The sequence below is a fragment of the Azospirillum aestuarii genome (assembly GCF_016632405.1).
Taxonomy (GTDB): Bacteria; Pseudomonadota; Alphaproteobacteria; order Azospirillales; family Azospirillaceae; genus Azospirillum; species Azospirillum aestuarii.
This window is the reverse complement of the sequence record NZ_JAEPIV010000031.1, coordinates 1-45,810: the sequence shown is the minus strand read 5'-3', so window position 1 is coordinate 45,810 and position 45,810 is coordinate 1. Positions and strand designations below refer to the sequence as shown.

The following is a 45,810-nucleotide window of genomic DNA, read 5'->3' as shown; positions in this document are numbered from 1 at the left end:
TGTTCTTCGACTATCACCGCCAGCACAGCCTGCCGATCAAGGTGATGCGCATCTTCAACACCTATGGTCCGCGCATGCACCCCAACGACGGCCGCGTCGTGTCGAACTTCATCATGCAGGCGCTCAAGGGCGAGCCGATCACGATCTACGGCGAAGGCTTGCAGACCCGCTCCTTCTGCTACGTCGACGACCTGATCGAGGGCATGATCCGGCTGATGGACTCCGCTCCGGAGGTCACCGGTCCGGTCAACATCGGCAACCCCGGCGAATTCACCATGCTGGAGCTGGCCGAGCTGGTCGTCGCTCTGACCGGCTCGCGCTCCGTCATCGAGCACCGCCCGCTGCCCCAGGACGACCCCAAGCAGCGCCGGCCCGACATCACCAAGGCCAAGGCCCTGCTCGACTGGGAGCCCACCATCCCCCTGCGCGACGGGCTGGAGCGCACCATCCACTATTTCAAAAGCCGCTTCTGCGCCTGAAGAAGGCGAGCCGGCTGGAGGATTCGCTGGAGTTCGCGGCGGGCCTGTTTACAACAGGTCCAGAGCGGCCAGCCGTTCGCGGTAGCGCCGTCCGACCACCTGCGCGTTGTGATGGCGACGCACGAAGTCGCGTCCCGCGGCGCCGAGTCTGGCCCGGAGAGCGCCGTCCCCGGCGAGCAGACGCATGCTCCAGGCGGCCTGGTCCAGGTCGGGCTCGGCCCAATGCATGCCCTCGCCCCACGGGTACTGGCCGGGTTCGACGGCGATCGGGGTTGCCGGGATCGGAATGGCCGTGTCGGTCCGGACCAGTTCGTCGCTGCCGGACCAAGCGGTCGCGATGATGGGGCGTTCCAGCAGCATCGCTTCTGCGATGGTCCTGCCGAAGCCTTCCGAACGGTGCAGGGACAGGTAGACGTCGCAGAGCCGCACGAGCGCCAGGGACTGCGGCTTGTCTAGCGTGCCCGAAACCACCCGTATCCGGGGATCGGGTGCGCTGTGCCGGAGGACCTCCTGCCACTGCGGATTGTCCGCGCCCGCGTTCATCACCTTCAGAACCAGCCCGGCGGGCTCGTCTCCCCGCGGGAAGGCGCGGCGGAAGGCCTGGACCGCCGCCATCGGGTTCTTGCGGTCGAGGTAGGAGTGGGCGTCGAAGACGTACAGGAAGAGGCAGGCGTTGTCCGGCAGGCCGAAATCCCGGCGGGTCAACGGTGCGGCCTGCGGAAGTTCCACGGCCATCGGCATGTGGACGACCGGTATGGGAGCGGCGAGGCAGAAGGCTTCCTGCGTGAAGCGTGAGGACACCCAGATCTCGTCGACTAGACCGAAGGCGGCGCGCCACGCTTCCGGCCAACGGGGCAGTTCCCAGGGCCAATAGCCGATGGCGTACCGGCCCTGCATCGCCTCGCTCCCCTTTTCCAGGAAGAAGCGGACCGAATCGAATCCGGTGAAGCAGAACACGGTCGCGCCGTGCCGCAGATCCCCAGTGACATGACCGGCGACGCTGTGGTCGTTCCTGCGGGACTGGAGCCCATCCGAGCAGTCCGTGATCGAGAAGGGGACCGCGTTCGCCAGAAGTGAGGCGGCCATCATCCGCACATCCTCGCCGACCCCGAGCTCACCATAGGCATAGCCGACGAGGTTGCAGCCCCGCGCCGTGGGGGAAGGAACCCGCCACGCGGCCGGGCGTCCGGGGGAGGCCGGGAGAACCCGCCCGGTGAAGAAGGAAGGACGCTCGGCGCCGTACCATGCGCACAGGGCGGCGGCGGCATCCGCGCTTGCGGGGGCTTCGGGCGGCACCCCCGGAACGCCGGCCAGCCAGCAGAGCTGGGCGTGCCAGGAAAGCGGCTGGCCCCCGCACAGGATCATCCGCCCTTCGATGGCCTCGGCCCTGCTCTTGGACAGGAGGGGCCACAACGTCTCCTCGCGAAGCCCGGCGGTGTAGATCCAGGCCGTGAAACGGCGGCATCCTGCGACGGTCGACAGTTCGTGGGCGGCGTGCAGATCGGTCCGGAAGGACCAGACCAGCATGGCCAGATTGGTCAGCGGCAGGTCGCTGCGGTCGTCCTGGGCGGCCGGGCTGTCCAGCCAGTCCCGCACGCCGTCGGTCAGGACGTCGTAGAGGCCGAATTCCTTCAGCCCGTGGAGGAGCAGCCAGGCCAGAGCCCTGTTCAGCCCCCCGTCCTCGGTCGCCCGCATCGCCTGGACGACGTCGCTGCGGACATCCAAGACATAGGCCAGAATGCGCGGAACCGTCCAGGAACCGGGAGCCTGCGGAAAGGGAACAGACTCCCAGAAGACCCGGCGCTGTTCCTCGGTCACCGTGCCGCACAGATACTGCTTCCGCCCGAAGCAGAAGAACCAGATGAGAAAACGCTTCCGGGCCTCTTCGTCGTCCAGGCCCGCGTCGCCGCGCACGTCGCTGCGCAGCAGGAAGGTGAACCAGATCGAAGCGTCGAAATAGGATGGCCAGACCTGCCGGACGTGGCGGCGCAGGGCGTTGGGCGTGTCGGTCATCGCATCCATTCACCACGCCGCCGGTCGAAGCCGGCGGCGCCGGCTCGTCCGGGACAGCGCCTCAGTTGAAGACGGTTGCGGCGATCAGCTTCTCAAGAGCGTCGAGGCGCTGAAGAGGATCGCTTGCATCGACGGCGATGATCGCCTGGATGCCGATGCCCAGATGACGGACCTCCGGCGGATTGGGTTGGAAATCGCGATCGAGCGTCAGGGTCAATTGGACGTAAGGCGGCTTGCCGGCGACACGCACAGGCGTGCAATCGAAGCTGAACAGATAGTTCGACTTATCGCTGAAGTTGTATTCTTCGGATTCTCCGTGATCATTGGAAATGCGCAGGGTGGTGTTCCTGATCCAGGGCGGCAAGGTGAGCTTGAGGTAGACGCGCACCCGCTCGGGTACAGGCGCTTTGCCAGGCTCAAGAACAAAAGCGATCTGGTTGGATTTGCCCTGGCCCCAAATGCCCCAGGATTCCGGTGGATACCATCCTTGCGTGCAAATCAGGCAGTTCTCCGGATTCTGCCGCACCACGTCCTCGGTGCTGCACAGATCGCCGACGCGCTTCATGATCACGATCTCGCCACAGCGCAGGCGACCGGGCGGCAGAAGCGCCGTCGCGGTGCCGGCAGCCTCGAGATAGCTTTGGATTTCTTGGACGAACGTCGCCGACACCTCGTTCCAGGAGCGCGGAACAAACTGCGAGCGGATCGTGGATTCCACCTCTTCACGAAGTTCCCGGTTGAAGATGATCCGCTCGATCGTCTGCAGGCCATCGCTGACGTTGTCAGGATCGATGTAGATCGAGAACTGGTTGCCGACTTCGGGGATGGAGGTGGCGCGCGACGCAACGCACAACTTGCCGTATACGAGGCTTTCGCCGACCGGCAGTCCCCAGCCTTCGTTGTAGCTTGGGAAGACGGTGAACATGCAGTGCTTGTAGAGCGCCTCAAGTTCTGAATTGTCGAGGCCGGACATAATCTTGATGTGGCCGTCTAGATAGCGGGTCGCCTCGAGCTGGGCGAACAGATCATCCACCCGCCAACCGCGGCGCCCGACCAGAACCAGCTTGGGAATGGCGCTCCTCCCATGCTTCTTCAACAGTTCGCGCCAGATGCGGAACAGATAGAGGTGGTTCTTCCGGACTTCGATCGTACAGACGCACAGAACGTAGGGGCCGTCGATCGATTCGATGACGCGCAACGTGTTGGCCGCGTTGGACGGGCCACTGTCTGCGGAACCGCTGTTGCGCAGTTCGTGGGCGAGAAGAACCGGGCGGATCGTCTTCGCGCCTTGCTTGGTCAGGTGGTAGTATTGTTCCACCTCGTTGGCAGTATGACGCGAGATGGTGAGGATGAGATCCGAAAGCTGAGCGACCAGAGAAAATGTCTGGATAAAATTCTTGATCAGATTGATGTCGCAGTATTCCGGATAATAAAGCGGGATCAGATCGTAGATATAGACCCCGATACGGACACCCTTGCTGCGCAGGGCGGTCAGAAGATAAGGAATCTCCGGGAAAACCCAGAAAGCGCCGAGGACGAACAGCATGCTCCCGCTTACGATCTCCGCGGGCGGCAAGCGTGCAACGTCGGCGATCATCGTGACGTAGGAAACCCACTCGGCTTCAGGAACCAAGGCGTTGACGTCAAGACGCGCAAGCAGGGTATCCAAAGCGTTGTTTGGAACCTGATAGTAACGAACGCACTCTGGGGTCGTGACACAGAACTTATAACGGTGCCACTTGTTGCTTAGAATGGAGCGGATAATTTCACATTGGACACGCTGAATGCCAGAAACAGTCTTGTGATGCCTTAGGTAGAAAAGAAAATCAGAAATATCAATCCAAACGGTTTGCTCATGAACGAATGGAGCATCCGACTTAGAGGTTTCCTGGACCAAGGAAGCAATCGGTAGACTCATGGTGCTGTCCAATGCTGCGCGCAAGGCAAAACTGAAAGGAATTTGGCCAACCCCGGTGACCTCAACCTTCAATCCTTCGAGCGGTGTGGATCGCGGAATGGAAATAGTGAAGGCATAACGGCCATTTCCTTTGCCAGCCCGCTCCAGATCCTCGCGATATTGGTCCGCCATTCCCGAAGCAATCAGGGTGTCGTTGCTGTAAACAGAGATCGGGAGCGGCTCATTCGAGTTGAGTGCGCGAGCCCAGCCAATCATGACGCCATCGGAAACTTTATCGACATACCCTTCGCACTGAAGGTCGGCCTTTTCCATAAAGCCGTCAACGTGGCTGGTCATCGCGGTGGAGTCCTTTTACCGATTCAGCATAAAATTAGGCAGGAAGGCACTGGCAATTTGTATTGTATTTCATATAACTTTTTATTGTCAATGGCGTTATCAATGTGAACTGTATGCCGACTAGCTGCGGAAAGAAATTGTCACTGCCCACGCGTGACCTTACTAAGTTGTATGTCTAAACATAGGTTCAGAAAGAACCCTCATTTTGGGACTTGAACATTCCATTAACTATCTTCCGGGTTTCGGTATCGATCGTCATCTGTGCCGCAAATTCCATACCGTTTTTTGCGATCCGCTCTGCTTTGCTGTCGTTCTCCTGACACCAGACGACTTTTTCGGCCAGATCGGTCATGTCGGCGGACACCGGGACATAGTGAATCCATGGCTGCATGTCCTGATAGTACCACTCTTCCCAATCGGACGAGACTTTAAGAACGCAGCTCCCCATGAGGAACTTATTGAAAAGCCCCCAGGAGTTGGCATTGCCATCGATATCCACAAGATACTTGTATTGTATCATCCCGGACTGCGGGACATATCCTTTGAACAGACCCTGCTCAATCAGAGATTCATGGATTTCCTTATGATCATTGTGCGTCAAGGCTTGGACGACATCGGTGATGCCGGCGTCCAGCAGATCCGGATGAGCGCAGGAGACGGCGCAGAGCTGGTAGCGGGGCAATCTTGGGAGGTCGGCCATCGTCAGATTCAAGAGGCCAGTGGAACTCCCCCGCCAGAACGCCTGCGGCTTGCGCTCTTTCCATGGAACATGAACGCTGCGCACTTCGTCCCGGAAGGCTGCGTAGGCGAGGCTTGTCATGAAGTATTCATCCGGGAAAAGGCAAATGTTCTGAAAACCTTTCCGGCGCTGGTAGGCGATGCTGTGCGGGATGTTGTCGGACATATCGCCGACCTGAAAGACCCACTCGAATGTGTTTCCCGGCGCGACGCCGAGGCGCTGTGTCAGATCAAATTGCGAAATGGTGTTCTTTGCGTAACGGCGTAGCGCAAAAAGCAGAAACGTCACCGCTTTCGAGAAGCGGGCGATGTGAACATTGGATTGTTCGGAAAAATCGGTTTCGTATGGAAAGATAAGTTGGGTCTGGGCATCCGCCGAGAATGACTGTTGGATAACGAACGACTCATAAATGTTGAGCCCTGGGAACCTGTCAAAGAAGTCCTTGTCGAATATGAAAGATACGTCTTCGCCGCTTACCGGCAGCAAGAACGCCGGATGGATGTCTGGCCTTGAATAAATATTGCTTAGAAGAAAGCCGTTCCTGCTCTGATCAGCGCCGGAAATCTGTTCGCTTCCAAGCATGGCTCAACTCCCATTCATAGGAAAAATAGCATACTACCAATGGCAATATAGTCTGGTGGATTCGGCAGGGCAAGCGTAACTCCCGCGTGCGGCGGCTTTTGCAGGCGGCATTTCCGGTGTGGCGGGCCGTTTCTGCTCTCTGGCGTTCATGGCGGTCCGCTCTGAGGGCAGGAAGCTTACCGTGTTATGCCGGTTGAACGGCGCTGACGCGGGCCAACTCGCTGGACACCAGGGCCGTGGCGATGTCTGGCATGGTCATGCTTGCCTTCCAGTTCAGAAGGGTGCGTGCCTTGTCCGGGTTTCCGACGCTCCGGTCGATTTCCGAAGGACGGAACAGACCAGAATCGACATCCACATGCTTGCTCCAATCGAGACCGACGGCGCGGAACACCTCCGCGACGAACTCTTTCAGAGACGCGGAATGGCCGGTCGCAATGACGAAGTCTTCCGGCGTCTCGTGTTGCAGCACGCGCCACATGGCGTCGACATATTCCGGTGCCCATCCCCAATCGCGGTGGATGGAGATGTTGCCGAGACGCAAGCGCTCCCGCTGCTGGCCGTTGGCGATGCGGACGGCGGTGGAAACGATTTTCCGGGTCACGAAACGCTGCGGGCGTAGCGGGGACTCATGATTGAACAGAATGCCCGAGCAGGCATGGAGGTTGTATGCTTCGCGGTAGTTGGCGACGGTCCAGAAGGACGCCGCCTTAGCCGCCGCATAAGGGCTGCGTGGGTGGAAGGGTGTCGACTCGTTGGCAGGCTCGGGCGTGTTGCCGAAGCATTCGCTAGACCCCGCGTTGAAAAGCTTCGCGGGATGCTCGAGCATCTTGAGGCATTCAAGGATGTTCAGCGTGCCGACGGCGATGCTCTCGAACGTCTCGACCGGCTGGTCGAAGGAGAGGCCGACCGACGACTGCCCGGCGAGATTGTAGATTTCGTCCGGCCGCACCTTCCTAAGAACCCGGAACACGCTGCGGAAATCGTTCAGGGAAAGGGAGTGGGTCCGGATCTGGTCACGGATGCCGAGGGACTGCAGGCTGTCGAACGCCCGAACCTGATCGTCCCGGGACGTGCCGTGGATCTCGTATCCCTTTGCAAGCAGAAGCTTGGTCAGATAGGCCCCGTCCTGGCCGCCCACTCCCAGGATCAATGCAACCTTGCTCATATCGAACCTCGCAGGGAAACGGGCTTGCACGATCAAACGCGCGCAGACGGAACGCAAAGAGGGACGCGCGCCTTCCGGTGGCCGTGGCCACCGGAAGAGGACGGTGATCCTGGCGGATACGGCCTTAGTCGGAGCGGCCGTACCGCTGCTGCTCGCCCTTCAGCAACTCGACGTCGGCGGTGACCATCTCGCGGACCAGATCCGGGAAGGAGGTCGTGGCCGTCCAGCCGAGCTTTTCCTTGGCCTTGGCCGGGTTGCCCAGCAGCAGGTCGACCTCGGTCGGGCGGAAGTAGCGGGGATCGATCTCGACCAGCACCCGGCCGTCGCGCGCGTCCACACCCTTCTCGTTCACGCCTTCGCCGGTCCACTCGATCTTGCGGCCGACATGGCCGAAGGCCAGCTCGACGAACTCGCGGACGGAGTGGGTCTCGCCGGTGGCGAGCACATAGTCGTCGGCCTGCGTCTGCTGCAGGATGCGCCACATGCCTTCGACATAGTCGCGGGCGTGACCCCAGTCGCGCTTGGCGTCGAGGTTGCCGAGGAACAGCTTGTCCTGCCGGCCGAGGTCGATGGCCGCCACGGCGCGGGTGATCTTGCGGGTGACGAAGGTCTCGCCGCGGATCGGGCTCTCGTGGTTGAACAGGATGCCGTTGGAGGCGTGCATGCCGTAGGCTTCACGGTAGTTCACCGTGATCCAGTAGGCGTACAGCTTGGCCGCCGCGTAAGGGCTGCGCGGGTAGAAGGGGGTCGTCTCCGACTGCGGCGTCTCCTGCACCTTGCCGTACAGCTCCGACGTCGAGGCCTGATAGAAGCGGACCTTCTCCTCCATCTTCAGGATGCGGATCGCTTCGAGCAGGCGCAGCGTGCCGATGCCGTCGGCGTTGGCCGTGTATTCGGGCGTCTCGAAGCTGACCTGTACGTGGCTCTGGGCCGCCAGATTGTAGATCTCGTCCGGCTGGATCTCCTGGACGAGACGGATCAGGTTGGTGGCGTCGGTCAGGTCGCTGTAATGCAGCCGGAACGACACGTTCGGCTCGTGCAGGTCCTTGTACAGGTGGTCGATGCGGCCGGTGTTGAACGAAGACGAGCGGCGCTTCGTGCCGTGGACCTCGTAACCTTTCGCAAGCAGAAGCTCGGCCAAATAGGCGCCGTCCTGGCCCGTGGCTCCCGTGATCAGGGCAACCTTGCTCAACTCAATTCTCCTACCGGTTCAAAGTTTCCTGGCAGTCTGGCTGCCTGCCCCAAGAGACGACGGACGTCGTCAAGCGCGTGCGTAGCTGTCGTCGAGCCGCACGATGTCGTCTTCGCCCAGATAACCGCCGGACTGCACCTCGATCAAGTGCAGAGGCACCTTTCCGGGATTTTCCAGCCGGTGCACCGTGCCCATCGGGATGTAGACGGACTGATTCTCGTAGACGAACACCTTCTCCTCGCCGCGGGTTACCAGCGCCGTGCCTTCGACGACGATCCAGTGCTCGGCGCGGTGGTAATGCATCTGCAAGGAGAGCTTCTCGCCCGGCTTGACGGTGATCCGCTTCACCTGGAAACGGTCGCCGCGGTCGACGCCGCGGTAGCAGCCCCAGGGGCGGTGAACGGTCGTGTGCAGGGCGTGCTCGTTGCGGCGGTCGGCCTTCAGGCGCTCGACCACCTGCTTCACCTCCTGGGCGCGGTCCCGTTCGGCCACCAGCACGGCGTCGTCGGTCGCGACGACCACGACGTTCTCCACACCGACGACCGCGACGAGAAGGCCGTCCTCGGAGCGGGCGTAGACGTTGCGCGCGTCGCTTAGGACGACGTCGCCCTTGGTGGCGTTGCCTTGGCCGTCCTTCTCGGCGATGTCCCACAGGGCCGACCAAGCACCGACGTCGCTCCAGCCCATGTCGACCGGCACGACGGCGGCGTGGCCGGTCTTTTCCATGACGGCGTAGTCGATGGAGTCGGACGGCGAGGCGGCGAAAGCCTCTGCCCCGACGCGCAGGAAGGTGAGGTCGCGCCGCGACGCCGCCAGGGCGCGCCGGCAGGCGTCGACGATCGCCGGATTGAACCGCTCAAGCTCGGTGAGGTAGGCGGCGGCGGAGAGCAGGAAGATGCCGCTGTTCCACAGATAGGAACCATTGGTCAGATAGGATTCGGCGGTCGCCTGGTCCGGCTTCTCGACGAAGCGCTCGACCGCATGGACGCCGTCATGGACGCCGAGGGGCGTGCCCGCCTTGATGTAGCCATAGCCGGTTTCCGGCTGGGACGGCGTGATGCCGAAGGTGACGAGCGCTCCAGCGGCGGCGGCGGACGCCGCCTTGCCGACCGCTTCCAGGAAGCGTTCCGGGGCGGTGATGACGTGGTCCGACGGCATCACCAGCATCAGCCCGCCGTCCGGCGTCTCCTCGAGGATGCGCAGCGCGGCGAGGCACACTGCGGGGGCGGTGTTGCGCGCGACCGGTTCGAGGATGATGTCCGCCGGTTCCACCGACGTGGAGCGGAGCTGCTCCGCCACGATGAAGCGGTGTTCCTCGTTGCAGATGATGAAGGGAGCGGCGAACCGCTCGCCGGAGACGCGCTTGGCCGTCTCCTGGATCATGGTCAACTGGCCGGCCAAAGGCAGGAACTGTTTCGGGTAGGACGAGCGCGACAGAGGCCACAGGCGGCTTCCCGATCCCCCTGACAGGATAACCGGAGTGATGATCCTCGCCGGAGAGACGGCTGTCATTTTCAACCCTTTCGCTTCCTTGCTCATGTTGCCGACGATCGTGCTTTCACGGACGAAAACTTAATGGGTTCGGATGGGATACTGTAACTTCTATTAAGGATAAATTAACGACGATTGGCACCCTTTGCCTGCCGTGTTCTGGCAGGAGCGAAGGCTTATGGCGTATGCTTCATCAGCGCAACCCTGTTTCGACGCATGAACTCGCAATGCTCCAAAGGGGGCATCAATTACGGGCCTGAAATATTTCTTCCGCCTAAATCCCCTTTTTTGGTGCATCTTTTAGAAGATTCGTTCCTGATGCTGTCAAGCAATATCTATTGCACAGCACAATCCCAAAGCTCGTCACGCCTAGCCTGCGCCTTCCGGACATATGCTTGTAAAGCATTTCAAGAAGAATCGTTGAATGGGGGGAGTGATCGCGCCATATGACGCGGGAGCCTCCTACATTCAATTCGCGATTTCCGTACCCAGCGTGCTTCCTGATGGATATCAGAGGGGCAGATGGCTGGTTGGCTTCCTTTCGATAAGCTGGAAGGTTTCCCAGAGGCCGGCATTTTCCCGGTTTCTCGTCACTGCTGATTGGTCGGCCTCGGCGCACAAGAAATTTCCATTCTTGGAAAGGCTAAATTCCTTCCCGGATTTATGTACCGATACCTTGTACCCATGGAGCGGTCCGTGATTGATCGTGCACTCGTTGAGAAGAACCTCGCTGTCTATTGCGACATGAGGAAGATCATTGTGTGTTATGGCTCTTGCAGAGGAGTGTCCATTGACGGATTTCGACTGCATTATTTCTCCATTGGGACCGATGGACAGGAACGTCCCATGACAGGTCTGGATGAAATAACCCGAAGAATCGCCCGGGACCGGATTCGATGGACTTTCGCCAACGCAAATGCCTTCGCGCTCTTCGCGCGGCTTTTCCGTTTCTTCAAGAAAACAGGATAGGGTGATGGGCTGAAACGTGCACCATGCATTATAATTGTTCGGAGCACCGGGCGCCATTGTCACGCTGAATTCCAAGTCGATGTAAATGGAATCTGTCGCAATGTCCGTTACCGCATCAGTCGCGGCGCCGGGCTCCAGGCGGAATTGCGATTCCTTGAAGGCGCCGTCACCATCGCTCTCTCTCCAGCGAACGATGAAATCGACGGCATGAGCCGCCTCTGCCTTGAGGGCCAGACCGCAGGACAACCGGGATGTGCCATAAGTCGGAATGCCGTGGAAGCGGCAGGCGATCTCTTCATGCCCCCATGTCGGGTTCATGAAGAGAGCATCGTCCGAGAGTTTGAAATAATCATGTTGAGGAACGTTACGAGACTCTGGGCGAAATGCATCGCGATATTTGAGGATATCGATGGATGTTTTGGCGTTTGTCCCGGCCTCTTTGGAGAGAGTGGCTTCCAGGACGGCCTCCAGAACAGCAGACCGCTTTTCGCCCTGAAGGGCCTTCGACTGCACAATGGCATCGACCTTGTTGCGCCAGTTGGCGAAAATCGCGGGGTTGTTGGTTGCCAGAATGTCGAGGGCCTTGGCATCCATCTGGCCGGACCAAGCCATATTTCCGAACAGGCGGGGCGCCGAGTAGTAATATACCTCAAGCGCGTACCGGTCCCAGGCGGATTTGTCGCCGTCACGATAGGCCATGATCGGACGGTTTACATAGCATGACTTTCCGTCACAGGCCGCATTCAATGAGATCGCCAACGGCGAGATGAAGTATCCCAAAGCAAAACGCTGGGCCTGAAGGCTGAGAGGCTTGCGCCTGACGATTTGGCTGCTGACGCGAAGATATTCGAAGCCAATGACATGCACGGACTCGTCACCGTTCAGAAGAAATCTTTCTTCCTCGGAAGGCGGGTGGTGCAGGCGTTGGGCTTTGACGGTGCGGACCGGGAAATCTATGTTGATAGGATTCAGATAGATGTTGCTTACCTTATCATTCCGGTACGTCTTGATAGTGTCCATTACATAAGAAATGGAGCCGGGCATCAAAAGATCGTCATCCCCAATGATCCATTGAAACTCGCTGTTCCCCTCAAGATAAAGGGAAACTATGTTCAGATCCGGACCGACATTGTTGTGATGCCTTTTGTACTTAAGAAAAGGGAAAATCGGGCCGAGTTCCCTTACCAGATCCTCGTTGTTCGGGTTTCGTGAATTGTCGTGAATATAAACGTCGATGAATTCCTGAAGTCCGCTGATCTGATAACAAAGCTCGCAAATAAGCTGCCGCACTTCGGCATGCCGATCGAAGACAGGGACGCCGATGCTCAGGAGATTGGTCGTCTTCCGGGGCGCGCAGGGACGTCCGGCCTGGAGAGCCTTTTCGACGAAGATTTCGGAGAGCAACAGCTCTCGGTTGATTTCGGCGATTGTCCGGCCCGAATCCCTGTCCAGGATCTCGGAAAAGCGGTCATGAGCCTCTTGCAGCCGCCGCTGGTCGCGCAGAGCGAAGGCGGATTCCAGGGCGTCATCAAGGTTCATGGTTTCCATGGTCGAACACACCAAATACAGGAATGCGAGGGATGCAGGACGGTCGAACCGAAGCGTGAGCGGCGCCCGGAAGGCGCCGCCCCGGCTCGCCGGTGGCTCAAGCCCCCTGGTGGTTCAGGAACCAGGCGTGCTTGTCCGGTTGCACGAAGAAGAAGTTGGTCTGGACGGTATCGTCGGTCATCTCGCGAAGCTGGACGAGCTTGCCGCCCTCCAGCATCCAGCATTCGTAGCCGACGCCGGCCAGCAGGCGGATCACCTCGTTCGGGTGGTAGCCGAACGGCGCCGACCACTTGCGCAGCAGCTCCAGGAAGATCAGCGGACGGCTGGCGGCGATGATGTCCATGCCGCCCTGAACGACGAACAGCTCGGCCCCTTCCACGTCGCACTTGATCATGTCGATTTCGGAGACGCCGTTGCGCCGGCAATAGGCGTCGAGCACGTCGATGGCGACTTCAACCTTGGTGCAGTCCTGCTCCGGATGCAGGTTGCGCAGCGACGCCGCGTCGGACAGCGGCGGCACATACATGACCAGCGTGTCCGGCTTGTTGCCCAGGCCGCAGTTGTTCAGGCGGACCATGTCCTGCATGCCGTTCAGCGCCACGTTCGCCGACAGCTTGGCGAAGGTGCGGGGCACCGGCTCGAAGGCGTGCAGCGCTCCGCCGCGGCCGCGCAGGAGGTCGATGAAGTGGACCGCGTACCAGCCGATGTTGGCGCCGATGTCGAACACCACCTTCGAATTCCGGCAGCCGGCCAGCAGGCAGGCGCTTTCGGCCGGTTCATAGGCCCGGTAGTTCACCGAGACGGTGGGCGCGCAGCGGTAGTCCTCCGGGTCCCAGACGAACTTCAGCCCGTCCTGGGTGACCGCGTGCAGCGCCTCCGCCGTGATCTCCAGGCGGGCGATCTCGGACCCTTCCAGAAGACCGTGGTACTGGCGGAGCGCCAGGTGATGCTCCCCCATCTCCTGCCAGAAGGTTTCCCGGGGGATGCGGCCGGCGGTGAAGTCGGCCCGGACGTCGGCGATGGTCCTCATGGGGCGATGGTCCTCATGGTATCTGCGATCCCTTGGGAGGGGCCGGTCAGGCGGGGAAGGGCTGGCGGGTGGAGGTGAGCGCGCGCAGCGCATCCTCGACGGCGGCGGTGCTGACGCCGGCACGGTCGCGCAGGACGTCGTGGCTGGCGACCACCTTGGGGAAGCTGTGGGCCACGTTGACGGCGCGGAAGCCGTGCCGGGTGCCGCGGGCGAGCAGCAGTTCCATGGCGCCGACCTCCAGCGGGTTGCCCGGATAGGCCTCCATCACCGTGACCACCGGGCCGTCAGCCAGCAGACGGTCCACGCAGGCGGTGGGGAAGGGCTTGATGACCGGCACGCTGACCACGCGCACGTCCGGGCCGCCCGCGGCCTTCAGCCGCTCCGCGGCGTCGAGCGCCTTGCCCAGGACCGCTCCGCAGGCCAGCACCGTGGCGTCGGCGCCGTCCCGCACGATCCAGGCGGGGTCGTCCACCGTCAGGGCCGGCGGCTCCACCGGGATGCCGCTTTCCCGCCCGATGCGGAAATAGATGGGCTCGTCCACCGGCTCCAGCGCGCGGAAGACCGCGTCCAGCTCGCCCGGCCCGCCGGGGCTGACCACGCGCATGCGCGGCAGGCTGCCCAGCAGCGCCGCGTCCTCCAGCGAATGGTGAGACGGCCCCAGCGTGCCGTAGGACAGGCCGGCGCCGATCCCGATCACGCGCACGTTGCCGCCCTGGTAGCAGACGTCGTTGCGGAGCTGCTCGACGCAGCGCAGCGTCACGAAGGGCGCGATGGAGTAGATGTACACCCGGAAGCCCAGCATGGCGAGGGAGCCCGCCATGGTGGCCATGTTGGCTTCGGCCACGCCGGCGTTGATGAAGCGCTCGCCCAGCCGGGCCTGGATCTTCTCGATGACGGAGAAGCCCAGGTCGCCGGTCATGAACAGGGTGTTCGGGTCGGCGGCGGCGCTCTGCTCGACCAGGTCGACGATGCGATTGCGCATAGCGGGTCAGCCTCCGAACAGGGCGACGTCGTCCGCCGTCGCCGGATGATAGTGGGACGCGACCGTGTTCTCGATGCGCGGCAGGCCCTTGCCCTTGACCGTGTGGGCGATGATCGCCCGCGGCTGGTCGCCGCGCGGCGTCAGGGCGGCGATCAGGGCGTCCTCGTCATGGCCGTCCACCTCCACCACGTCCCAGCGGAAGGCGCGCCACTTGTCGGCGAAAGGCTCTAGATCCATCACGTCGGCGCAGCGTTCCAGGCTCTGGATCTTGTTGTAGTCCACCACGGCGGTCAGGCCGCCCAGCCGGTGGTGGCCGGCGAACAGAGCCGCCTCCCACACCGAACCCTCGTCGCATTCGCCGTCGGACATGATGCAGAAGGCCCGCGCCTTCGGCCACCGCCGCAGCCGGGCGCCCAAGGCGAAGCCGGTGGCGAGCCCCAGCCCGTGCCCCAGCGAGCCGGTGCTGGCGTCGATCGCCGGGATAGCGTCGGTGCGGGTGACGTGCCCCCACAGCGCCGTGTCGTCCTTCAGGTAACGGTCGAGATGTACGGTGTCGATCAGCCCCCAGGCTTCCAGCACCGAATAGCAGGCCATGGCCGCGTGCCCCTTGGACAGCAGCATCCGGTCGCGTTCCAGGACGGACGCCGTTTCCGGCCGGATGTCGGACACGGCCAGGACGGCGTTCAGGATTTCCACGCAGGACAGCGACGACCCCAGATGGGCCGAGCGCGCCTGATGCGACAGGCCGACGATGCGGCGCCGGATGGCGGCGGGGTCCGGTCGGACGGGCGAGGAACGGGTCACGACGGTCATGAATGGCTTTCCATTGGGGAGCCTGCCGGATGAGGGCTTGCGCGGTTACGCACGCGGTCGGGCAGCCTCTTCCTGCTCGAAACTGGTCACGGTGCGGCGGAACCCTTCGGCGATGCCGACACCGGGTTCCCAGCCCAGGGCGCGCATCCGGCCGATGTCGGGGCAGTTGCGCGGCACCTGGCTCGCCACATAGGTGGCCGCCCGCTTCTCCGGGTCCATGATCAGCGCGACGCCGCGTTCCCGGAATTCGTCCACCAGGGCTTCGGCCAGCCCGCGGATACTGATCTCCGCCCGGTCGTTGCCGACGTTGTAGGGCACCGCCGTCTCGCCCTTCAGCAGGACCGTGAAGAAGCCGGCGGTGGCGTCGGCGATGTAGCAGAAGCTGCGCGTGGCCAGCCCGTCGCTCTTGATGATGATGTCGCGGCTGGCCAGGATGTCGGACACGAAGTCGGCGAAAACGCGTCCGTCGTCCAGCCGCATGCCCGGACCATAGGTGTGGAACGGCCGCACGATGCGGGTCGGCACCCCGTGCTGATGGGACCAGGCCACGCACATGGTCTCGCCCAGCCGCTTGCTTTCGGCGTAGCAGGCGCGCACCGTCGCTGGGTCCACCAGGCCGAACTGATCCTCGCGGGTCGGGATCATGTCGTGGCCGACCTGACCGTAGACTTCGCTGCTGCTGAAGAACAGGAAGGCGTCAAGAGGCCGGGTCCGCGCAAGCTGGAGCAGGTTGTGCGTGCCCACCGTGTTGGCGGCGAGCGTGCCCACAGGATCGACCGAATAGTATTTCGGGCTGGCCTGACTGGCGGCGTGGACGATCACGTCCAGCGCGCCGTCCCAGGCGAAGGGCTGGGTGACGTCGTGCTGCACCAGAACCAGATCGGACCGCTCGCCATGATGGGCGAAGCGCGCGCGGGCGCGCGGCAGGTCGCGCACCATGCCCAGAACCGTCAGGGGTTCGGCGAGACGCCGGCGGTCGTTCAGCCGCAGCAGGGTTTCGACCATATAGGCGGGCAGCACGCCCGCGGCGCCGGTCACCAGGATGGTCTTGCCGGACAGGCGGTCCCATGGCAGATCCGCCGCGATGATACGGTCCAGATCATCGTTGATAATCGCTGTGATCACGCTGCGGCTCTTGCGAAATGGAAGAACAAACCAAGTTTTCCGAAACCATCGGGATATACCAGCGGCAGCATCGCCGCGCAAATGATAATCCGAACCGCCTCGTCAATATGTCATAGGTTTTGCGCCATGCATCGCAAGCCGAAATTCCGGCGTGCGTTTCATCTTTGAAACATCCCTTCGTTTTCAACCGGGGGAAGGCTGCGCCGTCCGGAAGCGCAGCCTTCTCCTGGAGCCGTCGTGGTGATACCGGCTCAGTGCTTGCGCACGAAGTTCCGGACGCACTCCACCATGTAATCGATGTGGGCGTCGGTCAGGCCGGGGAAGACGCCCAGCCAGAAGGTCCGCTCGGTCACGATGTCGGCGTTGGTCAGGTCCCCGACCACGCGGTAGGTGCGGTCCTTCATGTAGGGCTGGCGCAGCAGGTTGCCGCCGAACAGCAGGCGGGTGGCGATCCTGCACTCGTTGTTCAGGTGCTTGACCAGATCGTCGCGGCTGAAGGGCGTGCCTTCCCGCAGCGTGATGGTGAAGCCGAACCAGGACGGCTCGCTGTTCGGGGTGGCCTCCGGCAGGATCAGGAACTCCGCCAGATCGGCCAGCCCGGCCTTCAGACGGTCGAAGTTGCGCCGGCGCGCGGCGATGAAGTCGTCCAGCCGGTCCATCTGCGCCAGCCCGACCGCGGCCTGCATGTCCGTGATCTTCAGGTTGTAGCCTGCGTGGCTATACGTATACTTGTGGTCGTAGCCGAACGGCAGGTCGCCCAGCTTCCAATTGAACCGCTTGTTGCAGGTGTTGTCCTTGCCCGGCGGGCACCAGCAGTCGCGGCCCCAGTCGCGCATGGATTCCAGGATGCGGCGCAGCAGCGCCCGGTCGGTGAAGACCGCGCCGCCCTCGCCCATGGTGATGTGGTGGGCCGGGTAGAAGCTGAGGGTGCCGATGGAGCCGAAGGTGCCGACCGGCTTCCCGTCGTAACGGGCGCCCAGGGCGTCGCAGCAGTCCTCGACCACCCAGAGATTGTGCTTTTCCGCCACCCGCATCACTTCGCCGAGGTCGAAGGGGTTGCCCAGCGTGTGGGCGACCATGATGGCGCGGGTGCGGTCCGACACGGCCGCCTCGATGCGGTCGGGCAGGATGTTGTAGGTCGGGATGTCCACATCCACGAACACCGGCACCAGCCCGTACTGGAGCGCCGGGTTGACGGTGGTCGGGAAGCCGGTGGCGACGGTGATGACCTCGTCGCCGGGCCGCAGGGCCCGCTCCTTGAGCAGCGGCGAGCACAGGGCCGAAAGCGCCAGGAGGTTGGCGGAGGAACCGGAATTGGTGGTGAGCGCGTGCTTGGCCCCGACCAACTCGGCCAGGCGCTTTTCGAAGGCGTCGTTGAAGCGGCCGGTGGTCAGCCAGAAATCCAGTGAGGAATCGACCAGAAGGCGCATCTCTTCGGCGCCATAGACCTTGCCGGACACGGGCACGGCGGAGGTGCCGGGATCGAACGGCTGGGGAGCGTGGGCCAGCTCGGCATACTGCGCGACCAGATCCAGTATCTGCCGGCGCAGGTCTTCGGCAGTGGTTCCCGAAGTGGCGTCGTTCACGGCGGTCGGCGTGGTGGCACTCATACCGGCTGTTCCATTGCTAGGGCTTCATAAGGCTGCGGGCGCTCGCCGGCCTGATAGCTGGCGATCTGCGCCAGGGTGGTGTCGCGGACGTTCCGGCCGTCCAGGCAACCCCGCTGCCAGGCGATGATGGCGGTCAGCGCATCCTCGATCGTCCAGCGCGGGGTCCAGCCCAGGCGGGCGCGCGCCTTCGCGGAATCGAGCTTGAGCAGATGCGCCTCGTGCGGCTGGGCGCCGTCGTCCAGCGCCCAGGACGCGCCGTCGCCCCACAGGGCGCACAGCCGTCCGACGATGTCGGCGACGGTCCGCTCGCTGTCCGCGTCGGGGCCGAAGTTCCAGCCTTCGGCGAAGGCGACCCCGTCGGTGAACAGGCGTTCGGCCAGAAGCTGGTAACCGCTCAGCGATTCCAGGACGTGCTGCCAGGGGCGGATAGCGTTCGGAAAGCGGATGGACACCGCTTCGCGCCGTTCAAAGGCCTTCAGCACGTCGGGAACCAGACGGTCCCGGCTCCAGTCGCCGCCGCCGATGACGTTGCCGGCACGGGCCGTCGCCAGCCGGCAGCCCCGGTCGGGGTGGGCCGGGGTCGCAAAATAGGAACGCCGCCACGCCGCGGCCAGGATCTCCGCACAGCCCTTGCTGCTGCTGTAGGGATCGTAGCCGCCCATCGCCTCGTCCTCGCGGTAGCCCCACAGCCACTCGCGGTTCTCGTAGCACTTGTCGGACGTCACGACCACGACGGCGCGGACGCTGTCGCAGGCGCGCACCGCCTCCAGCAGGTTGCCCGTGCCCATGACGTTGGTCGCGTAAGTGCCCAGCGGGTCTTCGTAGGACAGGCGCACCAGAGGCTGCGCCGCCAAATGAAAGACGATGTCGGGACGGAACTCGCCCACCGCCCGGCGCAGGCCGTCGGCGTCGCGGACGTCCGCGATCAGGCTGTCCACTTCCCGGTCGATGGCGGCCAGGGTGAACAGGCTCGGGGTGTCCGGCGCCAGGGCGTAGCCCCGCACCCGGGCCCCCAGGCTGGACAACCAGAGCGACAGCCAGCTTCCCTTGAAACCGGTATGCCCGGTCACGAACACCCGCTTGCCGTTCCAGAAGGAGGCGGTCATGGTCCGGGTCACTTCCACAGCCGCCAGGGTGCTTGGCCGGATGCCCACAGCCCTTCCAGCAGGTGCTTGTCGCGCAGCGTGTCCATGCACTGCCAAAAGCCGCCGTGGTGGTACGCGGCGAGCTGGCCCATTTCGGCAAGCTGGATCAGCGGCGCCTGTTCCCAGACCGTGCCGTCACCTTCGATCAGGCCGACGACCTTCTTGGACAGAACGAAGAAGCCGCCGTTGATCCAGCTTCCGTCGCCGTCCGGCTTCTCCTCGAAGGAGCGGATGCGGCCGTCCTGGATTTCCACGGCGCCGAAGCGCCCGGGGGGCTTGACCACCGTCATGGTGGCCTGAAGGCCGTGCTTGCGGTGCAGCTCGATCGTCGCCCCGATGTCGACGTCGGCGACCCCGTCGCCATAGGTCAGGCAGAACGGCTCGTCGTCGCCGAGGTAATTGGCGACCCGCTTGATGCGCCCGCCGGTCATCGTCTTTTCGCCGGTGTCCACCAAAGTGACGCGCCAGGGCTCGGCCGTCTTTTGATGAACCTCCATGCGGTTCTCGCTCATGTCGAAGGTCACATCCGACATGTGGAGGAAGTAATTCGAGAAGTATTCTTTGATTGTGTAGCCTTTGTAGCCAAGGCACACGATAAAGTCATTAACACCGAAAGAAGAATATATCTTCATAATGTGCCACAAAATGGGCTTTCCGCCCACCTCAACGAGTGGCTTCGGGCGAATGTCCGTTTCTTCACTAAGTCGAGTACCCAAACCACCTGCCAGAATGACTGCTTTCATGGCTGTTCTCGCCAATTGGTTCGGTGGATGGAGTGTTACCCCATCCTTTCCAAGAAACAAAATAAAATCCAGCCGAATCCGCCGAGGGGGCGTAGGCTGAATGGGGGACGCGGATCTATAGCCGCAGCCCCGGTCGGAACACAAGTGATTGGCGTGTGACCAGCGGCGTCCGCTGTCAGGGCCCTCGAAATGTCACCCGCGACGAAGCCCGCCGATGGAGTTCCATCGGCGGGCGTCAATCATCGGTAACCGGCATCGGCAACCGGTCAGGAGCCCAACCAGACCGCCAGATAGTCGGTCCCGTTCACCGTGCCGGGCATCGCCGTCAGAGACCCCACGGACTTGCCGCTCAGCGTCAGGCTGGCGTCGGTGTGGCCGTCGCCGTTGAGATCGATGTGGGCCGTGGCGCCCGTGAAGCCGCCGGCCCCGCCCATCTCCGCCCAGGTGATGGCCGATTGCCCGGGCTGCCAGCCCCAGACGGTGACGATCTCCCCCGCCTCCAGGTCGGTCACGGTGGACCAGAGCGGTTCGCCCGAGCGGGCGTCCAGGAAGAAGGTGTCGTGGCCGGCGCCGCCGGTCAGGAAGTTGGACCCCGTGCCTCCGTCCAGCACGTCGTCGCCGGCCCCGCCGTCGATGGCGTCCATGCCGCCCTGGCTGTTGATGAAGTCGTTTCCGTTTCCGCCGACGATCGCCTCGCCGTCGTCGCTGCCGATCAGCTGCCATTGCAGGGTCTGGACCGGCCCGGAGTAGGTCGAGGCCTCCTGGAGGATCTGCCGTCCCGATGTGCTGTTGGCCACCCCGAAGAAGGTTCTGGCCACCGTGCCGGGGGTGGCGTCCCGGCTCAGCGCCAGGGTCATGTCGCCGAAGGAGAGATGTTCGATGCTGCGCAGCGTGTTCGTGCCCTGCGGGCCGTCCACCGTCACCTCGCCCGCCCCGCTGTGGCGGATGGTGTAGGACGCGGGTGCCCCTTCGAACACCGCCGTGTCGACCCCGTCACCGCCGTCCAGCAGGTTGTTGCCAGTCCCACCGATCAGCGTGTCGTCGCCGGCCCCGCCGTACAGGGCGTTGTCCCGTTCGTTGCCGATCAGGATGTCGTTCCCCGAGCCGCCGATGGCGTTCTCGATCCAGCAGTCGTAGGCGATGCCCAGCGTCCGGGATTCCATGTAGAAGCCGGCCCGCCAAGCCGGTCCCAGGTCGCTGTAGGAGCCGGGGCGCAGGTCGATCCGGGCATCGGTGGTCTGGTTGGCCCAGCTTATGGTGTCGTTGCCGCCGCCGTCCCAGACGGTTTCGAAGATCGCCTGGCCGGGCTGCCAGGAATAGACGGTGTCCCCGGCGTTGGTCGACATGTTGGCGCCATACAGATACTGGATGGCCGCGATGTCATCGACCATGGGGGTGGTCGGGAAGCGATCCTGCCAGTAGCCCATCCCCGGAGGCGCTCCGGGGTAGGACCGGTAGCTCATCGTGCTGTAGAGCTGGCTGTCGATGCCGGTGGGGGCGATCGGGAAGGCCCCGTACTCCTCGTGCAGGTGCTTCAGGCCGAAGGCGTGCCCAATCTCATGAACGATGGTTTGGTAGGTGTAGGAACCGGACGCCCAGGACAGGGCCGGGTCGGCGAAGAGGGGGCCGAACCACACGTCGCCCGCTTCCGGAATATCCGCCACTGGCAGGACCGTGTAGGCGGTTGCCGGGGCGTTGCTGCCTCCGAAACGGAGGTCGCCGCAGGACAGGGCGTTGTCGGCGACCTCGGTGCAGGTGATGTTTGCGACTGCCGTCCAGGTGCCGAGCGCTTGGCGGATCGCCGCCTGCGCCGTGCCGGACAAGGTCCAGACGCTTCCCGGGTCCGGCGTCAGATAGCCATCCCGATAGGCCGACAGGCCGGCGACACCGAAAGAATAGGTCAGGGAAATTCCTTCTCCCGGTTTGCTCCCTTCGCCCCATTTGTACCCAGCGAGCAATGAATCGATTTCAATACGTCCGCTTCCGGCGATTTCGGATACAGAAAAAACGTAATCCGGTGTGCTCATGGCTGCCGCCTTTGAATAAAAGAGGACTGTTCGTAAAAACAGCTCTTCAATTCAGGGACGAACGGCGTTTCTTCAATAAAGTCTAATGAGTTATCAACAAAATTGGCTCATGTTTGCGAAAGGGTGTTGGGGTTAAAAATTTGCTTCATCATGTGGATGCTTATCGAATTGTGAGTTGTAATGCGGCCGGATGATTGAATCCGGTGGATGATCTTTACTGGACGGGCTTTGCCCGTCTGAGCGTCTCTTCCGGGGCGACGGGCCGAAGGGGAGTGGTCCGTCCGGCGATGCCGCCCCCCATTCCTCTCGCGCGTCCCTCTTGCGTGGGCGGCCGCTTTTGCGGCCTTGTTGCCTCTGACTCATCCTTGGGATCAGCCCTTTGGAAGGACCGGAGAGAAACGATGGAGCGGGTGGACTGCGTGGTGGTCGGGGCCGGGGTGATCGGGCTGGCGGTGGCCCGGCGGTTGGCCCGTGCCGGGCGGGAGGTGGTGGTTCTGGAGGCGGCGGACGCCATCGGCACCGGCACCAGTTCGCGCAACTCCGAGGTTATCCACGCGGGCATCCACTACCCCACGGGGAGCCTGCGCGCGCGCCTGTGCGTGGCCGGGCGGGACGCGCTGTATGCCTATTGCGCGGCGCAGGGGGTGGAGCACAAGCGCATCGGCAAACTGATCGTCGCCACCGAGGAGGCCCAGCTGCCCCGGCTGGAGGCCATCCGCGCCCAGGCCGCCGCCAATGGGGTGGGCGACCTCGTCGCGCTCTCCGCGTCCGAGGCCACGGCGTTGGAGCCCAGCCTGCGCTGCGTGGGCGCGTTGCTGTCGCCATCCACCGGCATCATCGACAGCCACGGTCTGATGCTGGCCCTGCGGGGCGACGCCGAGGCGGTGGGCGCCATGCTGGCTTTCCTCAGCCCTCTGGAGCGTGCCCACCGCGCCGCGGACGGTTTCGAGTTGGAGGTCGGCGGCGCGGAGCCGATGCGCATCGCCTGCGGCACGCTGGTCAACGCCGCCGGATTGGGCGCCTGGAGCGTGGCCCGCAATCTGGAGGGCTTCCCGGCGGAACATGTGCCGCCGCGGGTGCTGGCCAAGGGCAGTTACTACGCGCTGGGGCAGGGGCGCTCACCCTTCGCGCGGCTGGTCTATCCAGTGCCGGTGGAGGGTGGGTTGGGCGTTCACCTGACATTGGATCTGGCCGGGCAGGCCCGCTTCGGCCCGGACGTCGAGTGGCTGGACCCTGCCGACTACGACTGTCCCGACTACCGGGTGGACCCGAAGCGGGCCGACGGCTTTTACGGCGAGGTACGGCGCTATTGGCCGGACCTGCCCGACGGCGCCCTGGTTCCGGCCTATTCCGGCGTCCGCCCGAAACTGAGCGGCCCCGGCCAGCCGCAGGCCGATTTCCTGATCCAGGGACTGGAGACGCACGGCGTGGCGGGACTGGTCAACCTGTTCGGCATGGAATCGCCTGGGCTGACCTCCTGCCTCGCCATCGCCGACGCGGTGGCGGAGCGGCTGGGCGGCTGAGACCGCCCCGTCGTCAGACGAAGGCGTTCTCGACCAGTTCGCACAGCATGTGGCCGGCGGCGATGTGCATTTCCTGGATGCGCGGGGTGTCGGTGGACGGGACGCACAGGCAGACGTCGCACAGCTCCTTCATCCGCCCGCCGGCGCCGCCGGTCAAGCCGACGGTGCGCATGCCGAGCGTGCGGGCGGCCTCCAGGGCGGCGACGACGTTGCGGCTGTTCCCGCTGGTCGAGATGCCGACCAGAACGTCGCCGGCCCGGCCCAGGCCACGGACCTGCCGGGCGAACACCTCGTCGTAGGAATAGTCGTTGGCGATGGCCGTCAGGGCGGAGGTGTCCACCGTCAGGGCCACCGCCGCCAGAGGAGCGCGGTCCCGGAGATACCGTCCGGTCAGCTCCGCCGCGAGGTGCTGGGAATCGGCGGCCGACCCGCCGTTGCCGCAGAACAGCACCTTGCCACCGCTCCTCAGCCCGTCGATCATCAGCCCGGCGGCGGCCTCGATCCGGTCGGCCTGCTCGGCGAAGGCCGCGAAGTTCCGGGACGTCTCAAGCAGGGCTTCGCGGACGCGGTCGGTTGCGGAGTGGCTCATTGTCGGTTCCTGGACGAATGCGGGAAGCGGGCGAACATACGACGGGGGCGCCGGTCGGCGCCACAGCCCTCTTCGAACGCCCGCCTTCCGTTACGGATGGGCCCGTTACAGGATGCCGAGCCGCTGCCACACCGGCAGCTTCTGCGGCAGGAATTCGGCCAGCCTCGCGGCGATCCGGGGGGCCATGGCGTTGGGATCGGAGATGGCGGAGCCGTCCTCGGCGAAGACCGTGCGCCCGAGCGTCTGCAGCGCGTCCGTCACGAAACCGCTGAGCGGCTGGATATCCACCGGCTGCCCGGCCAGCAGGCCGGCCAGGACGAGGCGTTCCAGAGAGTCCGCCCCGATGCCCAGCCCGATCGTGGGCGCGGCCAGGAAGAACAGGCTTTCGTCGACCAGCATGCGCCGGCTGATCGCACGGTTCAGCCGGCCGGCCGCCTGACGGCCTTCCTCCGCAGGGTCCACCAGGGGATGGACTTGGTTGGCGGAGATCAGAAGCGCCACGAAGCGGGAGATCGTGCCGAAATCGTGCCGCGCCATCTCCGGCAGCGCCGCGATCTCGCCGAGGCTCGGCGTGCCCGTGGCGAGCGCGTCGAGGATCGGCAGGCCGAGCCCCGGGTCATGGCGCAGTTCGCCCAGCGGAACTGGAACCGCCAGCCCGGCGCTCTCGCGCGGGACCGTCAGCGTGAAACGAAGCCGCCGGAGTTCCGCGGCAGCCTCCGCGGCGGGCAGCCGGTCCAGGCCGCGGATGAAGATGTCGCGGCGGAACACCTGGTTCATGGCGAAGTCGCGCACCGTCTCGGCCAGCGTCGGGTCGGCGATCTCCGCCAGGAGGGGCCGCAGTTCCGGGCGCACCGACAGCTCGTCGATGTTGTGTGGGATGTTGGCGGAGCAGGCATAGCCCAGCTTCGCCCTCGCCATGTCCTGCGCCACCTGGGCGTGGCCCAGCGGCTCCCAATGGGTGTTCAGATACTCGTGCGTCAGATAGTGGCGATCCTGCTTCGCGATCGTCTCGAGATGCTGTCCGGCGGTGGGGTTGGCGGCGAAATAGCCCGCACCGCCCTCGCTCAGCCGGCCGATGAAGCCGAGCGCCGCGTCGAGCTGCCGGTCGCTGCGGGCCGGATTGGCCGCCGCGTGCGCCAGCATCAGCTTCTGCAAGGGGATCAGCGGCGCCCAGCCGGGCATGGCGTTGTAGCTGACGAAGACCAGCCCGCCGGGCTTCAGCGTCTTCTCCAGGATGTCCACCACCGCCCGGCGATTCTCCGGGCTGACCCAGCTGTAGACGCCGTGCAGGACGATGACGTCGAAACCCTCACCGTCCTCTTCCGCCGGCAGCGCTCCGGCGGCCACCTCCTGGAAGCTGCGCTCGTGGAAGGCGACGTTGGACAGCCCCGCCTCTTCGGCCAACCGGCGCGCTCCGGCGACGTGCAGCGGGTTGAAATCGATGCCGGTGAAGCGCCCGTGAGGATGGGTCGCCGCCAGGATGTTCAGGGTCATCCCCTGGCCGCAGCCCAGCTCGCAATAGCGGAAGGGTCGGTCGGTGCGCGGCGGGCGGATGCCGTTCAGCAGGCAGACGTAGGACAGGTAACCGGGCGACAACTCGCGGTAGGCACCGTGGGTGTAGGCGATGTCGGCGTTGTAGCCGTCGCTCCACGCGCTCATTTCGGGGTCCTCTCTGCGGGGTTCCGTCCGGCGATCAGGTCGTCGATCAGGGCGAGGTGGCGGGGCAGGGTGACGGTGCGGAGGTCGTAGTTCTCGACCACCGTCCGCCGCGCCCGGTCGCGCAGGGACTGCATCCGGTCGGGATGCTCGAACACCTCGTCGATGCGGTCGGTCAGGGCCGCCCCGTCGAAGAAGTCCACCAGCAGCCCGTTCTGCCGGTCGCGCAGCACCTCTTCCACCGGGATGGTCGAGGAGCCGATCAGCAGGCAGCCCGCCGCCATGGCCTCCAGGAAGGACCAGGACAGCACGAAGGGATAGGTCAGGTAGACGTGGGCCGAGGAGACGCGCAGCACCGACAGGAAGGTGGGGTAGGGAACCTTGCCCAGGAAATGCACCCGTTCCCGGTCGATGCCCTGCCCGACCTCGGCCAGCAGGATGTCGCGGTAGCTCCGCCCGTCGGAGGCCGCCTGCCCATAGCTGACCTCGTCGCCGCCGACGATCAGCACATGGGCGTTGGGCCGCCGCTTCAGGATGCCCGGCAGGGCGCGCATGAAGACGTGGAAGCCGCGGTAGGGTTCCAGGTTGCGGGCGACGTAGGTGATGACCTCGTCCTTGCGGGTCAGCGTCAGGCCCGACGGCAGGCGCAGCCAGGCGTCGGGCGCCGGGGTGACAATGGTGGTGTCCACGCCCTCGTGGATCACGCTGATGCGGGGGCGCATGTAGTCGGGGTAGAGCGACCACTGCCAGCCGGTCGGCGTCTGGCCCCAGTCGGCGGCCTCGAAGCCCAGCGTGTTGATGACGTTCTTGGTGCGCACCCGCGGCCCGTCGTTCTCGGTGACCGGGACCGTGGGATCGAAACCGATGTCGGCCCCCCGCAGATGATAGAAGAACTCGAAATAGGCGAGCAGCGGAACGTCGGGCCAGACGTCCTTCATGTACAGCGTCTCGCCCCAGCCGTTGTGCCCGATCATGATGTTGGGGCGGAAGCCTTCGGCCTTCAGGCGGCGGCAGACCTCGTAGACGCTCTGCCCGTAGACGACCGCCAGCTCCAGCTCCTGGATGTAGTGGTGGGTCGTCGGCTTTGCCGTCCGGAAGGGCTGGTAGACCACGCGCTCCACGCCGGGGATCTGGGCCGGACTGTCGTGCGAGATGAAGACCACCCGGTTGCCCGGCTGGGACGCCAGATGCTGCACGATGTGCTGGTACTGGCCCGGGAAGTTCTGATGGACGAAGAGATAGTTCATCGCGTGCCGCCGATTCCGCAAAGAAGGCCCGCCATCCGCCGCGGGCCTGGATGAGCATTGCCCGGGGACATCAGCCCGCGGGGGAGTGCAGGAAGACGCCAAGCTCTTCCAGCGCCTCGGCCGGTGCGGGCGGACGGAAGGCCTTGACCTGCAGTTCGTACGCCTGGGCCCGCCGCCAGATCGCCACCGGCTCGAACCCCGCCTCCTGCAACAGCCGCCCCAGCAGGTTCGGGGTGTAGCCGCTGCGGTGGGCCATGAAGCGGTTTCCCGCCGCAAGGGCCGGACCGTAGCCGTAGACGACGTCCAGCGGCCGGATCGGGCCCTGCCGGCATTCATAGAGCGGCTCGTCCAGCCGGTCCTCGGCCACCAGCTTGGCCACCGCCTGCAGATCGGGCACGGTCAGCAGGAGCGTGCCGCCCGGCTTCAGCACGCGCAGGAACTCCCGCAGGGCCACCGGCACCTCGTGGGGGTCGAGATGCTCCAGATTGTGCGACGACCAGACCGCGTCCACCGACCCGTCGGGCACCGGGGTCATGTCCGTCATCGAGGCGACGATGTCCGGATCGACCTTCGGATCGATGTCGAGGCGCAGCTCCCGCCATCCCTCCGCCGGCAGGGAACTGCCGAGGATCGAGATGGCGCGCTGACCGCATCCGACGTTGAGGACGGTCTTGATGGGCATAGGTCTGGGGCCGCTCCGGACTCAGTAGGAACGCTGCTTCTCGACGAAGCGCAGCAGGACGCCTTCCAGGGCGTCGCCGATCGCGTCGGAGCGGCAGGGGCTGCCGTTCTGCCCGGCGGGCGACCGGTAGCCGCTGACGAAGGCGCCCTCATAGACGCAGTCGAAGCGCTCGGCCGCGGCGCCGCGCAGACGGATCGAGAAGCCGATCAGCGGCGTGCCCAGGCCGCGGCTGCCGCACATGCCGCCGCCGCTGATCCAGGGGGTTTCCCAGCCGTTGGCGGTCAGGCCCTTGTACTCCAGGTCCTCCGGCGCGATGCCCTCGACCGGGGTGATCGAGAAGGCTTCGATCCACAGCCGCTGCCCGACGGCGCCGGCCCAGTTGGAGTCGGGGAAGCGGAGGTCGCCCTGGCGCTGGATGTGGGCCAGGATCTCGGCACGGGGGCGGACGGCGGGCGGGGCCTGAACCGGAGCGCTCTGGATGGGGGCGCTTTGAATGGGCGCGCCCTGAACCGGCGCGGAAACCGGCACCGGGGCGGCGGCCTGCTGGGTCCCCGGCGTGTCGTCGATGCGGGCGAACTGGAGCGACAGGAGCGCGTTCGGGCGGTCGACGTGCTTGTAGGAAGACAGGACCACCGTCGCCGGGCCGCCCGACACCTTGATGACGATGGTGTCGCCCGGCTTGCTCAGCCAGTTGCCCGGCACGCTGCCGATCATCTCGACGCTGGTGCCGGCAGGGATGCCGGGGGACGGCGCGAGCTGAACGCTGGGCAGGGGGAACTCGCCCGCCGCCGTCGCCCCACCGCCATTCGTGACGATCAGGGAATAGAAGCCGGGTACCAGGGCCAAGGTCTGGGCCGTTGCCTTGATCTGAATGGGTTGTTGGGCTTCTGCGGACGCAACGCTGCCGATCATCGACGACCCCCCGTGGGACTGAGAAATTGAACGGCGGGCGTCCGGACCATCCGATTCCGCCGCCGGAACGCTTGGCCTGTAATTCGGCCGAAAGGAGAAAGACCGCCCGATTGCTACGCCATGCGGCGTATGAGCGTCAAGAATGCCCAGGAGCGTGTCGTTGATTGTCGCAGGCTCCAGCGATGGTGGCAGCAGATGGCCGCCGCCCTGCTGCCGGATGCGTTCGGACAGCGCCCCCAGATCGAAGGCCACCACCTCCAGCCCGGCCTTCCAGGCGGTGGACAGGGCGTAGCACCAGGTCTCCGGCGAGATTGACGGCAGGAAGGCGATGTCGGCCTGTTGCGCCCGCACCAGGGCGACCGCCTCCTCCTCCGTGAAGCGGCCGGTGACGAAGCCGTGCCCCGTCTCGAACAGGGGCGGGTCCTCCTCGCTGAAGCCGACGACCACGAACTCCAGAGGAAGACCGCGTGCGGCGGCGTCGCGGGCGCAGGCCAGCAGGACCTCGTAACCCTTCTGGATGCCGACCGCGCCGATCGTGCAGACGCGCCACCGCCCGTCCGGACCGCGCGGGGTGCGGGCGAGGGCGGCGGGGGGCGGGGCAACGTCCTCCCAGGGCCGGACCTCGATGGGGCGTGGGGCGATGTGGCGCAGCAGGCGCGCCGCCACGTCGCGGGTCGGCGCCGTCACCCGCCGTGCTCCGGCGGCCAGGGCGCGCGTGCGCCGGCGCAGGGCGCCCACCGTCAGCTCCGGGTCGGCGCGGTCGTCCGGGTCGGCGGTGCAGCGTTCGCAGGCGGCCAGATCCGGCTCCCCGCAATAGCGTCCGTCCTTGTCCACGAAGCTGAGGCGCGGGCAGATCAGGCCGTAATCGTGGATGGTGAGGTCGTAGGGCACGCCGAGGCGCCCGGCCAGATCGAGCACCGCGGCGTCGTGGCCCAGCAGATGATGGATCTCCACCGCCGCCGTTCCGGCCAGCCGCAGGGCCTCGGCCAGTTCGTCGAACTCCGCGCGGGTGCGGAACACCAGATCGCGCAGATCGGGCCGGTCCATCACCTCGATCCGGCAGCGGTGCTCGGGCGGGGCGCCGTCTTGCGCGTCATCCCCGCTCTCAGCCTCATTCTCGTCCTCGTCCTCGTCCTCGTCTTCGTCCTCCTCCTCGTCCCCGGCGGTTTCGGGGACGAGGAGGAGGACGCGCCAGCCCTCCGCGCGCAGCGCCGCGGCGCGCTCCTCGATGAAGCGGGCGACCCCGCCGCGTCCGGCGAGCGTCACCAGCAGGACGGCGGGCTTGCGCGCGGTGTCCGCCTCCTCCCCCCAGCGGGCGAGGTCGAGGCGGCGGCGCGCCACCATCAGGGGGTCGGCGGCGATGAAGTCCTGGACCAGCGCGTCGTATCCGGGGTGCAGCCGCTCCAGCAGGCGGCTGTTGCGCGCGGCGAGAATCGCCTTCTGCCGTCCGAAGGAGCGCCCGCCGACATGCGCCACGAAGACGTCGGCGGCCCCGAGATGGCGCCAGCCCAGCCGGCGCGCGCGCAGGCAGAAGTCGTTCTCCTCGCCATAGCCGCGCCCGAACAGCCGTTCCTCGAAGGGGCCGGTCTCCTCCAGGCAATCGCGCCGGATGTAGGCGCAGAAGCCGACCGCCGTCGGCAGGTCCACCCGCAACCCGGCGTTCACCGACCGGGCCAGCCGGTCGAGCGCCGCCGTTTCCGGCAAGGACGGCGGGGACGGACGCTCCGTGCCCGAGGGGTAGCTGAGGATCGTGGCGTCGTTGGACAGCGGGGTGACCGTGCCGACGTCCGGCGCCGACCAGGCCGCGGCGCGCAGCCGCTCCAGCCAGGGGCCGGCGACCAGCGTGTCGGCGTTCAGCAGCACGGCGTCGCGGTCGGGGTGCAGGGCCAGCCCGCGGTTGACCGTGGCCGGAAAGCCGAGATTCCGCGGGTTGCGGAGCAGCGTGATCCGCCCTTCGGCGGCGAGCGCCGTCAGGTCGCCGACGAGATCGGCGTCCGGGCTGGCGTCGTCGATGACGACGATCTCGCGCGGGATCCGGTCCTCCGCCGCAAAGACCGAGCGTAGGCAGGCCAGCGTCTCCTCCCGTCCGCGGTAGACCGGGATCACGACGTCGACGACGGGCGGCGGAGGCCGCAAGCGGGCCGGGCGGGAGGGAGGGGAGGCGACCGGGGTGGGAAGCCGTCCGGTTCCGCCGGGACCCGGCCAGGGCAGGGGGCTGCCGGCCAGCGGCTGGGCGCCCGGCCCGGCGGTGACCTGGAGAAGACCGGGGGACAGGCCGGCGGCCGGCGGGTCGATGAGGAAGCCGTAGCGCCCGCTCTCCACCCCCTCGGCCTGGGCGCCTTCCATCGGGCGGTCCGCGGCCACGGTCACGGAATGCCCGGTTTCGTCCTCCACCCGGACCGTCACGGACTGCGGCGGATCGCCGGGGCACCAGGCCCAGCCGGACAATTCCGACGCTTCTCCTTCGCCGAGCACGACACTTCCTTCGACCGCCGCGTGGCGCCGGGGGTGCAGGGGAGAGCCGAGCAAGGGCTCGCCGTCCAGGGTGACGGAGAGCGGCTCCCCCTCCAGTTCCGGGCCGACGGGCAGGGCGAAGCGGATCAGGCCGCTGTCCCGCTGGCCGTACCGCCGCAGGAACGAGGGACAGTCCATGGCGAGCAGCAGGCCCAGCCGGGAAGACTCGATCCGGACGGTGCCGCCCGCATCCGGAGCGCCCGGCGAATTGGCGGGCAGGGCTCCGGCGATCCGCAGGCCGGCGTCGGCAGCGGCCCAGCCGACGGCGTTCCCGGTCAGGACGGCGTGGTCGGCGAGATCGCCAAGCAGAGGAGCGGCGCTCACCGGGAAGCGGTGAAGCTGGCGCACGATCAGAGGGAGGAGGCGGTCCATCGCCCCCAGCCGGGCCAGGGCCTGCCCCAGGGCGATCGCCGCGGTGGGGACGGCGGCCTGCTCGGCCACCCCGGCCAGCAGCGGGACCACGTCGGCAGGCCTATTCGCCGCGATCAGCAGGGCGGCGAGGAAGGCTTTGAGAGCGATGTCGTTCGGGGCGAACCGCGCGCTGCGCTCGGCCCAGCGCAGCGCGCCATCGAGGTCTCCCCGCGCCAGGGCGCAGCGGGCGAGCCCGGCGGCGCCCTGGGAATGGCTGCGGCTGTGGCGCAGCAGGGAGCGCGCCACAGCTTCCGCCTCGGCGATCGCTCCATCGGCCAGCCGCTCTTCCAGGCGCTGCAGGTCCCGGAGTCGCAGGTCCTGGCGCCGCATGTGGGGGATCGGGCGGCCCGACGGATTCATGACAGAAGGCCCTTTGCATCCGCTTGCGCCATGCTCTGCGGCTCGGCCTTCCATGCCGAAAAAGAGAAGGGACATGAAGCGCATAAAAATGGACCTGCCGATCGCTCGGCAGGTCCACGAAACAACGCAGAGGTGCTTATTAGACGGCGAAGTTGCTGGCGGTCAGGTTGGTGACGCCGGCGACCGTGATCTGCGTGCCGTCCGACAGCGACAGGACGGAGTTGCCGCCGGTGACCGTGACGCGCGACGCGACCTGGGCCGCGGTGAGGCCGTAGCCCTGGACCGCGATGAGGTCGGTGCCGGCCTTGAAGTCGCCGATGACGTGCTTGCCGCCGCCGAAGACGGTGCTGAACACGAAGATGTCGTTGCCGTTGCCACCGAACAGCGTGTCGTTGCCGACGCCGCCGATGATCGTGTCGTTGCCGTTGAAGCCGCCGATGACGGCGTTGCCCGCCTTCGAGGTGTTGCCGATCAGCAGGTCGTTGCCCGCACCGCCGGCGATGGTGGTGTTGCCCGAGCCGCCGAAGATCGTGTTGTTGCCCGCCGCCGAAGCGATGGTGGTGTTGCCCTGACCGCCGGCGATCAGGTTGTTGCCGCCGGTGACCGCCAGGTAGGCGTTGCCCGTGCCGGCGCCGATGGTGGCGTTGCCGCCCGCCGCGAAGACGGTGTCGTTACCGGCCGCGAAGATCTGGTTGTTGCCGCCCACCGCGAGGATGGTGTTGTTGCCCGCACCGGCGGTCAGCACGTTGTTGCCGGCCGCGGCCACGACGGTGTCGGCGCCCGTGCCGCCGAGGATGGTGGCCGAAGCGCCCGCCACGGTGCTGGTGCCCAGCAGCTGGCCGCCCGAGCCGCCGACCAGGGTCTGGCCGGTGCCGGTGCCGGCCTGCAGAACGGTACCGGCGGCGTCGTTCGCGACGAGAACGTTGTTGTTGCCCGTGCCGCCCAGCAGGGTGGCGGCGGTGTTGGTGTTCAGCACCAGCGCCGTGTTGCTGTCGCTGATCAGGCTCAGCGTCTTCGTCGGCGGCAGAGCGTCGTCGCCGATCACGAGCGACTTCGTGTCCTTGTTCGTTGCGACGAGGCTGGTGTTCTGGAGAACCGCACCCGCTAGCGTGGACGCGGTCGAAACGTTATTGGAGATACCACCGGTGATCGTGCTCGACGTCGTCATATTTTTGGACCCCCGCCAAAGTGTCTAAAACTTTGCGCCTTATGGCATGCCTTGCGCTCGATATCATTGGTAACCCATTTTTGCAAGTGCGGAATGGAAACTGCCGATGGAATAACCACCTATGGGAAAGCAATCCGGATGGGCGATGCGCTCTACCGATAATATTTCACTTCGGTAATGGATGCCTGGCTTGCGCCGCCGCTCATCGAGAGCTGAAGAATCTCCCAAATCCATGCCGCTCCCGGCACAGGTGGGTGGATTTGTTCACCCTATTTGGCGAAAATGACGGCAGACCGGTTTCGCGCTACGCTTCGAGCGTTCCAGGAACGGTGTTCCGCCCTGCGGGACCATCCACCGTTCCCTGTTTGCAGCACCGCAGCCGCCGTGCCATTGTCCGAAGAAACATCGCCCGCGGCCATGCGTATCCTGCTGCTTTCCCGCTACAGCCCTCGGGGCCCCAGTAGCCGTCTCCGGCATTACCAATTCCTGCCGGCTCTCGCCGAGGCAGGGATTTCGGTTGCCGTTGCCCCGTTGCTGCCCGACTCCTATCTAGAAGCCCTCTACGCCGGGCGGTCGCGCCCGTTGCGCAGCATCGCCCTCGCCTACGCGGCGCGCATCCGCCAGATGACCAAGGCGGAAACGTTCGACCTGCTGTGGATCGAGAAGGAACTGCTTCCCTGGTTCCCTTACGGAGCAGAACGCTGGTTTCTGAAGTCGGCACCCCCTTACATCGTCGATTTCGACGATGCTTGGTTCCACCATTACGACCGCAGCCGCTGGTCCCTGGTGCGCCGGTTGCTCGGGCAGAAGCTTGACGCGCTGATGCGGCACGCGGCGCTGGTGACGGTGGGGAACGACTATCTCGCCGGAAGGGCCGAGTCGGCGGGCGCCCGCTCGGTCGCGATCCTTCCCACCGTGGTGGATCTCTCCCGTTATCCCGCCGCGCCGGGGCCGCGCGAGGATCTTCCGGTGGTGGGCTGGATCGGTTCGCCGATCACGGACCATTATCTCGATCTGGTCGAGGAACCGCTGCGGCGGATGGTGATGGGAAATGAGGCCCGGCTTTGCCTGGTGGGCGCCACCCCCGGCGCGCTGGGCAGTTTGCCCGCCATCCGCCAACCCTGGCGGGAGGACACGGAAACCCGGCACATCGCCGCCTTCGACATCGGCATCATGCCGCTTGCCGACACCCCGTGGGAACGCGGCAAGTGCGGCTACAAGCTAATCCAGTACATGGCCTGCGGCAAGCCGGTGGTCGCATCTCCGGTCGGCGTCAACCGCGACATCGTGGAACACGGCGTCAACGGCTTCCTGGCCGAGACCCCGGAGGAATGGGCCGGCGCGTTGCGCCGGCTCGCCGCCGACCCCCATCTGCGCCGACGGTTCGGGGCGGCGGGCCGCTCTAAGGTGGAGCGGCACTACTCCCTGATGGGCACCGTGCCGCGTCTGGTCGAACTGCTGCGCTCTGTAGCGCGGGATCAGCCGTTGACGGCCGCCAGATAGACGTTCAGAAGCCCGGAGCCCGTGTCCTGGTCGAAACGCCCGATCAGGTGGGCGGCGAAGTCGTACATTTTGTAATTGGCATGGGCGATGTAGGCCGCCTTGAGCAGCGCCGGAGCACCGAGCGCCGACAGCCGGTCGGTCGACTTTACATAAATGGCATCCGCCCACATCAGCTTGGTCCGGCTCTGCTGCTGCGGAAGCGCCGCATAGCCCGAGTGGCCGAGTTTGGTGAGATCCAGCAGCTCGAACCCGCGCTCGCGTAGGAACCGATCAATGTCGGCGAACAGGGGCTGGTCCTGATAAACCGGTTCGAACTCCACTTCCGTGTGAACGAACAGAACGCCGTCGAGCAGGCGCTCCGCCCCGCGCAGTACGTCCAATTCACCGCCCTGGACGTCGATCTTCAGATAGTCGCAGCCGTCCACCTCGGGAATGTCGTCCAGCCGGGTCGTCTCGACCTGCAGCCGCTTGACCGGCCGGCACATGTCGGCGAGCGCATAGAACTGGCGCAGATAGTCCAGGTTCGGTTCGAGCAGGGACGAGGTCGGGTCGAAGTGGTTGATCTGGAACGACGCCGGCCCGCCCTTGCCGATGAAATGGTTGAGCATCGTCACGCCGGGCTCGGCGGCGGCGCGTTTGTCGGCGGCGTCCTCCAGAGGCTCGAAGCCGATGACGCGGCAGTTCCCGGCGGCGAGGAGCGGCGCGTAGACATGGTCTTCCGACGTCAGCATCTGCGCCCCTACGTCCACGACCGTGACCGGCAGGCCGCCGACAGAATCCACCACGGTCCCGGGGAACAGGACGTTCAGGCGGGTGCTGGTCTCGGCGGACTCCACGACGCGGTCGCCGACATCCTGGCGGACATGATCCAGGGTCCTGGAAAGCGTGTCCACGCGGCTCTGGAGGGCGGCCCGTTCGCGGACGGCGAGGCTGTGCTCCCGCGCAAGCCGCAGATAGAGCGTGTGCAGAGGGCCGGAACCGGCCGGCCCGGCCACCCCGTTCCATTGACGGGCCAGTTCGTGGAACAGGGAGTCGGCATCAGCCATCACTCCCTCCGTCCCGGCCGGCTGGGATGCCGGGGCGTTGGCCGGGCTGAAGGATGCCAGCGTCGCATGCAGCCACTGGACCGCCGAGCGGAATTCGGCAAGCTCGGCATCCTGCTGGGACAGGCGGGCCGTGTTGGCGTCATAGCCGGCGGACATCCGCTCCACGTCCGCGTCCAGCCGGTGGACCAGCATCCCCATCCGGTCTTCCAGGCGACCCTCCAGGCGGCCGATGTCCGCTTGCAGAGCGTCCCGGAGCGCGGCCTGCCCAACCTCCAGCGCGGCCTGCCCAACCTCCAGCGCCGCCTGACCGGCCGTCTGCGCCGCGACCGTCTCCTTGAGCGACCCGATCTCGCCTGCCAGCCCGTCCGTACGGTTCTGCAGCGCGGTCAGTTCGTTCCGGATGGCGGTGATGTCGCCGATGAGCCGTTGAAGCTTCGGTCCGACGACCGGCATCTTCGAGATCAGGCTGGTGGTGACGCTCATAGGAATTGGGCCTTGATGTGGGAAATGGGCTTGCAGAGCCGGCCGCTCCTCCAGAAGGAGCCGCTCCCGCTTGCGCCGTTCGAAAGGCGCAACGTTATGATGTCGCCGCGGGACAGCGTCAACTACACGCCGCCGGCCCGTCATGCCATCTCAGCCAGCCAAGCGTTGGAGTACGGGGTGTCGATCTCCTTCAGGGCGAGCGTCTCTCCGGTGGAGACGTCGATCACCGGCATGTCGCCGATCAGGGCAAGCCGGTCCACCCCGGCCGCGTGGCTCAGATTGCCTTCCGCATCCCGGCTGTCGCGGTGGCGCGACGGGAACGCCTTGATTTCCTCAAGGTAGGGAAGCACCGATCCGGCCAGATCGCGGCGGACGAAGAAGGCGTTGATGCCGTTGGAGTTGGTGCCGAGGAACTCGTACCCGCGCTGTTCCGCCAGATGGCGGAGCGCGGCGATCGAGGCACCGAAGTAGAGGCCGCTGTGGTGCGCGGCGAAGCGGGTGAAGGTGGGATCGTACGGCACGACGACCGGCCGCGTGTCGCCCAGGATGGGGTTGTACTCGCAGATGATGATCGCCGGATCGACGGCCGTCACGTTCTTCCAGACCCAATAGTCGTTGCCGTCGATGTCGATGGACAGGATGCCGAGCGGTCCGCCGAAACCGTTGCCCTCCAGCAGCGTGTCGATGTTCTCCGCCGTGATGAAGGCAGGCACTGCCTTCAGATCGTGCATCCAGTAAAGCCGTTCGGCCTGCACGGTGCGCATGTGCTCCTCGCTTCCGTCCATCACGAGGCCGCGCCAGTTGCGGTTCATCAGGAGAAAGCGGCAGTTGGCCTCGTGGAAGTTCTCGACGCCGAACTCGACGAAGCGGGTGTTGGGAACCGGCACATGGGCCGCCAGCCAGTCGATGATTCCATCCTCGCCCCACTGCGAGAAGACCTTGAACTCGACATCGGCGAGGTTGCGTATCCGCTGGAACCGGGGCAGCGCGCGGCTGGCCAGCCGGCCGTTCAGGAGAAGCGCGTTCTCCATCGTGTTCAGCAGGTGATGATGGATCATGACGCCGTAGCCGGCGGCCTGGGCGGTCTGGGCAGCGATGCCGGCCAGCCGGGGCTCCAGGGCGGCGGTCACGGCGGGCACCATCGCATCGAATTCGGGCCCGATCCGCTCGGCCAGGGCGGCGACCAACGTTTCGAGCCGCTGTCCGTTCGCTTCGGCGCGCTGCGCGCTTTCCTCGGCGCGCCGTCCGGCCTCCTCGGCGCGCCGTCCGGTCTCCTCGATGCGCTGCACCGCGTCGTCCATGCGCCGCGTCCGATTGGACAGACCCCAGAACTCCCGGATCATGGCCGTCAGTTCGGATTTGATGCGCATGACTTTCTGCACGGTCGTCTCTCTTCGTCTTGTGATGAATCAGGCCGGCTGTCCGGCCGTCCGGTGCTCGAGGGCGTGCTGCACCTGCACCGCCATATCCCGGTACTCTTCCATGATCTGCTTGAGCTGGTGCATATACAGTTTATTGGACTGGGTCTTCTGTGACGCATGGACGCGGCTGCAGGCCAGCATGTCGGGAATATGGTAGGCGGTGGCGCCCGCCAGCCCCATGCGCAGCCACATCTCATAGTCCATAGCGTAGAACAGGTGCTGCTTCAGCAGCCCGCCCGACAGTTCCCAGATCCGCCGCGAGAAGAAGACTTCCGGCTGGTAGAAATAATGCCCGCGGTGCCAGGACCGCGTGAACTTCATCAGGTCGAGGCCGCTCAAAGGGGTCGGGCCGCCGAACGGCAGCGCGCAGTGGTGCCGGTACAGCTCCGCATCGCGGGTCTCCCCGATGCGCGCACACCCCCCGACCACTAGATCCGGGGCATGTTCGACGAAGGTCTCGGCGATCCGGACGAAGGACCCCGGCTCCACGAGGTCGTCGCTGCACAGCCAGTTCAGGACGTCGCCCGTGGTCCGGGCGAACCCCTTGTTGAGCGCATCCGACTGCCCCTCGTCCGGCTCGATGACCAGGGTCGACAGGTGCCGGCGGTAGCGCTCCAGGATGTCGGTCGAACCATCGGTCGAACCGCCGTCGATCACGACGTAGTCGAGGTTCGGGTAGCCCTGGCTCAGCACGGAATCGAGGCAGGCTTCGAGGAAATCCGCCTGGTTGTAGCTGACCGTGACCAGGGAGATCCGGGGCCATTCCGTCGCCTTGATGGGGAAGGGCGCGTGCCGGGAGGCCGCGGGAGGGATCATGCCGAAGCCGGCGCCGAAGGGCTCCATGTCCGGATGCTCCGCCGCCGCCGCGAGCGGCAGGACGATGCCGGGAACGGCGCCGCCGAGACCGCGCATCACGGCCAGCGTTTCCGGCACCGCGTCCAGGTCCAGAAGGACGATCAGGCCGGTCGCCCGCAGCCCGTCCGGAACCGCCATGCGGAACCATTCGAGGAAGGAGCCGGCCTGGGGGCGCCGCAGGAAGCCCGGCTCGATCCAGGCGGCGTCGGTGCCGTAGCCGGGGTCGAGCCGGACGGACTCGGCGCCGAGCGTCTCCAGAGCCGCCTGCAGCGCCTCGGCCACCGGCCCTTGTCCGACGATGCGCACCGGTTTGCCGCCGGCGGCCTTGTGGATCAGTCCGGCGAAATGGCCGGCGTCCCCGGCGGACGGCGGAGCACCCTCCAGAAGGCCGCGCAGGATCGGCAGCCGGCGCCACCAGGGCCAGGCGGCGCGGGGCGGCGCGGGGCGGCGGGACGGGGCGGGCCTCCGCAGGACCGCCGACGGATCGGCATGCCGCAGGACCGAGAGCGTGAAGCGGGGCCGTGTCCGGGGGATGCGGGACGGGAAGGGGATCGCGTCCCGCTCGATGTCCTCGTCGATCAGGACGATTTCCTCGTCGCAGATCCGCTGCAGCGCGTCGATCGCCGTGGTGTCGTTCAGCACCAGACGGAACGGAAGCGGGCCGCCCCACCCCTGCAAATCGAAAACATGCGGGGGCTGGGCGTCCGGGCGGCCCGGTCGATCGTTTGCACCCAGGGGCGGCACCGGATTCATGGGGGACTCACTCCACGTCGATGGCTTCGGCGGGGGTGGCCGCGACCGCCGGTTCGAACACTTCGAAATCGGTGTGCAGATCGGCCAACCCATAGAACTTCATCATCGGCTGATCCCAGAACACCAGGATCGGCCCCAGCTTGTCGTGCCGGTCGAGGAAGCGGCCGGCATTCTGGTCGTCGGTTCCGTGCTGCTCCGCCGTCGCCAGGGAGATCGAATATTCCCCGGGCATGACCGAGAAACGAAGCCGGAAATGGACCACCAGGGACGCGCCGGGCTTCATCGGTTCCAGGACGTGGCCGAGATTGCGCAGGCTGACGCCGAAGACGAGCTGGTTGAAGCGGTCGTAGACCTCGATCCCGACGTTCGGCTCCACGATGCGCTCGTGCGCTTTGAGCGCCAGCCAGAAATTCAGCGGCTGGGCCGAGCGGACTTCCAGGGCATCCACACCCGCATCGGTGCAGCAGCGGGCGCCGGTGATCTCCAGCCCGCCCGATCCGAGGCGGGTCTTGCGGTCCAGGATCGACTGGCGGTGGATCGTGTCGATCATTTCGCCCGGAGGCGCCGCCTGAGCCGCCTCAGCCGGCGCCTCGGCAGCCGCTTCCGACGGGCCGGCGGGCAACGGGGTGGCGTTCGCCTGATAGTAATGCATGACCGCTTCGTCCGGCGCGCCGACGAAGGTCGACCGTCCGCCGTCGAGGAGGACCGCGCGGTCGCAGATGTTCCGCACCGCCGACATGTCGTGCGACACGAACAGCAGCGTCGTGCCCCGCGCCTTGATCTGCTGGATCGCCTCGAAACACTTCTGCTGGAAGAACAGGTCGCCGACGCTCAGCGCCTCGTCGACGATCAGGATGTCCGGTTCCATGAACAGGAAGATAGAGAAGGCGAGCCGGACGAACATGCCGGAGGAATAGGTCTTCACCGGGCGGTCGAAGAAGGCGCCGATGTCGGCGAACCGCTCGATGTCCTCCATCCGCCGCTTGGCGTAGCCGGGATCGAAGCCATGCAGCTCGGCGCTCAGATCGACGTTCTGACGGCCGGTCAGCTCGACGTTGAAGCCGGTCCCGAGCTCCAGCAGGGCCAAAACCCGCCCGTTCACCCGGATCGACCCCTCCGTGGGGTGCAGCGTCCCGGTGATGAGCTTCAGCAGCGTGCTCTTGCCAGACCCGTTCCGGCCGATGATGCCGACGCACTCGCCCTTGCCGATGCTGAAGTCGATGCCGCGCAGAACCCAGTTGTCCTGATGCCCGCCGGGCCGGTCGCCGCGCAGCCAGCTTGCGATCCGCGCGCCGGCGCTGTTGTAGATCCGGAAGTTCTTGCCGAGGCCGGCGACCTCGATGACCGATGACGACGTCACAGCACATCCCTCAGATCGTTGCGGACACGGCGCAGCGTGACCAGGCCGAACGCGATCGCCCCCGCGGCCAGGGCCCCCATGAGCGCCCACTGGGACGGATCGGGCATGGTGTAGTAGAGCAGGATTGAGCGGAAGCTGGACAGGAACGGGGCGAAGGGGTTGACCACCGAGATCATGCGCAGCAGCCGCGGCGCCGCTTCCTCGGTGTAGAGGATGGGGGCCAGCCACATCATCACCTGAAGCACAACTGGAACGATCTGCCCCAGATCCCGGAAGAACAGGTTCATGCAGGCGAAAAACAGCCCGAGTCCGAACACCATGCCCAGCAGCAGGATCGTGACCGGGATCAGCCCGCCCCAGACCAGGGCCGGCATATGCCCCATCACGGTCGAGAAGGTGAAGAGGATCAGCAGCAGGATCAGGAAGGACAGCAGCGAGGTGAAGGCGGCCTTGGCGACGAACACCTCCTCGGGGATCGGCAGCTTCTTCAGGAAATGGGCGCTCTCCAGCAGGGCCGTGCTGCCGCGCCCAACGCTTTCCGTGAAGAAGAGCCAGGGGATCAGGCCGGACGTCAGGTACAGCGCCAAGCTGAATTCGGTGGAATGGTCCCCCCGCACCCGCACCGGCATGATGCCGGAGAAAACCAAGCTCATCACGGCGACCATCGTGAACGGATGGATCACGTTCCACAGGAATCCGAGCTTGGTCCCCGCATAGCGGTTCTTCAGATCGTTCAGACTGTTGCTGACGATGTAGCGGCGGTACTGGTAGAGCGCCCGTATCATGAGTCCTGGCCAATCGCCGTGGAAAGTTGCGCCGAGAAGAGCCGGTCGCCGAGTTCCTCGGCGATGCGGCGGCGGTGGGGGAAGGTCCAGCCGGGATCGCTCGCCAGCAACGGCTGGAGACGGTCCCGGGCGAAGCCGGCCAAGCGGGGATGCCAGCCGTACCGCTCCACCGTGGTCAGCAGGGACTGCGCGGCGTCGAGATAGCGGTGTTTCTGAAGCAGGCACATCTCGATCAGTTCGACGTAATAGCCGAAATGAACGGGAATGGTCTCCCCAAAGCCGTCCCGCGCGGCCACGATCCCTTCGCGGCAGGCGGTGACGATGCAACGGGCGATGTGGCCGGGGTCCTCCTCGGTCATGTCCAGCATGTGCCCGTTGGGAAGGCCCCAATAATCGAAATCGTGCGAGAAGCAGCCGAAGACCGACCGGGATTCCGACAGGAGCTGGATGTTCGGCAACGGACGGGCGGCGGTGGAGGTCGCCGCCACGGTACCGCCGCTGCCGGCACCGACGAACAGGGTGCAGGAATGGGTCAGCGCGGCGCTCTCGCGCAGCGACAGGGTTCCGCCATGGTGGGAATGCGGATGCCGCATGGACATCGGCAGATGCGTGGAGAAAACGAAGCTGGCCGAGGGCAGCTCCGCATAGACACGCTCCGCGATCTCCTGGGCGAGGTCGGGGGTGACGAAGGACTGCCCGCTCTTGGGCGAGCATTCGAAAAGGATGCGGTGCTCGTGGTTCATCAGGCCGGTCCGCCTGACGAAGTCCTCGACGCGCTGCTCCTCGTCCGCCGTCAGGACGATGACGTTCTCGATGGGCACGGTGATCGGCCGTCCATAGCTGCGCAGGATGCTCGGCCGGATCGTGCCGTCGAAGTTCTGAAAATTGTTGGGCCAGATTTGCGACAGGTACGCGCGGTCGAAGTCGTGGCGCAGCAGGCGGCGGGTCGCCTCGCGTTCGAAGACCCGCCACATGGTTTCCTGTTGCCCCCAGTCGCCGACGGGAATTTCCCAGACCGCGTCGATGTGGGGGTTGTTGACCAGCACCGGCGCGCATTGGGACGAGATCGCCCAGGTGATGTGGGCGTCCGGGAAGTCGTTGCGGATCTGGCGGGCAAGAATGGTCGTGTACAGGCAATCGCCGTTGGCGCCGAGCTGGCCGAGCAAAACGCGTGTCACTGGAAGCTCCTGTCGTCGGCGGACGGATGGGCGCGGCTGTGCCTTCAGCGCGGGGAAGCGGGGCGAAGCAACTCGACGATGTCGCTGATGTGTTTCTTAGGCCGCCGGCCAGTCTTCGCTTCCAACAGGTCGAGGGCGACGGAGAAGGCGGGTCCAGGGTCGCGAGGGGCTTGGCGTACAGCGATATGGCGGCTCCAGTCGAGCCCGTGGCGCGCGAAGACCGTCTCCACCGCCGCCCGGCCGGTCCAGGTGGTGCCGCTGGCCATCACGAAATCCTCGCCCGGAGCCTTTTCTGCAATGTCCACGGCGATGTCCATCAGCTCCGCCGCGCAGCTCCAGTCACCGTGGAAGTCCAGTGTTTCGACCTCCAGACGGAAAGCCGGGTCGGCGAGCGCGCGGTCCAGAGCCTCGGCGATGCGCGGCAGGAAATAGTTTGCTGGGCGCCGCCGGGACTCATGGTTGAAGAGGATCAGGTTTCCCGCGGCGATCCCATGCCGCGTCCGGTAATGCCGGACCAGTTCCAAGCTGGCGATCTTGCCGATGCTGTACAGGCAGGTTGCCCGGTACGGCGTCGTCTCGTCGATGCGGCCGGCCAGCGGACCGGGGAAGATCTTGGCGGAGTTGGCGTAGATCACCCGCATCGTAGGGCTTCTGGTGCGCGCGTGCTCCAGCACGGCGTGCAGCGACACCGTATTCACCGCCGCCATCGCTGCCCACACCGGCTCGTAGGCGAAGCCGGCCGGGCCGTGCACTGCAGCGGCGTGGAATACAAGATCCGGAGAGCATTCTTCCAGCAACTGGCCGAGGGCGGCCAGATCCTGGAGATCCAGCCGCTCGTAGGTCAGGCCGGATGCCGGTGCGACGTGGCGGCAGGTCGTGTCGCGCGCTGCCCCGATCACATGGTATCCGCGGCGCAGCAGAGCTTCGGCCAGGAAGCTTCCATCCTGGCCGTTGACCCCGAGGACCAGCGCAGTCGGCATCAGCCGGCGGCCTTTCCGTCCAGCAGCAGGGCGGTCAGCATCTCCGTGCTGGTCGCCGCTGAGGCGAGTGCGGCCTCGTAGTTGTGGCGGTCCACCACCTCCACCGTGGGTAGCGGGAACAGCATCTTGGTGCCGTTCATGATGGCCTCGCGCTCGCGCTCCAGGAACTCGCGCTTGAAGTGCCAGGGCAGCACCAGATAGTAGTCCGGCTTCTGCGCCCGCGACTCCTCTTCCGAGACGATCGGGATGTCGGTGCCCAGCGTGCGCGCCCCCACCTTGCCGGGGTTGCGCTCGGCCGCGCAATCGACCAGCAGGCGGTTGATGCCGTACCACTGCAGCAGCACGTTGCCCTTGGTCGAGGCGCCGTAGATGTGCACCTTGCCGCGCCGCGCCTGGACGTCGAAGAGGATGCGGTTGAGCTCCTCGCGCAGCGTCTCGATGCGCTGCTGGAAGTCGCGGTAGGGCTTGTCGGTGTCCAGCTCCATCTCGAACTCCTGGATGCGGAGCCGGTGGAGGAAGGCCTTGTCCTCGGGCTTGCCGTAGGACAGGTTGGCGGCGTGGGTGGCGTAGCAGCGGATGCTGCCGCCGTTGATGTCGTTCAGCTCGGCCTTGAAGATGCGCAGCCCCGCCTTGGCCGCGATGGTCTCCAGCACCGACAGGCTGTAATACTCCAGATGTTCGTGGCACACCGTGTCGAACGAGTTCTGCACCAGCATCAGCGGCAGGTACGACATCTCGAAGACCCAGACGCCTTCCGGCTTGAGCAGCCCGGCAATCGCCGAGGCGAAGCCGACCGGGTCCTCCAGGTCGTAGAACATGGCGATCGAGGTGACCACGTCCAGCCCGCCCTTGGGCAGCACCGCGAGCGCCTGCTCGGAGGGGAACACCGTGTTGACCACGGTGGCCCGGTCGGCGATCTCGTTGGCGATGTCGGACGGATCGACGCCGTAGCGGGTCGTCCCCTCGGGGTAATGGAACAGCAGCGTGCCGTCGTTGCAGCCGATGTCCAGAACCGTCGGCGCCGGCCTGCCGATCAGCTCCATCACGCTGTCGACGATCCCGTGCAGGTGGTTACGCATCGTGGCGTTGGTGCCCGAGCGGTACCAGTAGTTGGCGTACAGGATTTCCGGCGGGAAGCTGTGGGCGAGCTGGAGCAGGCCGCAGGCGTGCTCGTCCTGGGTCACGTCGCAACGCACCAGTTGCGTCGGCAGCTTGCGCGTCGGCGGCATCAGCACACCGGGCTTCACGAAGGAGCCCTGGAGATACTGGTCGCCAAGGTCGATCACGGGCTTGAGCTTGGTCGAGCCGCACACGCGGCACGTCTGGCGGTAACGCGGATGCAAGCGGACCTCTCCATGGTGTGGTGCCGGACCTTCCCACCGGATACGCGAATGGGGTCACGACGGCTACGCTCTTTAGCGCAAGCCACCTTCCACCCGCAAGTGAAACGGACTTGCATTGCACCTAAGCAGCCGCTCTATCGGAGCGCCGTACGGTGTGTCGCGGCGTTCCATTTGCGCTTGTTTCTCCATCGCGACCGCTTATAGAGTGCCGCCGCTTTTTCGGCTCTTCGGGACCGGCCTCCCTCATCCACCGGACGAAGCCGCGCTTTTGGAGCCCTTCATGACCAGCCCCGCCCGCTCTTCCCGTCCCGACGCCACGCCGGTCACCGTCTCGGAACGGAGGGACGAGGCGCTTCCGATCCATTTCTTCACGATCGTCCTGAATGGGGAGCCGTTCATCCGCTATCACGAGCGGGTGTTGGCGGAGCTTCCCTTCGACTGGCACTGGCACGTCGTGGAAGGCGTGGCGGCGCTCAAGCACGACACCGCCTGGAGCGTGGCGTCGGGCGGCAAGGTTCTGGACAGCGTGCACGACCAGGGGCGCAGCAACGACGGCACCTCGGCCTACCTGGACGATCTGGCGGCGCGCTTCCCCGACCGCGTGACCATCCACCGCAAGCCGCCGGGCGAGTTCTGGGACGGCAAGCGCGCGATGGTCAACGCGCCGCTGCCCCACATCGCCACCCCCGGCCTTCTCTGGCAGATCGACGCCGACGAGCTGTGGACGGCGGAGCAGATCCGCACCGTCCACGCCCTCTTCCAGGCCAACCCCAAGCGCACCGCCGCCTACTACTGGTGCGACTACTTCGTCGGGCCGGAGCGGATCATCGCCACCCGCCACAACTACGCCCAGAACCCGCAGCAGGAATGGCTGCGCACCTGGCGCTTCGAGCCGGGCATGAGCTGGGCCGCCCACGAGCCGCCGGTGCTGGTCGACGCCGCGGGCCGGGACCTCGCCCGGATCGACCCCTTCACCCAGGACGAGATGGAGGAGGCCGGCGTCGTCTTCCAGCACTTCGCCTACGTCACCGAGGCCCAGGCCGCCTTCAAGGAAAGCTACTACGGTTACAAGGACGCCCGCGCCCACTGGCGGCGCCTGCAGGAGGCCGCCGGGCCGGTGCTGCTGCGCGACTA

The 45,810-nt window shown here is 65.6% G+C and carries 33 protein-coding genes; 4 read left to right on the top strand and 29 right to left on the bottom strand.

Annotated elements, in window-relative coordinates:
• A partial coding sequence (locus JJL56_RS28670; protein ID WP_200487215.1) for an NAD-dependent epimerase/dehydratase family protein occupies positions 1–479 on the top strand: 479 nt, incomplete at its 5' end.
• Positions 480–527: 48 nt separating this feature from the next.
• Here JJL56_RS28670 and JJL56_RS28665 read toward each other — a convergent pair.
• The 15 genes from JJL56_RS28665 to JJL56_RS28595 all read right to left on the bottom strand — a co-directional run bounded on the left by JJL56_RS28665 (position 528) and on the right by JJL56_RS28595 (position 21,703).
• Positions 528–2,492 (bottom strand): glycosyltransferase family 4 protein, encoded by a 1,965-nt coding sequence (locus JJL56_RS28665; protein ID WP_200487214.1) that lies wholly within the window; start codon positions 2,490–2,492, stop codon positions 528–530.
• A 61-nt stretch (positions 2,493–2,553) separates the two neighbouring features.
• The gene (locus tag JJL56_RS28660) at positions 2,554–4,746 is read right to left on the bottom strand and encodes a glycosyltransferase family 4 protein (protein WP_200487212.1); all 2,193 of its coding nucleotides are present in this window, start codon (positions 4,744–4,746) and stop codon (positions 2,554–2,556) included.
• Positions 4,747–4,933: 187 nt separating this feature from the next.
• A complete protein-coding gene (locus JJL56_RS28655; RefSeq protein ID WP_200487210.1) occupies positions 4,934–6,067 on the bottom strand; it encodes a glycosyl transferase family 90 in 1,134 nt (377 codons plus the stop codon).
• Positions 6,068–6,251: 184 nt separating this feature from the next.
• Complete coding sequence (locus tag JJL56_RS28650; protein WP_200487209.1) at positions 6,252–7,232, bottom strand: GDP-mannose 4,6-dehydratase; 981 nt, start codon at positions 7,230–7,232, stop codon at positions 6,252–6,254.
• 124 nt (positions 7,233–7,356) lie between these two features.
• On the bottom strand, positions 7,357–8,424 hold the full coding sequence (gmd, locus tag JJL56_RS28645; protein ID WP_200487207.1) for a GDP-mannose 4,6-dehydratase: 1,068 nt from the start codon (positions 8,422–8,424) through the stop codon (positions 7,357–7,359).
• A 69-nt stretch (positions 8,425–8,493) separates the two neighbouring features.
• Positions 8,494–9,936 carry a mannose-1-phosphate guanylyltransferase/mannose-6-phosphate isomerase gene (locus JJL56_RS28640; protein ID WP_200487206.1) on the bottom strand — a complete coding sequence of 481 codons (1,443 nt, stop codon included), beginning with the start codon at positions 9,934–9,936 and terminating at the stop codon, positions 8,494–8,496.
• Positions 9,937–10,425: 489 nt separating this feature from the next.
• The gene (locus tag JJL56_RS28635) at positions 10,426–12,432 is read right to left on the bottom strand and encodes a glycosyltransferase (RefSeq protein ID WP_200487204.1); all 2,007 of its coding nucleotides are present in this window, start codon (positions 12,430–12,432) and stop codon (positions 10,426–10,428) included.
• 97 nt (positions 12,433–12,529) lie between these two features.
• Positions 12,530–13,462 carry an FkbM family methyltransferase gene (locus JJL56_RS28630; protein WP_200487202.1) on the bottom strand — a complete coding sequence of 311 codons (933 nt, stop codon included), beginning with the start codon at positions 13,460–13,462 and terminating at the stop codon, positions 12,530–12,532.
• Between the two features lie 46 nt (positions 13,463–13,508).
• Entirely contained in the window at positions 13,509–14,444 is a 936-nt protein-coding gene (locus tag JJL56_RS28625) for a transketolase family protein (protein WP_200487200.1), read from the bottom strand.
• Between the two features lie 6 nt (positions 14,445–14,450).
• Positions 14,451–15,257 (bottom strand): transketolase, encoded by an 807-nt coding sequence (locus JJL56_RS28620; RefSeq protein WP_200487198.1) that lies wholly within the window; start codon positions 15,255–15,257, stop codon positions 14,451–14,453.
• Positions 15,258–15,302: 45 nt separating this feature from the next.
• A complete protein-coding gene (locus JJL56_RS28615) occupies positions 15,303–16,382 on the bottom strand; it encodes an NAD-dependent epimerase/dehydratase family protein (RefSeq protein ID WP_200487197.1) in 1,080 nt (359 codons plus the stop codon).
• A gap of 251 nt (positions 16,383–16,633) precedes the next feature.
• Entirely contained in the window at positions 16,634–17,992 is a 1,359-nt protein-coding gene (gene rfbH, locus JJL56_RS28610; RefSeq protein ID WP_200487196.1) for a lipopolysaccharide biosynthesis protein RfbH, read from the bottom strand.
• Positions 17,989–19,098, bottom strand: coding sequence for a CDP-glucose 4,6-dehydratase (gene rfbG, locus JJL56_RS28605; RefSeq protein ID WP_200487195.1), 1,110 nt, complete (start codon positions 19,096–19,098; stop codon positions 17,989–17,991). The genes rfbH and rfbG overlap by 4 nt, the downstream gene beginning before the upstream one ends.
• An 8-nt stretch (positions 19,099–19,106) precedes the next feature.
• Entirely contained in the window at positions 19,107–19,880 is a 774-nt protein-coding gene (gene rfbF / locus JJL56_RS28600) for a glucose-1-phosphate cytidylyltransferase (protein WP_200487194.1), read from the bottom strand.
• Between the two features lie 266 nt (positions 19,881–20,146).
• Positions 20,147–21,703 carry a M10 family metallopeptidase gene (locus tag JJL56_RS28595; protein WP_247891309.1) on the bottom strand — a complete coding sequence of 519 codons (1,557 nt, stop codon included), beginning with the start codon at positions 21,701–21,703 and terminating at the stop codon, positions 20,147–20,149.
• Between the two features lie 605 nt (positions 21,704–22,308).
• Between JJL56_RS28595 and JJL56_RS28590 the strand changes: the two genes are divergently transcribed.
• Positions 22,309–23,430, top strand: a complete 1,122-nt coding sequence (locus JJL56_RS28590; RefSeq protein WP_200487192.1) for an NAD(P)/FAD-dependent oxidoreductase — start codon at positions 22,309–22,311, stop codon at positions 23,428–23,430.
• A 13-nt stretch (positions 23,431–23,443) separates the two neighbouring features.
• Here the strand turns inward: JJL56_RS28590 and gmhA are convergent, their stop codons facing one another.
• From gmhA to JJL56_RS28560, 6 genes are all read right to left on the bottom strand, one after another.
• Positions 23,444–24,019, bottom strand: coding sequence for a D-sedoheptulose 7-phosphate isomerase (gene gmhA, locus JJL56_RS28585; RefSeq protein WP_200487191.1), 576 nt, complete (start codon positions 24,017–24,019; stop codon positions 23,444–23,446).
• A 105-nt stretch (positions 24,020–24,124) separates the two neighbouring features.
• On the bottom strand, positions 24,125–25,678 hold the full coding sequence (locus tag JJL56_RS28580) for a class I SAM-dependent methyltransferase (RefSeq protein ID WP_200487189.1): 1,554 nt from the start codon (positions 25,676–25,678) through the stop codon (positions 24,125–24,127).
• The gene (locus JJL56_RS28575; protein WP_200487187.1) at positions 25,675–26,922 is read right to left on the bottom strand and encodes a glycosyltransferase family 4 protein; all 1,248 of its coding nucleotides are present in this window, start codon (positions 26,920–26,922) and stop codon (positions 25,675–25,677) included. Before JJL56_RS28575 ends, JJL56_RS28580 begins: the two co-directional genes overlap by 4 nt.
• A 70-nt stretch (positions 26,923–26,992) precedes the next feature.
• A complete protein-coding gene (locus tag JJL56_RS28570; protein WP_200487186.1) occupies positions 26,993–27,604 on the bottom strand; it encodes a class I SAM-dependent methyltransferase in 612 nt (203 codons plus the stop codon).
• Positions 27,605–27,625: 21 nt separating this feature from the next.
• Positions 27,626–31,771, bottom strand: a complete 4,146-nt coding sequence (locus tag JJL56_RS28565; RefSeq protein WP_200487184.1) for a glycosyltransferase — start codon at positions 31,769–31,771, stop codon at positions 27,626–27,628.
• A gap of 169 nt (positions 31,772–31,940) precedes the next feature.
• Positions 31,941–32,969, bottom strand: coding sequence for a calcium-binding protein (locus JJL56_RS28560; RefSeq protein ID WP_200487183.1), 1,029 nt, complete (start codon positions 32,967–32,969; stop codon positions 31,941–31,943).
• A gap of 531 nt (positions 32,970–33,500) precedes the next feature.
• On the opposite strand from JJL56_RS28560, the gene JJL56_RS28555 reads away from it, so the two are divergent.
• Positions 33,501–34,472 (top strand): glycosyltransferase family 4 protein, encoded by a 972-nt coding sequence (locus JJL56_RS28555; RefSeq protein WP_247891308.1) that lies wholly within the window; start codon positions 33,501–33,503, stop codon positions 34,470–34,472.
• On the opposite strand, the gene JJL56_RS28550 is transcribed toward JJL56_RS28555, so the two are convergent.
• The 8 genes from JJL56_RS28550 to JJL56_RS28515 all read right to left on the bottom strand — a co-directional run bounded on the left by JJL56_RS28550 (position 34,448) and on the right by JJL56_RS28515 (position 44,676).
• A complete protein-coding gene (locus tag JJL56_RS28550) occupies positions 34,448–36,001 on the bottom strand; it encodes an FkbM family methyltransferase (protein ID WP_200487181.1) in 1,554 nt (517 codons plus the stop codon). The genes JJL56_RS28555 and JJL56_RS28550 overlap by 25 nt on opposite strands.
• Before the next feature lie 140 nt (positions 36,002–36,141).
• Positions 36,142–37,371: a hypothetical protein gene (locus JJL56_RS28545; protein ID WP_200487180.1), complete on the bottom strand. Its 1,230-nt coding sequence runs from the start codon at positions 37,369–37,371 to the stop codon at positions 36,142–36,144.
• Positions 37,372–37,410: 39 nt separating this feature from the next.
• Positions 37,411–39,030, bottom strand: a complete 1,620-nt coding sequence (locus JJL56_RS28540; protein ID WP_200487179.1) for a glycosyltransferase family 2 protein — start codon at positions 39,028–39,030, stop codon at positions 37,411–37,413.
• A 7-nt stretch (positions 39,031–39,037) separates the two neighbouring features.
• The gene (locus JJL56_RS28535) at positions 39,038–40,390 is read right to left on the bottom strand and encodes an ATP-binding cassette domain-containing protein (protein WP_200487178.1); all 1,353 of its coding nucleotides are present in this window, start codon (positions 40,388–40,390) and stop codon (positions 39,038–39,040) included.
• Positions 40,387–41,175: an ABC transporter permease gene (locus JJL56_RS28530; RefSeq protein WP_200487177.1), complete on the bottom strand. Its 789-nt coding sequence runs from the start codon at positions 41,173–41,175 to the stop codon at positions 40,387–40,389. Before JJL56_RS28530 ends, JJL56_RS28535 begins: the two co-directional genes overlap by 4 nt.
• Complete coding sequence (locus JJL56_RS28525) at positions 41,172–42,353, bottom strand: glycosyltransferase family 9 protein (protein WP_200487176.1); 1,182 nt, start codon at positions 42,351–42,353, stop codon at positions 41,172–41,174. The genes JJL56_RS28530 and JJL56_RS28525 overlap by 4 nt, the downstream gene beginning before the upstream one ends.
• A 44-nt stretch (positions 42,354–42,397) precedes the next feature.
• The gene (locus tag JJL56_RS28520; RefSeq protein ID WP_200487175.1) at positions 42,398–43,333 is read right to left on the bottom strand and encodes a GDP-mannose 4,6-dehydratase; all 936 of its coding nucleotides are present in this window, start codon (positions 43,331–43,333) and stop codon (positions 42,398–42,400) included.
• The gene (locus tag JJL56_RS28515) at positions 43,333–44,676 is read right to left on the bottom strand and encodes a class I SAM-dependent methyltransferase (protein ID WP_200487174.1); all 1,344 of its coding nucleotides are present in this window, start codon (positions 44,674–44,676) and stop codon (positions 43,333–43,335) included. Before JJL56_RS28515 ends, JJL56_RS28520 begins: the two co-directional genes overlap by 1 nt.
• Positions 44,677–44,956: 280 nt before the next feature.
• Here JJL56_RS28515 and JJL56_RS28510 point away from each other — a divergent pair.
• Positions 44,957–45,810: hypothetical protein (locus JJL56_RS28510; RefSeq protein WP_200487173.1), on the top strand; the 854-nt coding region annotated here is incomplete at its 3' end.

What these genes read in the sequence shown, in the direction of transcription:
- rfbF (WP_200487194.1), bottom strand. Translation starts at nt 19,880, where the DNA reads ATGAAAGCAGTCATTCTGGCAGGTGGTTTGGGTACTCGACTTAGTGAA.
- JJL56_RS28520 (WP_200487175.1), bottom strand. Translation starts at nt 43,333, where the DNA reads ATGCCGACTGCGCTGGTCCTCGGGGTCAACGGCCAGGATGGAAGCTTC.
- JJL56_RS28625 (WP_200487200.1), bottom strand. Translation starts at nt 14,444, where the DNA reads ATGCGCAATCGCATCGTCGACCTGGTCGAGCAGAGCGCCGCCGCCGAC.
- JJL56_RS28640 (WP_200487206.1), bottom strand. Translation starts at nt 9,936, where the DNA reads ATGACAGCCGTCTCTCCGGCGAGGATCATCACTCCGGTTATCCTGTCA.
- JJL56_RS28560 (WP_200487183.1), bottom strand. Translation starts at nt 32,969, where the DNA reads ATGACGACGTCGAGCACGATCACCGGTGGTATCTCCAATAACGTTTCG.
- JJL56_RS28545 (WP_200487180.1), bottom strand. Translation starts at nt 37,371, where the DNA reads ATGCGCATCAAATCCGAACTGACGGCCATGATCCGGGAGTTCTGGGGT.
- JJL56_RS28575 (WP_200487187.1), bottom strand. Translation starts at nt 26,922, where the DNA reads ATGAACTATCTCTTCGTCCATCAGAACTTCCCGGGCCAGTACCAGCAC.
- JJL56_RS28565 (WP_200487184.1), bottom strand. Translation starts at nt 31,771, where the DNA reads ATGCGGCGCCAGGACCTGCGACTCCGGGACCTGCAGCGCCTGGAAGAG.
- JJL56_RS28650 (WP_200487209.1), bottom strand. Translation starts at nt 7,232, where the DNA reads ATGAGCAAGGTTGCATTGATCCTGGGAGTGGGCGGCCAGGACGGGGCC.
- rfbG (WP_200487195.1), bottom strand. Translation starts at nt 19,098, where the DNA reads ATGACCGCCTCCTTCTGGAACGGCAAGCGGGTGTTCGTGACCGGGCAT.
- JJL56_RS28665 (WP_200487214.1), bottom strand. Translation starts at nt 2,492, where the DNA reads ATGACCGACACGCCCAACGCCCTGCGCCGCCACGTCCGGCAGGTCTGG.
- JJL56_RS28635 (WP_200487204.1), bottom strand. Translation starts at nt 12,432, where the DNA reads ATGGAAACCATGAACCTTGATGACGCCCTGGAATCCGCCTTCGCTCTG.
- JJL56_RS28550 (WP_200487181.1), bottom strand. Translation starts at nt 36,001, where the DNA reads ATGAGCGTCACCACCAGCCTGATCTCGAAGATGCCGGTCGTCGGACCG.
- JJL56_RS28530 (WP_200487177.1), bottom strand. Translation starts at nt 41,175, where the DNA reads ATGATACGGGCGCTCTACCAGTACCGCCGCTACATCGTCAGCAACAGT.
- JJL56_RS28660 (WP_200487212.1), bottom strand. Translation starts at nt 4,746, where the DNA reads ATGACCAGCCACGTTGACGGCTTTATGGAAAAGGCCGACCTTCAGTGC.
- JJL56_RS28580 (WP_200487189.1), bottom strand. Translation starts at nt 25,678, where the DNA reads ATGAGCGCGTGGAGCGACGGCTACAACGCCGACATCGCCTACACCCAC.
- JJL56_RS28655 (WP_200487210.1), bottom strand. Translation starts at nt 6,067, where the DNA reads ATGCTTGGAAGCGAACAGATTTCCGGCGCTGATCAGAGCAGGAACGGC.
- rfbH (WP_200487196.1), bottom strand. Translation starts at nt 17,992, where the DNA reads ATGAGTGCCACCACGCCGACCGCCGTGAACGACGCCACTTCGGGAACC.
- JJL56_RS28590 (WP_200487192.1), top strand. Translation starts at nt 22,309, where the DNA reads ATGGAGCGGGTGGACTGCGTGGTGGTCGGGGCCGGGGTGATCGGGCTG.
- JJL56_RS28540 (WP_200487179.1), bottom strand. Translation starts at nt 39,030, where the DNA reads ATGAATCCGGTGCCGCCCCTGGGTGCAAACGATCGACCGGGCCGCCCG.
- JJL56_RS28620 (WP_200487198.1), bottom strand. Translation starts at nt 15,257, where the DNA reads ATGACCGTCGTGACCCGTTCCTCGCCCGTCCGACCGGACCCCGCCGCC.
- JJL56_RS28570 (WP_200487186.1), bottom strand. Translation starts at nt 27,604, where the DNA reads ATGCCCATCAAGACCGTCCTCAACGTCGGATGCGGTCAGCGCGCCATC.
- JJL56_RS28630 (WP_200487202.1), bottom strand. Translation starts at nt 13,462, where the DNA reads ATGAGGACCATCGCCGACGTCCGGGCCGACTTCACCGCCGGCCGCATC.
- gmhA (WP_200487191.1), bottom strand. Translation starts at nt 24,019, where the DNA reads ATGAGCCACTCCGCAACCGACCGCGTCCGCGAAGCCCTGCTTGAGACG.